Origin of the sequence: Pseudomonas sp. Irchel s3b2, assembly GCF_900187445.1 — a bacterium.
Classification (GTDB): Bacteria; Pseudomonadota; Gammaproteobacteria; order Pseudomonadales; family Pseudomonadaceae; genus Aquipseudomonas.
This window is the reverse complement of the sequence record NZ_FYEB01000019.1, coordinates 1-56,211: the sequence shown is the minus strand read 5'-3', so window position 1 is coordinate 56,211 and position 56,211 is coordinate 1. Positions and strand designations below refer to the sequence as shown.

General features: G+C 58.5%; 56 protein-coding genes (1 of these 56 only partly in view). 33 read left to right on the top strand and 23 right to left on the bottom strand.

Features of this window, described 5'->3' with window-relative positions; all coding sequences use genetic code 11:
- From CKW20_RS26415 to CKW20_RS26405, 3 genes are all read right to left on the bottom strand, one after another.
- Nucleotides 1-641, bottom strand: the 5' portion of a protein-coding gene (locus CKW20_RS26415; protein ID WP_095055503.1) for a GNAT family N-acetyltransferase. Its footprint begins 373 nt before the window's first position; 641 of the gene's 1,014 nt are visible here — the first part of the coding sequence; its start codon is at nt 639-641; its stop codon lies beyond the left edge, outside the window.
- A 99-nt stretch (nt 642-740) separates the two neighbouring features.
- Complete coding sequence (locus tag CKW20_RS26410; RefSeq protein WP_095055502.1) at nt 741-1,535, bottom strand: ABC transporter substrate-binding protein; 795 nt, start codon at nt 1,533-1,535, stop codon at nt 741-743.
- A 91-nt stretch (nt 1,536-1,626) separates the two neighbouring features.
- Nucleotides 1,627-2,253 carry a TetR/AcrR family transcriptional regulator gene (locus CKW20_RS26405; protein WP_038982266.1) on the bottom strand — a complete coding sequence of 209 codons (627 nt, stop codon included), beginning with the start codon at nt 2,251-2,253 and terminating at the stop codon, nt 1,627-1,629.
- A 178-nt stretch (nt 2,254-2,431) separates the two neighbouring features.
- On the opposite strand from CKW20_RS26405, the gene CKW20_RS26400 reads away from it, so the two are divergent.
- The 8 genes from CKW20_RS26400 to CKW20_RS26365 all read left to right on the top strand — a co-directional run bounded on the left by CKW20_RS26400 (nt 2,432) and on the right by CKW20_RS26365 (nt 11,836).
- A complete protein-coding gene (locus tag CKW20_RS26400) occupies nt 2,432-4,234 on the top strand; it encodes an acyclic terpene utilization AtuA family protein (RefSeq protein WP_095055501.1) in 1,803 nt (600 codons plus the stop codon).
- 12 nt (nt 4,235-4,246) lie between these two features.
- Nucleotides 4,247-5,146, top strand: coding sequence for an SDR family oxidoreductase (locus tag CKW20_RS26395; protein ID WP_095055500.1), 900 nt, complete (start codon nt 4,247-4,249; stop codon nt 5,144-5,146).
- Nucleotides 5,147-5,149: 3 nt separating this feature from the next.
- Nucleotides 5,150-6,766, top strand: coding sequence for a geranyl-CoA carboxylase subunit beta (atuC, locus tag CKW20_RS26390; RefSeq protein WP_095055499.1), 1,617 nt, complete (start codon nt 5,150-5,152; stop codon nt 6,764-6,766).
- A 68-nt stretch (nt 6,767-6,834) separates the two neighbouring features.
- The gene (gene atuD, locus CKW20_RS26385) at nt 6,835-7,992 is read left to right on the top strand and encodes a citronellyl-CoA dehydrogenase (RefSeq protein ID WP_095055498.1); all 1,158 of its coding nucleotides are present in this window, start codon (nt 6,835-6,837) and stop codon (nt 7,990-7,992) included.
- Nucleotides 7,989-8,786: an enoyl-CoA hydratase/isomerase family protein gene (locus CKW20_RS26380; RefSeq protein ID WP_095055497.1), complete on the top strand. Its 798-nt coding sequence runs from the start codon at nt 7,989-7,991 to the stop codon at nt 8,784-8,786. Before atuD ends, CKW20_RS26380 begins: the two co-directional genes overlap by 4 nt.
- A 109-nt stretch (nt 8,787-8,895) precedes the next feature.
- Nucleotides 8,896-10,857 carry an acetyl/propionyl/methylcrotonyl-CoA carboxylase subunit alpha gene (locus tag CKW20_RS26375; RefSeq protein WP_095055496.1) on the top strand — a complete coding sequence of 654 codons (1,962 nt, stop codon included), beginning with the start codon at nt 8,896-8,898 and terminating at the stop codon, nt 10,855-10,857.
- A gap of 71 nt (nt 10,858-10,928) precedes the next feature.
- A complete protein-coding gene (locus CKW20_RS26370) occupies nt 10,929-11,477 on the top strand; it encodes an exonuclease domain-containing protein (RefSeq protein ID WP_095055495.1) in 549 nt (182 codons plus the stop codon).
- Between the two features lie 74 nt (nt 11,478-11,551).
- The gene (locus CKW20_RS26365; protein ID WP_095055494.1) at nt 11,552-11,836 is read left to right on the top strand and encodes a pyrimidine/purine nucleoside phosphorylase; all 285 of its coding nucleotides are present in this window, start codon (nt 11,552-11,554) and stop codon (nt 11,834-11,836) included.
- Between the two features lie 74 nt (nt 11,837-11,910).
- Here the strand turns inward: CKW20_RS26365 and CKW20_RS26360 are convergent, their stop codons facing one another.
- Both CKW20_RS26360 and CKW20_RS26355 read right to left on the bottom strand, forming a co-directional pair.
- Complete coding sequence (locus CKW20_RS26360) at nt 11,911-12,717, bottom strand: MOSC domain-containing protein (protein WP_095055493.1); 807 nt, start codon at nt 12,715-12,717, stop codon at nt 11,911-11,913.
- Between the two features lie 162 nt (nt 12,718-12,879).
- On the bottom strand, nt 12,880-13,815 hold the full coding sequence (locus tag CKW20_RS26355) for a chemotaxis protein CheV (protein ID WP_095055492.1): 936 nt from the start codon (nt 13,813-13,815) through the stop codon (nt 12,880-12,882).
- Between the two features lie 454 nt (nt 13,816-14,269).
- Here CKW20_RS26355 and CKW20_RS26345 point away from each other — a divergent pair, with 454 nt between their 5' ends.
- From CKW20_RS26345 to CKW20_RS26335, 3 genes are all read left to right on the top strand, one after another.
- Complete coding sequence (locus CKW20_RS26345; RefSeq protein WP_095055490.1) at nt 14,270-14,740, top strand: hypothetical protein; 471 nt, start codon at nt 14,270-14,272, stop codon at nt 14,738-14,740.
- 477 nt (nt 14,741-15,217) lie between these two features.
- Complete coding sequence (locus tag CKW20_RS26340; protein ID WP_095055489.1) at nt 15,218-16,111, top strand: sensor histidine kinase; 894 nt, start codon at nt 15,218-15,220, stop codon at nt 16,109-16,111.
- A complete protein-coding gene (locus CKW20_RS26335) occupies nt 16,108-16,767 on the top strand; it encodes a response regulator transcription factor (protein ID WP_095055488.1) in 660 nt (219 codons plus the stop codon). The genes CKW20_RS26340 and CKW20_RS26335 overlap by 4 nt, the downstream gene beginning before the upstream one ends.
- Here CKW20_RS26335 and yegS read toward each other — a convergent pair.
- On the bottom strand, nt 16,751-17,668 hold the full coding sequence (gene yegS, locus CKW20_RS26330; protein ID WP_095055529.1) for a lipid kinase YegS: 918 nt from the start codon (nt 17,666-17,668) through the stop codon (nt 16,751-16,753). The genes CKW20_RS26335 and yegS overlap by 17 nt on opposite strands.
- Before the next feature lie 322 nt (nt 17,669-17,990).
- On the opposite strand from yegS, the gene CKW20_RS26325 reads away from it, so the two are divergent.
- Nucleotides 17,991-18,308 carry a hypothetical protein gene (locus tag CKW20_RS26325; protein ID WP_095055487.1) on the top strand — a complete coding sequence of 106 codons (318 nt, stop codon included), beginning with the start codon at nt 17,991-17,993 and terminating at the stop codon, nt 18,306-18,308.
- Nucleotides 18,309-18,372: 64 nt separating this feature from the next.
- Here the strand turns inward: CKW20_RS26325 and glp are convergent, their stop codons facing one another.
- Nucleotides 18,373-19,599: a gephyrin-like molybdotransferase Glp gene (gene glp / locus CKW20_RS26320; RefSeq protein WP_095055486.1), complete on the bottom strand. Its 1,227-nt coding sequence runs from the start codon at nt 19,597-19,599 to the stop codon at nt 18,373-18,375.
- Nucleotides 19,583-20,122, bottom strand: a complete 540-nt coding sequence (moaB, locus tag CKW20_RS26315; protein WP_095055485.1) for a molybdenum cofactor biosynthesis protein B — start codon at nt 20,120-20,122, stop codon at nt 19,583-19,585. The genes glp and moaB overlap by 17 nt, the downstream gene beginning before the upstream one ends.
- A gap of 81 nt (nt 20,123-20,203) precedes the next feature.
- Between moaB and mobA the strand changes: the two genes are divergently transcribed.
- On the top strand, nt 20,204-20,806 hold the full coding sequence (gene mobA, locus CKW20_RS26310) for a molybdenum cofactor guanylyltransferase MobA (protein ID WP_095055484.1): 603 nt from the start codon (nt 20,204-20,206) through the stop codon (nt 20,804-20,806).
- A 76-nt stretch (nt 20,807-20,882) separates the two neighbouring features.
- Nucleotides 20,883-21,104 (top strand): YgdI/YgdR family lipoprotein, encoded by a 222-nt coding sequence (locus CKW20_RS26305; RefSeq protein ID WP_038982251.1) that lies wholly within the window; start codon nt 20,883-20,885, stop codon nt 21,102-21,104.
- An 89-nt stretch (nt 21,105-21,193) separates the two neighbouring features.
- On the opposite strand, the gene CKW20_RS26300 is transcribed toward CKW20_RS26305, so the two are convergent.
- From CKW20_RS26300 to CKW20_RS26290, 3 genes are all read right to left on the bottom strand, one after another.
- A complete protein-coding gene (locus CKW20_RS26300) occupies nt 21,194-22,084 on the bottom strand; it encodes a pseudouridine synthase (protein ID WP_095055483.1) in 891 nt (296 codons plus the stop codon).
- Between the two features lie 72 nt (nt 22,085-22,156).
- A complete protein-coding gene (locus CKW20_RS26295) occupies nt 22,157-22,477 on the bottom strand; it encodes a transcriptional regulator (protein WP_095055482.1) in 321 nt (106 codons plus the stop codon).
- Between the two features lie 151 nt (nt 22,478-22,628).
- Nucleotides 22,629-22,877, bottom strand: coding sequence for a glutaredoxin family protein (locus CKW20_RS26290; protein ID WP_095055481.1), 249 nt, complete (start codon nt 22,875-22,877; stop codon nt 22,629-22,631).
- Between the two features lie 209 nt (nt 22,878-23,086).
- Between CKW20_RS26290 and CKW20_RS26285 the strand changes: the two genes are divergently transcribed.
- Nucleotides 23,087-24,799, top strand: coding sequence for a monovalent cation:proton antiporter-2 (CPA2) family protein (locus tag CKW20_RS26285; protein WP_095055480.1), 1,713 nt, complete (start codon nt 23,087-23,089; stop codon nt 24,797-24,799).
- A gap of 1 nt (nt 24,800) precedes the next feature.
- Here CKW20_RS26285 and CKW20_RS26280 read toward each other — a convergent pair whose 3' ends face one another.
- Nucleotides 24,801-26,009: an ammonium transporter gene (locus CKW20_RS26280; protein WP_095055479.1), complete on the bottom strand. Its 1,209-nt coding sequence runs from the start codon at nt 26,007-26,009 to the stop codon at nt 24,801-24,803.
- A 304-nt stretch (nt 26,010-26,313) separates the two neighbouring features.
- On the opposite strand from CKW20_RS26280, the gene CKW20_RS26275 reads away from it, so the two are divergent.
- The 7 genes from CKW20_RS26275 to CKW20_RS26245 all read left to right on the top strand — a co-directional run bounded on the left by CKW20_RS26275 (nt 26,314) and on the right by CKW20_RS26245 (nt 34,019).
- Nucleotides 26,314-26,628, top strand: coding sequence for a YqjD family protein (locus CKW20_RS26275; RefSeq protein WP_008009371.1), 315 nt, complete (start codon nt 26,314-26,316; stop codon nt 26,626-26,628).
- A gap of 1 nt (nt 26,629) precedes the next feature.
- A complete protein-coding gene (locus CKW20_RS26270) occupies nt 26,630-27,019 on the top strand; it encodes a phage holin family protein (protein WP_095055478.1) in 390 nt (129 codons plus the stop codon).
- Entirely contained in the window at nt 27,016-27,357 is a 342-nt protein-coding gene (locus CKW20_RS26265; RefSeq protein ID WP_095055477.1) for a hypothetical protein, read from the top strand. The genes CKW20_RS26270 and CKW20_RS26265 overlap by 4 nt, the downstream gene beginning before the upstream one ends.
- 223 nt (nt 27,358-27,580) lie before the next feature.
- Nucleotides 27,581-28,912: a deoxyguanosinetriphosphate triphosphohydrolase gene (locus CKW20_RS26260; RefSeq protein ID WP_095055476.1), complete on the top strand. Its 1,332-nt coding sequence runs from the start codon at nt 27,581-27,583 to the stop codon at nt 28,910-28,912.
- Nucleotides 28,913-29,081: 169 nt separating this feature from the next.
- Nucleotides 29,082-29,486 (top strand): response regulator, encoded by a 405-nt coding sequence (locus CKW20_RS26255; protein WP_095055475.1) that lies wholly within the window; start codon nt 29,082-29,084, stop codon nt 29,484-29,486.
- Nucleotides 29,487-29,742: 256 nt separating this feature from the next.
- Nucleotides 29,743-30,369: a response regulator transcription factor gene (locus CKW20_RS26250; protein ID WP_030132308.1), complete on the top strand. Its 627-nt coding sequence runs from the start codon at nt 29,743-29,745 to the stop codon at nt 30,367-30,369.
- An 8-nt stretch (nt 30,370-30,377) separates the two neighbouring features.
- Nucleotides 30,378-34,019 (top strand): transporter substrate-binding domain-containing protein, encoded by a 3,642-nt coding sequence (locus tag CKW20_RS26245; RefSeq protein WP_095055474.1) that lies wholly within the window; start codon nt 30,378-30,380, stop codon nt 34,017-34,019.
- A 137-nt stretch (nt 34,020-34,156) separates the two neighbouring features.
- Here the strand turns inward: CKW20_RS26245 and CKW20_RS26240 are convergent, their stop codons facing one another.
- A complete protein-coding gene (locus CKW20_RS26240) occupies nt 34,157-34,639 on the bottom strand; it encodes a GAF domain-containing protein (protein ID WP_095055473.1) in 483 nt (160 codons plus the stop codon).
- Complete coding sequence (locus tag CKW20_RS26235; protein WP_095055472.1) at nt 34,636-35,526, bottom strand: ATP-binding protein; 891 nt, start codon at nt 35,524-35,526, stop codon at nt 34,636-34,638. Before CKW20_RS26235 ends, CKW20_RS26240 begins: the two co-directional genes overlap by 4 nt.
- Before the next feature lie 154 nt (nt 35,527-35,680).
- Between CKW20_RS26235 and CKW20_RS26230 the strand changes: the two genes are divergently transcribed.
- Nucleotides 35,681-38,002, top strand: coding sequence for a response regulator (locus CKW20_RS26230; protein WP_095055471.1), 2,322 nt, complete (start codon nt 35,681-35,683; stop codon nt 38,000-38,002).
- On the opposite strand, the gene CKW20_RS26225 is transcribed toward CKW20_RS26230, so the two are convergent.
- The 3 genes from CKW20_RS26225 to msrB form a co-directional block, all read right to left on the bottom strand.
- Nucleotides 37,986-38,447: a MarR family winged helix-turn-helix transcriptional regulator gene (locus tag CKW20_RS26225; RefSeq protein WP_095055470.1), complete on the bottom strand. Its 462-nt coding sequence runs from the start codon at nt 38,445-38,447 to the stop codon at nt 37,986-37,988. The genes CKW20_RS26230 and CKW20_RS26225 overlap by 17 nt on opposite strands.
- On the bottom strand, nt 38,444-38,929 hold the full coding sequence (locus CKW20_RS26220) for a glutathione peroxidase (protein WP_008009392.1): 486 nt from the start codon (nt 38,927-38,929) through the stop codon (nt 38,444-38,446). Before CKW20_RS26220 ends, CKW20_RS26225 begins: the two co-directional genes overlap by 4 nt.
- Before the next feature lie 187 nt (nt 38,930-39,116).
- A complete protein-coding gene (gene msrB / locus CKW20_RS26215) occupies nt 39,117-39,512 on the bottom strand; it encodes a peptide-methionine (R)-S-oxide reductase MsrB (RefSeq protein WP_095055528.1) in 396 nt (131 codons plus the stop codon).
- A 225-nt stretch (nt 39,513-39,737) separates the two neighbouring features.
- Here msrB and CKW20_RS26210 point away from each other — a divergent pair, with 225 nt between their 5' ends.
- Together CKW20_RS26210 and htpX are read left to right on the top strand one after the other, a co-directional pair.
- On the top strand, nt 39,738-40,949 hold the full coding sequence (locus CKW20_RS26210; RefSeq protein WP_030132315.1) for a pyridoxal phosphate-dependent aminotransferase: 1,212 nt from the start codon (nt 39,738-39,740) through the stop codon (nt 40,947-40,949).
- Nucleotides 40,950-41,265: 316 nt separating this feature from the next.
- The gene (htpX, locus tag CKW20_RS26205; protein WP_095055469.1) at nt 41,266-42,153 is read left to right on the top strand and encodes a protease HtpX; all 888 of its coding nucleotides are present in this window, start codon (nt 41,266-41,268) and stop codon (nt 42,151-42,153) included.
- 199 nt (nt 42,154-42,352) lie between these two features.
- On the opposite strand, the gene CKW20_RS26200 is transcribed toward htpX, so the two are convergent.
- Nucleotides 42,353-43,009 carry a thiopurine S-methyltransferase gene (locus CKW20_RS26200; protein WP_095055468.1) on the bottom strand — a complete coding sequence of 219 codons (657 nt, stop codon included), beginning with the start codon at nt 43,007-43,009 and terminating at the stop codon, nt 42,353-42,355.
- A 103-nt stretch (nt 43,010-43,112) separates the two neighbouring features.
- Here CKW20_RS26200 and CKW20_RS26195 point away from each other — a divergent pair, with 103 nt between their 5' ends.
- Complete coding sequence (locus tag CKW20_RS26195; protein WP_095055467.1) at nt 43,113-43,880, top strand: class III extradiol ring-cleavage dioxygenase; 768 nt, start codon at nt 43,113-43,115, stop codon at nt 43,878-43,880.
- A 101-nt stretch (nt 43,881-43,981) separates the two neighbouring features.
- On the opposite strand, the gene CKW20_RS26190 is transcribed toward CKW20_RS26195, so the two are convergent.
- Complete coding sequence (locus CKW20_RS26190; RefSeq protein ID WP_095055466.1) at nt 43,982-45,655, bottom strand: DEAD/DEAH box helicase; 1,674 nt, start codon at nt 45,653-45,655, stop codon at nt 43,982-43,984.
- Nucleotides 45,656-46,088: 433 nt separating this feature from the next.
- Here CKW20_RS26190 and CKW20_RS26180 point away from each other — a divergent pair, with 433 nt between their 5' ends.
- A complete protein-coding gene (locus CKW20_RS26180; RefSeq protein WP_095055465.1) occupies nt 46,089-46,880 on the top strand; it encodes a crotonase/enoyl-CoA hydratase family protein in 792 nt (263 codons plus the stop codon).
- 140 nt (nt 46,881-47,020) lie between these two features.
- Here the strand turns inward: CKW20_RS26180 and CKW20_RS26175 are convergent, their stop codons facing one another.
- Nucleotides 47,021-47,776 carry a spermidine synthase gene (locus tag CKW20_RS26175; protein WP_095055464.1) on the bottom strand — a complete coding sequence of 252 codons (756 nt, stop codon included), beginning with the start codon at nt 47,774-47,776 and terminating at the stop codon, nt 47,021-47,023.
- Nucleotides 47,777-47,926: 150 nt separating this feature from the next.
- Here CKW20_RS26175 and CKW20_RS26170 point away from each other — a divergent pair, with 150 nt between their 5' ends.
- Nucleotides 47,927-49,273 carry a class II 3-deoxy-7-phosphoheptulonate synthase gene (locus CKW20_RS26170; RefSeq protein WP_007899909.1) on the top strand — a complete coding sequence of 449 codons (1,347 nt, stop codon included), beginning with the start codon at nt 47,927-47,929 and terminating at the stop codon, nt 49,271-49,273.
- 104 nt (nt 49,274-49,377) lie between these two features.
- On the opposite strand, the gene CKW20_RS26165 is transcribed toward CKW20_RS26170, so the two are convergent.
- Together CKW20_RS26165 and CKW20_RS26160 are read right to left on the bottom strand one after the other, a co-directional pair.
- On the bottom strand, nt 49,378-50,607 hold the full coding sequence (locus tag CKW20_RS26165; RefSeq protein ID WP_095055463.1) for a winged helix-turn-helix domain-containing protein: 1,230 nt from the start codon (nt 50,605-50,607) through the stop codon (nt 49,378-49,380).
- Nucleotides 50,608-50,671: 64 nt separating this feature from the next.
- Nucleotides 50,672-50,887 carry a DUF1127 domain-containing protein gene (locus CKW20_RS26160; RefSeq protein ID WP_008075682.1) on the bottom strand — a complete coding sequence of 72 codons (216 nt, stop codon included), beginning with the start codon at nt 50,885-50,887 and terminating at the stop codon, nt 50,672-50,674.
- 96 nt (nt 50,888-50,983) lie between these two features.
- On the opposite strand from CKW20_RS26160, the gene CKW20_RS26155 reads away from it, so the two are divergent.
- Nucleotides 50,984-51,838 carry a LysR substrate-binding domain-containing protein gene (locus tag CKW20_RS26155; protein WP_095055462.1) on the top strand — a complete coding sequence of 285 codons (855 nt, stop codon included), beginning with the start codon at nt 50,984-50,986 and terminating at the stop codon, nt 51,836-51,838.
- On the opposite strand, the gene CKW20_RS26150 is transcribed toward CKW20_RS26155, so the two are convergent.
- The gene (locus CKW20_RS26150; RefSeq protein ID WP_371857455.1) at nt 51,828-52,577 is read right to left on the bottom strand and encodes a sulfite exporter TauE/SafE family protein; all 750 of its coding nucleotides are present in this window, start codon (nt 52,575-52,577) and stop codon (nt 51,828-51,830) included. The genes CKW20_RS26155 and CKW20_RS26150 overlap by 11 nt on opposite strands.
- A 108-nt stretch (nt 52,578-52,685) precedes the next feature.
- On the opposite strand from CKW20_RS26150, the gene CKW20_RS26145 reads away from it, so the two are divergent.
- The 4 genes from CKW20_RS26145 to CKW20_RS26130 all read left to right on the top strand — a co-directional run bounded on the left by CKW20_RS26145 (nt 52,686) and on the right by CKW20_RS26130 (nt 55,965).
- Nucleotides 52,686-53,642 (top strand): LysR family transcriptional regulator, encoded by a 957-nt coding sequence (locus CKW20_RS26145; RefSeq protein WP_095055461.1) that lies wholly within the window; start codon nt 52,686-52,688, stop codon nt 53,640-53,642.
- Between the two features lie 69 nt (nt 53,643-53,711).
- A complete protein-coding gene (locus tag CKW20_RS26140; protein WP_095055526.1) occupies nt 53,712-54,173 on the top strand; it encodes a MarR family winged helix-turn-helix transcriptional regulator in 462 nt (153 codons plus the stop codon).
- 324 nt (nt 54,174-54,497) lie between these two features.
- The gene (locus tag CKW20_RS26135; RefSeq protein ID WP_052964019.1) at nt 54,498-54,917 is read left to right on the top strand and encodes an organic hydroperoxide resistance protein; all 420 of its coding nucleotides are present in this window, start codon (nt 54,498-54,500) and stop codon (nt 54,915-54,917) included.
- Nucleotides 54,918-54,951: 34 nt separating this feature from the next.
- Nucleotides 54,952-55,965, top strand: coding sequence for an alpha/beta hydrolase (locus CKW20_RS26130; protein WP_095055460.1), 1,014 nt, complete (start codon nt 54,952-54,954; stop codon nt 55,963-55,965).
- Nucleotides 55,966-56,211: the final 246 nt, after the last annotated feature.

The window sequence follows — 56,211 nt, the reverse complement described above, 5'->3', positions numbered from 1 at the left end:
AGGGTGTGCGGGTCGGCTTCGAGCTTGCTCAGGTATTCCCGATGCTTCTCGAGACTGCCCTCCTCTTGCCAGAAACTCGCCACCCGCGGGCTGTTCTGCCAGCGATTGAAACGCGCCAGGTCATGCTCGATTTCTACCGTGCGCAGGGAGACCCATGCACCGAGTCGCGCATCGTAGCGTCGATACACTTCACCACGGGGTTTCGGCGCACGTGATGGGTGGCGCTTACCGTCACTGATGACCATTTGCTGCGGATAAGCGCCAGTGCGCGTCGCACCCAGCCAAGGCTGGGGCAATTGCCAGAACAGCGTGCGCTCACAACGATACTGGCCGGTGACTTCGGTCGCGATCAACAACCCGCTGAGCAAGGTTTCGGCAGGCACATCATCGAGGTGCCAGGTCAGACGCTGACAAACCGGATCACGGGCAAACAGCCAATAGCAGGCCGCCCAGAATGCCTGACCGTCAGGACGGCCGAAGCGCTCCTCCAGCCGCAGCTTCAATTCCGGCTCGCGGGTCAGGCGCAGTTCGATCAACGGTTGCCCCTGCAGGCTGAGGCTCAGGCGGCTGGCAGTTTCATCGGCTACAAGACAATTGCCTGACGGCAAGGCCAGGGTGGTCAGGTCATTCAGATTGGACATGGGTCAGGCTCACGGTAATCGTCGACAGTTCAACGATGTGACGTGGGCCGGGGCAGTAAATTTAAGCGTGATCGCCAATGACACAACCCATGGCGCGATTCAGGGGTTGCCCACTGGCACTACGGCAATCTTGTATGGATCGAAAATCTTCAGCATCTGGCCGTTATTTCTCAATCCCTGCAGCAACTTGCCAAATGCGTCGCCAGTTATTGGCGCCTGCGGGCGGATCAGCGCGTAATGGTGATAGACCTGATCGATGCGCTGGGACACCAACAATTGCTCGCCGACCTTCTGGTTACGCAGCAGGTAATCGCTCAGGTAGGAACGTGTCACCAAGGCAATGTCCGCTCGTGCGCGCAGCACCATCAGCAAATTGCTGTCATGGGAATAGGTCAACGTGGCCTTGTAGGAGTCGGCCAGGTACTTGGGATCGGCATTGAAATTGGCAAACTCGTAGTGATAGCCGCTGTACAGCGCCAGGCGCTTGCCCGTCAGTTCCTTGAAGTAATTCTCATCGCGATCGGGTTTCTTCTGCGCGACAAAGATTTCTGCGTCTTCCAGGCCCATGTCGACGAGGGTATGCGGGATGTTCTTCCAGCCCCAGTCCGGGTTCTCGAAAATCGCCATGTCGACCCGACCTTCCTTGAAGTCATTGAAACGTCGAGGAATCGAGGTAGGCACCAGTACAAATTGATAGTCGCTTTGTAACCGATTCAGTGCTTCCACCAATTGCGGCAACAGACCGGTGTCGGCACCGGACTCCGGGCGCACGGTATAGGGTGGAAAATGCGCGGCACCGACCCGCACCAACTGTGCGGCCTGAGACGGCAACACCCAGCACACTGCAAGCGCCGCCAGCAAAAGCCGCGACGCCGTTCGAATTGGCGAAGACATCAAAACAGCCCACTCCCCAAAAAATATTCATCAATGCATACAAGCTAGGCGGTTTCGCCGACTTAGCCAGTTTCTTGCCGAGATAGACGGCTCACTGCCGTTCTTCAAGCACCAGAATCAACGCCTCATCGGCCAATTGATCGAGGCTCATGCTGCCATCGGCACGAAACCAGGTGGTGGTCCAGGACAACGCGCCCGTCAGGAAACGGCGGGTGATGAACACGTCACCACGAATAAAACCGGCGTCCTTGGCTTCGCCCAGTACTTGCAACCAGATGTCTTCATAAATATCACGCAGCGCCAGAACCTGCGCCTGGCCTTCCGCTGACAGCGAACGCCACTCATACACCAGCACCGCCATGGCCTCACCACTGCCCCCCATGATCGACTGCAATTCGCAGCGAATCAGCGCCAGAACCCGCTCGCGCACACTGCCGGCCTCGGCCAGGGCTGCACGCATTAACGCGGTGTTGTAGCGAATGGTCTCTTCCATCACTGCCCGCAGGATCTCATCCTTGCTTTTGAAGTGATGAAAAATACTGCCTGATTGAATGCCGACCGCACCGGCCAGATCGCGCACGGTGGTACGTTCATAACCTTTATTACGAAACAGGTGAGCGGCCACTTGCAGCAGTTTGCCGCGGGCGCTGTCCGGGTCGGTCAATTGGCCGCTGTCGACCAATTCGCGCATCACCCTCAGGGCTTTTTGCTCGTCCACCCGTTCTCTCCTACAGTCGATCAATCAATTGCGCCGCTGGCCGCTAAAACAGCGGGGTTGCGCGGGCAATTTAAGCTGGCGGGGGCGACCAAGCAAGCGCTTGGGCAGAAGATATTTCAGTCGTTTACAAACCAAGCGCTTGCTTGGTAGTCTCGAAGCACTTCTGTCGGAGGTGGTTATGGAATTGGCTGCGCTCAAAACAATCCGCATCGGTTGCGCCAGCGCATTCTGGGGCGACACCTCGACCGCCGCCGAGCAACTGGTGAACGGCGGGCGGCTGGATTACCTGGTGTTCGATTATCTGGCCGAGATCACGATGTCGATCATGGCCGGGGCACGGATGAAAGATCCGTCGGCCGGCTACGCCAGCGACTTCATCGAAGTCCTCAGCCCCCTCCTCAACCAGCTCGCGGAACAGAAAATCCGCGTCATCAGCAATGCCGGCGGCGTCAATCCGCAGGCGTGTGCCGCTGCCCTGCAGGCGGCCTGCAACAAGGCCGGGGTGACGTTGAAGATCGCTGTGCTGTCGGGTGATGATTTGCAACCACAGTTCAAGCACCTGAGCAGCCTTGGCCTCCACGAGATGTTCAGTGGCGCGCCACTGCCGCCGATGTGCGTATCGACCAACGCCTACCTCGGCGCGCCGGGCATCGTCGAAGCCCTGCGTCTGGGCGCCGACATTGTGATTACCGGGCGCGTGGTCGACAGCGCTGTGGTCAGCGCCGCGCTGGTGCATGAGTTCGGCTGGTCGTGGCACGACTACGACAAACTCGCCCAGGCTGCATTGGCCGGGCACCTCATTGAATGTGGTGCCCAATGCACCGGCGGCAATTTCACCGATTGGCATGACGTGCCCGATTACGAACACATCGGTTTTCCGATCATCGAAGTCAGCGCCGACAGCCAGTTTATCGTCAGCAAACCCGACGGTTCCGGCGGCCTGGTCACGCCCCTGAGCGTGGGCGAGCAGATGCTTTATGAAATAGGCGATCCGCAGGCCTATTTGCTGCCTGACGTGGTGTGTGATTTCAGTCAGGTCAAACTCGTGCAACAAGGCAAAAACGCGGTGCAGGTGCATGGCGCAAAAGGCTTGCCGCCGTCCGGTCAATACAAGGTCAGCGCCACGTATCCGGACGGTTTCCGCTGCACCGCCAGTTGTCTGATCGCCGGGATCGATGCCGTGGCCAAGGCCCGACGGGTCAGCCAGGCGATCATCAACAAGACCTCGGAAATGTTCAGCCAGCGCGGCTGGGCGCCCTACAGCGAAGTGAACATCGAACTGCTAGGAAGCGAAGCCACATATGGCCCCCACGGCCAGCGCCAAGACAGCCGCGAAGTAGTGATCAAACTCGCCGTGCGCCACCCAAGCAAACAGGCCTTGATTCTGTTTTCCCGGGAAATCGCCCAGGCCGCCACCGGCATGGCGCCAGGATTGACCGGGATCGTCGGCGGGCGGCCGACGGTGTACCCGCTGATGCGGCTGTTTTCATTCCTGATCGACAAAACTGCCTGCACCCTGGAAATCGACCTCGCCGGTGAGCGCCATCCGTGCGCCCTGCCCGCCCTCGATGTACTCGACCCGGCTGACTTGCCACTACCGTTCGACCCGCCGCAACCCACAGAACGCGCCGATGCCAGCGTGGCCCTGATCAAACTCGCCGTGGCGCGCTCCGGCGACAAGGGTAATCACAGCAACATTGGCGTCATGGCCCGCCATCCCGACTACCTGCCGTGGATCGCCGAAGCGCTGACACCTGAGGTGATGGTCGACTGGATGAGCCATGTCCTCGATCCGATCCACGGGCGTGTCGAACGCTGGTATTTACCCGGCACTCAGAGCTTTAATTTTCTTCTGGAGAACGCGCTCGGCGGCGGTGGCGTGGCCAGCCTGCGGATCGATCCGCAAGGCAAGGCATTCGCTCAACAACTGCTGGAGATCCAGATTCCGGTGCCGCAGCGTATCGCCGATCAGGTCAACTAGAGGACCGTCGCCATGGCTTATGACTCGATTTACAAACCCGACCTGTTCGCTGGCCAAAACATCATCGTCACCGGCGGCGGCAGCGGTATCGGTCGTTGCACCGCCCACGAGCTCGCCGCTCTCGGCGCGCAGGTGCTGCTGGTGGGGCGTAATGCCGAGAAACTGAAAAAGGTTGCCGCTGAAATCACCGAAGACGGCGGTAAAGCCAGTTGGCAGGTCTGCGATATCCGCGATGAAGACTCCGTCACGCAATTGGTCAGCGAATTGATCCGCAAACACGGGCCGATTCATGGGCTGGTCAACAATGCCGGCGGGCAGTATCCCTCTCCGCTGGCGTCGATCAATCAAAAAGGTTTCGAAACTATATTGCGCACTAACCTGGTAGGCGGTTTTCTGATGGCCCGAGAGGTGTTCAATCAATCCATGAGCAAGCACGGCGGCGCCATCGTCAACATGCTCGCTGACATGTGGGGCGGCATGCCCGGCATGGGCCACTCGGGCGCGGCGCGCTCGGGTATGGACAACTTCACCAAGACCGCTGCATTTGAATGGGGCTACGCCGGGGTGCGGGTCAACGCCGTCGCGCCGGGCTGGGTCGCCTCCAGCGGCATGGACACCTATGAAGGTGCGTTCCGGGCCGTGATCCCGACCCTGTGCGAACACGTGCCACTCAAGCGCATTGGCACCGAATCGGAAATCAGCGCGGCGATTGTTTTCCTGCTCAGCCCGGCAGCCGCGTTTGTCAGCGGCAGCACGTTGCGCATCGACGGTGCCGCCAGCCTCGGCGGACGGGCCTGGCCGATGCACAAGGCGCAGAACAGTCACTCGTACAACGGCTTTCACCGCGCCTATTTGCCCGAGGTACTTAAACCCGACGTGTCCAAACCAGACGAGCCCAAGGACAAGGAATAACCCATGCCGGTCATCCAGTCCCAGGTAGACCCGTTCAGCGAACCGTTCGCTCGCAATCGGGCGGCCATGCTGGCCGGCATCGAGCAGGTCCGTCAGCTCGAACAGAACTTGCTGAGCAAAGCCGCCGAAGCCAAGCCCAGGTTCGACAAGCGCGGGCAACTGCTGCCCCGTGAACGCCTTAATCTATTGCTCGACCCCGGCGCGCCGTTCCTCGAACTGGCGAGCCTGGCCGGCTACAAGCTGCACGACGACAAGGACGGAAGTTCGGCTGGAGGCGGTTTGATCGCCGGAATCGGTTATGTGTCCGGCGCACGGGTGCTGGTGGTGGCGAACAACAGCGCGATCAAGGGCGGAACCATTTCTCCCAGTGGTTTGAAAAAGTCTCTGCGCCTGCAACAGATCGCCATGGAAAACAAACTGCCGGTAATCACCCTCGCCGAAAGCGGCGGCGCCAACCTCAATTACGCGGCGGAGATTTTCGTCGAAGGCGCGCGCAGCTTTGCCAATCAGGCACGGATGTCAGCCATGGGCCTGCCGCAAATCACCGTGGTCCATGGCTCGGCGACGGCGGGCGGTGCTTATCAGCCGGGATTGTCGGATTACGTGGTGGTGGTGCGCGGCAAGGCCAAGCTGTTTCTCGCCGGGCCGCCGCTGCTCAAGGCCGCCACCGGTGAAGTCGCCACCGATGAAGAATTGGGTGGCGCCGAGATGCACGCGCAAACCGCCGGCACCGCCGAATACCTGGCCGAGAACGATGCCGATGGCGTGCGCCTGGTACGCGAAATCATGAGTCTGTTGCGGTGGAACGATCAGTTGCCATGGTTACCCGAACGTCGCTGGGAAGAACCGCTCTACCCCATCGACGAACTGCTGGGTCTGATCCCGGATGACCCGAAAAAACCCTACGACGTGCGCGAAATCATCGCCCGGATTGCCGACGCTTCGAACTTCCTCGAATTCAAGGGCGAGTTCGACCAGCAAACAATCTGCGGGCATTTGCAGATCCTGGGTCGCGCCTGCGGCTTCATCGGCAACAACGGCCCGATTACGCCCAAAGGTGCGAGTAAGGCTGCACAGTTCATTCAGCTCTGCGACCAGAGCCAGACGCCCCTGCTGTTTTTCCACAACACCACCGGTTTCATGGTCGGCACCGAGTCGGAACAGCAAGGCGTGATCAAACACGGCGCCAAAATGATTCAAGCGGTGGCCAATGCCCGGGTGCCTAAATTGACGATCGTCGTCGGCGGCTCTTACGGCGCCGGCAACTACGCGATGTGCGGCCGCGGCCTCGACCCGCGCTTCATCTTCGCCTGGCCCAACAGCCGCACCGCCGTGATGGGCGGCGCCCAGGCCGGCAAAGTATTGCGGATCGTCACCGAAGCCAAACAGCTCAAGGACGGGGTGGTGCCCGACCCGAAAATGCTCGACATGCTGGAACAGGTCACCGCGCAGAAACTCGACAGCCAGTCCACCGCGCTGTATGGCAGCGCCAATCTGTGGGACGACGGGCTGATCGATCCGCGGGATACCCGCACGTTGCTCGGGTATTTGCTGGATATCTGTCATGAGGCCGAGGTTCGTTCGCTGCAATCCAACAGTTTCGGCGTCGCCCGTTTTTGATGACGCGGAGCGTCTAAGGCTGCATTCCCACGCAGAGCGTGGGAACGATCACAGGAGAACAATAAAAAATGATCTTCACCCAGGAACACGAAGCACTGCGCCGCACCGTCCGCCAATTCGTCGATCACGAGATCAATCCTCACGTCGATGAATGGGAAAAGGCCGGGCGCTTTCCGATCCATGAGATCTTCCGCAAGGCGGGCGACCTCGGTCTGCTGGGGATTTCCAAACCGGAAAAATTCGGCGGCATGGGGCTCGATTACAGCTATTCGATTGTGGCCGCCGAAGAATTCGGCACCATCCATTGCGGCGGTATTCCGATGTCCATCGGCGTGCAGACCGACATGTGCACCCCGGCCCTGGCGCGATTCGGCTCCGATGAACTGCGCGAAGAATTCCTGCGGCCGGCGATCACTGGCGAGCAGGTCGGCTGTATCGGCGTCTCCGAAGTCGGTGCCGGCTCCGATGTAGCAGGTTTGAAAACCAACGCCCGCAAGGACGGCGACGACTACGTGATCAACGGCAGCAAGATGTGGATCACCAACTCGCCGAGCGCCGACTTCATTTGCCTGCTGGCCAACACCTCGGATGACAAACCGCACATCAACAAGTCGCTGATCATGGTGCCGATGAACAGCCCCGGGATCAGTCTCAGCTCGCACCTGGACAAGCTCGGCATGCGCAGCTCGGAAACCGCCCAGATATTCTTCGACAACGTGCGCGTGCCGCAACGCAATCGCATCGGCCATGAAGGTGCGGGGTTCATGATGCAGATGCTGCAGTTCCAGGAAGAACGATTGTTCGGCGCGGCGAACATGATCAAAGGCCTGGAGTACTGCGTCGACAGCACCATCGAATACTGCAAGGAGCGCAAAACCTTCGGCAATGCGCTGATCGACAACCAGGTCATCCATTTCCGCCTGGCCGAATTGCAAACTGAAATCGAATGCCTGCGGGCGCTGGTCTATCAGGCCACCGAGCAATACATCAAAGGCCAGGACGTCACCCGTCTGGCGTCGATGGCCAAACTCAAGGCCGGGAGACTGGGCCGGGAAGTCAGCGACAGTTGCCTGCAATATTGGGGCGGCATGGGCTTCATGTGGGATAACCCGGTGGCGCGGGCTTACCGCGATGTGCGGCTGGTGTCGATCGGCGGCGGTGCCGACGAAATCATGCTGGGGATCATCTGCAAACTCATGGGCATCCTGCCGGGGAAAAACAAATGAACACCCTTCCCGTTTGCCAGACCCTGTTGCTCGAACGGCATAACGGCGTGCTGCACATCACCCTCAATCGTCCCGACAGCCGTAATGCCATGAGCTTGCAGATGGTCGCCGAGCTGCGTGCGGTGCTGGCGGCGGTGCGGGATGACCGGCAGGTTCGCGCGCTGGTGATCGGCGGTGCCGGCGGGCATTTTTGTGCCGGTGCCGACATCAAGGACATGGCCAATGCCCGCGCTCAAGGCCCGACCGCCTACCGCGAATTGAACCGTGCATTCGGCGCCTTGCTGGAAGAAACCCAGCACGCGCCGCAAGTGGTCATCACCGTGCTGCAAGGCGCGGTGCTTGGCGGCGGTTTCGGTCTGGCCTGCGTCAGCGACATCGCGATGGCCGATCATCAGGCGCAATTCGGTCTGCCGGAGACCAGCCTCGGCCTGTTGCCGGCGCAGATCGCGCCGTTCGTGGTGCAGCGCATTGGTCTGACCCAGGCCCGTCGACTGGCCCTGACCGCCGCACGGTTCGATGGCACCCAGGCACGACGGATGGGGCTGGTGCATTTTGTCGAGCATGATCCGCAAGCCTTGGCCGAGCGCCTCGATGAAGTGCTGGCCCATGTGTTGTGTTGCGCGCCGGGGGCGAATGCGGCGACCAAAAAACTGTTGCTGGCGAGTGCGGGGCAACTTTCCGATGGCCTGCTGGATCAGGCGGCCGAATGGTTCAGCGAAGCGGTGACCGGGGCCGAAGGCGTCGAGGGGACGATGGCTTTTGTGCAAAAGCGTAAACCGGGGTGGGCCATTTAAGAGCTTAGCGGGCAAGCCTCGCTCCTACGGACTGCGTGATACCCCTGTAGGAGCGAGGCTTGCCCGCGAAGAGGCCATCACATTCACCGCAATAAAATGGAAACATCCTATGCCCGCCTTCAGCAAAATCCTGATCGCCAACCGCGGTGAAATCGCCTGCCGCATCCAGCGCACCGCGCAAGCACTGGGCTACCGCACCGTCGCCGTGTTCAGCAATGCCGACGCCGATGCCTTGCATGTGCAGATGGCCGACGAAGCCGTGAACATCGGCCCAGCCCCGGTGCAGCAGTCTTATCTGAACATCCCGGCAATCATCGACGCCGCCCGGCGCACTGGTGCTGATGCCATCCACCCCGGTTACGGCTTTCTCTCGGAAAACGCAGAATTCGCCCTCGCCTGCCAACAGGCCGGCATCATCTTCATCGGCCCGAGCCCCGAAGCCATCGAACTGATGGGCAGCAAACGTCTGTCGAAACTCGCCATGATCAAAGCGGGCGTGCCCTGCATCAAGGGCTATCAGGGCAGCGAGCAGGACGACGCGACCCTGAGCCGCGAAGCCGAGCGCATCGGCTACCCGCTGATGATCAAGGCCAGCGCTGGCGGTGGTGGTCGTGGCATGCGCCTGGTGCACAGCGCTGCAGAATTGCTGGAGCAAATCCGCACCGCGCGCTCCGAGGCGCTGCACGGATTTGGCAGCGGCGAACTGATCCTCGAGCAAGCGTTGATCGACCCGCGTCACGTCGAGCTTCAGGTGTTCGGCGATCAGCACGGCAACCTGATCTACCTCGGCGAGCGCGACTGTTCGATCCAGCGCCGCCACCAGAAAATCATCGAAGAAGCGCCTTGCCCGATAATGACCGCCGAGTTGCGCCAGGCCATGGGCGAGGCGGCGCTCAAGGCGGGTCGCGCGGTGAATTACGTCGGCGCAGGCACCGTGGAATTCCTGCTGGATGCTCGCGGGCGGTTCTACTTCCTGGAGATGAACACCCGGCTGCAAGTGGAACATCCGGTGACAGAGCTGATCACCGGCCTCGATCTGGTGGCCTGGCAGTTACACGTCGCCGAAGGGTTGCCATTGCCGTTGCGACAGGAGCAGGTGCAGCTCAACGGGCATGCCATGGAGGTGCGCCTGTACGCCGAAGATCCAGCCCAGGGATTTCTGCCGCAAACCGGACGAATCGCAGCCTGGGAGCCTGCATTGCAGGGCGGTGTGCGGATCGACCATGGCCTGCTCGAAGGCCAGTCTGTCAGCCCGTTCTATGACCCGATGCTGGGCAAGCTCATCGCCCACGGCGCCACCCGCGAAGAAGCCCGACGCAAATTACTGCGGGCGGTGCAGGACAGCGTGTTGCTGGGCGTGCAAAGCAATCAGCGCTTGCTCGCCAGCCTGCTGGAACATCCGCAGTTCATCAGCGGCGAGTTCAGCACCGGGTTTATCCCCACATACTTCGCCGATCATCCCTGCTTGCATCCCCATGTGCCGAGCGCCGAAGAACTGGCCATCGCCGCGGCGCTGTTTTATCAAGCTTCAGCGCAGGCTCATCGCGTCCCGCTGGCCGGTTGGCGCAACAACGCCAGCGTGCCTTTGCACTATCGAATTGGCCTGGAGGATCAGGCTTGGCCGGTGGAATTGAACGCTGAGCCTGGCAAACCCTACCGTGCTCAGGTCGGCACTCGTGCCCTCGAACTGAAGGTCATCGGGTGCGACGGACGCTGGGCCACCCTGGAAATCGACGGCATCCGCCAACGCCATGCCTACCGCCTCGAAGCCGGGCAACTCTGGTTATTCATGCGCCCCGGCAGCCTGCGGCTGGTCGATCGGACCCAGGCGCTGGTCAGCGGACAGGTCAGTGTCAGTTCCGGCACGCTCAAGGCGCCGATGGACGGGGCAATTGTCGATGTATTGGTCAGTGAGGGCAGCACGGTCAGCAAAGGTCAGCTGCTGGTGGTGCTCGAAGCGATGAAAATGGAGCATCCGCTCAAATCGGGTATCGATGGAGTGCTCAAACGCTTGCAGGTCAGAGTCGGCGACCAGGTCAAAAATCGTCAGATTTTGTTAGAGGTCGAATAAGCCGCTAGGCGGATCCGCCGGGTTTGGCTACGCTCAAGCCCTATCAGGACGCGGATACCAGGAACCCTGCGATGCCTCACTGGTTGGTCATTGATCTGGAAGCCACCACCGATGAGGGTGGCTGGCCAGTAACGGAAATGGAAATCATCGAAATCGGTGCCACCCTCGTGGACCGCAAGGGCCAGGAACTGGATCACTTCCAGTGCTTCGTGCGCCCGTTGCGCCGGCCCTTGCTGACGCCTTTTTGCCGGGAACTGACCCACATCACCCAGGCCAATATCGATGTCGCACAGCCGCTCACCGACGTCTGGCCGTTGTTCGAACGCTGGCTCGGCCAACATCACGCGGGGCTGGAAGGCTGGGCCAGTTGGGGCGATTACGACCGCAAACAACTGCTTCAGGACTGGCAGCGTCTGCGACTCGACAGCGCCCTGAGCCGGGTGCCGCACATGAACCTCAAGCAACGCTTCGCCAAGGCTTGTCGGCTCGAGCGCCCGCTGAACCTCAATGGAGCCTTGCAACTGGCGGGCCTGCAGTTCAACGGTCAGCAGCATCGGGCACTGGAAGACGCGCGCAATACTGCGCGTTTGTTACCGCTGATTTTCCCCGCCAATCCTTGAGTGCAGGAGGTGACGCCTCTCGACACCTTGTGCATACTGGCCGGCCCTTTTTAGCCCTTTTCGAGGAACCGCCCATGTTTAAAGTCAACGAGTACTTCGACGGCACCGTCAAGTCGATCGCCTTTGGTACCGCTGAAGGTCCGGCGACCATCGGCGTCATGGCACCGGGCGAATACGAATTCGGCACTGCCCAGCGTGAAATCATGCACGTGGTGTCCGGCGCCCTGACCGTCAAACTGCCTGACAGTGACAACTGGGAAACCTTCGCCGCCGGCAGCCAGTTCAATGTGCCCGCCAACAGCAAGTTCCAGCTGAAAGTGGCTGTCGACACCGCTTACCTGTGCGAATACCGCGGCTAAATCCCTGGGTGTTCACTGCGACAAAAAAATGCCCGTGTCCAAGGACACGGGCATTTTTTCATTTTGAAGGGCTTTTATTCGAGGATCGTCACCGACATACCGACTTCCAGGCGGCCGTTACCGTCGTTGACCAGATTCTGTCCAAACATCGCGCCGTCGGCCTCTGTGCGGTATTTCTGCAATGTGGCCAGCGGTTCACGATCTTCGCTGCGTTCGCCGGTCTGCGGGTCGATGGTGGTCAGAATGCAGCGTGAACAGGACTTGACCACACGGAACTCGACATCGCCAATGCGAATGCGCTTCCAGCTATCTTCGGCATACGCTTCACTGCCCTCGATCACCAGATTGGGCCGGAAGCGCAACATTTCCAGTGGTCGCCCGACCTTGCTCGACAAGTCTTCCAGCGACGCCTGACCAATCAGCAACAACGGAAAGCCGTCGGCAAAAGCCACCTGATCATCGTCCTTGCCATAGCCGGCCTGGGTGGTTCGCGCGCGATCAAGCGGCACTTGCACCAGGCGCGTCGGCTTGCCGATGAACTCACTGACCCAGGCACCCGCCGCATCGCCCGCATCGGGAACACGCAAGGTGTCGCGCCAGATGGTCACGCCGCGCAGATCGGCATCGCTATCAGGCAACGCAATATCGATCGGTGAATAGTCCGGAGCACTGAGGGTCAAGCCGCCGTCGGCATTCCACAACGCCGACAGCTGACTCATTTTCGCGACCGCGCGTTGGGTCAGAAAGCGCCCACTGGCTTCGTCCACCAGCATCCAGCGTCGATCGCCATCCAGTCCCAGTTTGTCCAGGCTGACCTGATTGAGGGTCTCGCCCTTGCCGGATTTCAACGGAAAACGATAAAGCGCGCTCAGACGCAGCATGGCCAACTCCCTGGTGGATAAAAACGCCACCCTATACGAGCTTGATTACCGAATCAAAGACCTGTTGAGAGCGCTTGCCCGCTTTTCGTAGGAGCCAGGCTTGCCGGCGAAGGCGCTCTTAAGGACGCCTTCGCCGGCAAGCCTGGCTCCTACATACCCATTTCAGGCAGGCACTGCGTCCAGCATCAAGCGCTGGCGCACCACGTCGACGAGTTTGTCGGGCTGGAACTTGGAGAGGAAGTTGTCGCAGCCGACCTTCTTGACCATCGAGTCGTTGAAGCTGCCCGACAGCGAGGTGTGCAAGACCACATAAAGGCCGCGCAAACGGGGGTCGTTGCGGATTTCGGTGGTCAGGCGATAGCCGTCCATCTCCGGCATTTCCGCATCGGTGAAGATCATCAGAAGCTTGTCGGTCATGACTTCACCCGTATCGGCCCAGGCCTTGAGCATGTTCAACGCCTTCAAGCCATCGCTGGCGATGTGCATCTTCACGCCCAGTTGACCCAAGGTGTCGCGCAATTGCGACAGGGCAACGTTCGAGTCATCCACCAGCAGCACCTCACGACCACGGGCGCGCTCCAGAACCGGATCGTCGAGTTTGTCGCGCGATACCTTGGCGTTGTACGGAACGATTTCGGCCAGGACTTTTTCAACGTCGATGATTTCCACCAACTGGTCATCGACCTTGCTGATGGCGGTCAGATAATGCTGGCGACCGGCACTGGTCGGCGGCGGCAAAATGGCCTCCCAGTTCATGTTGACAATGCGGTCCACGCCGCCGACCAAAAACGCCTGCACCGAGCGGTTGTACTCGGTGACGATGATGGTACTGGTGGGGCTTGGCACCAGCGGGCGCATACCGATGGCCTGAGACAAGTCGATCACCGGCAACGTCTGGCCACGCAGGTTGACCACACCGCAAACAAAGGGATGGCGCTGCGGCATCAGGGTCAGCTTCGGCAGCTGCAGCACTTCCTGGACCTTGAAGACATTGATCGCGAACAATTGCCGTCCGGCCAGCCGAAACATGAGAATTTCCAGGCGATTCTCACCCACCAGTTGCGTGCGTTGGTCTACCGTGTCGAGAATGCTGGCCATTTAATGACTCCTGGGCTTGTTCTGATGAATTCACTAAAGGGAGTTATCGGCTGTTTTTACCGGATCTTGACTCCCAGACAAAATGCCAAGACCAACATTGATGTCACATTAGCATCATGCTTTACTGGCTCCGTGATTTTCATCTGCTTCATTCCCTGCCGCGCGACCTCGGTTTGCACGTTAGGTTCCCCTGCGTAAGGGATTCCCCTAGTAACAATCAGGCCCAACCTGATATTCGCAATATCCAATAGCCATTAATGTGACGCCATTCTCAGTGCATGAACGGAGTCAGGCTTTTGTGTGCGATCGCAGGCATCCACCCTCTCGAGTTCCTTGTCGGCACTCAAACCTGCCAGAGCACGATCTCACAAAAGCGTGGCGGCGCCGGGACACGTAGGGTTCCCATCGGCACACACGACATTCCCTTATCTGACATGACGTTGTGGAGATAAATATGCCGAACGACACCAAAGAATGGGCTCTACGATTTCCAGAGTTTCTCGTCGAGGCTGAAACACTCTTGGCCAAATCCGAGGAGTGCCTGAGTCATTTGCAACTGATCAGCAATGACAAAGACGCCATCGATTGCATGCTCAGCACCCTTCTCAAGCTGTCCAGCAAGGCCGATGCCCTGGCATTGGCGTCGGTCTCGGAGTTCTCGCTGCATATCCATGGATTGCTGAGCCGCGCGCAGAAACGCATGGACCTGCACGATCAAGCCCTGGATGCACTCAAGGACTGCTTCACATTAATGGCCTGGCAACTCGAACTCATCGATCAGACTACCGGCCAACTCGGTCTCGATGACAGTGAACAGACGTCGCTAATTGAAGCGTTTGCGTTTCAAGTGGGGCAAAGTCAGTTTCAGCCGCTCAGCGACTCCAGACCGTTCAGGTTCGTTTCGTTCTCGGAACGACCAGCTTAAAATCACCAGCTTCTATCCGTAATGCGCTTTTTATTGCCATGACGCCCGCCGTAATTTGATGCGCTCGTCGCAATTGAATATTTCATACCAGTCAACGATAGCTCGAAACAAATAATTCCCCCTGACTCGACTTCAGCTAGTGCCTGTCAATAAAAACAAAATGCCCGGCAATCGATTCTTTCCACGACAAAAATCAAGGGTTTTTCCATTATGGAACTATTGTCCAAAAACTATATTTCCTGTCTGTATGGCGCTATATACCGAACGCGACCAACGGTATCTTAAGTGGTAGTATGCCGACCGTTAATTGACGTCAATTAATGACAGAGTGATTCCAGACGAGCACATTGAAGGCTGTAATTTCGAGTACTGCACACAGCCATTGAAGGCGCCTTCATACAACAGATTTCCACCCAGAGACCCGTCAGCCCTTATGGCCGGTCTGCCCGCAGCGAACATCCATTGGCTCCATCCGCTATGTACGCCAGCCTCAAGTCAATTACCCTGTGGCCACCTTCCCGAAAAAACGCGCGCCGGTTCACGCTTTTACTGTGCGTCTGCTCGGCGCTCGGCAGCCTGCTGGTCTACAGCCTGTCCATGCCTCTGCCGGTGAGTTTGCTGGTACTCAATAGTGCGGCGCTGACCTGTGTCTGGGTGGGACATCGCCTCTCGCGCAAATCGATAAAGTTTCAACCTCAAGAACTGGCTGACCGTCTGCTGCAAGTGCAGGAAAACGAACGCCACCGGCTCAGTCGTGAGCTGCATGATGACATCGGTCAATTGCTGACCGCCGCCAAACTTCAAAGTGAATGGCTCAAACGACGATTGCCCGAAGAACTGCAAGGGCAGTGTTCGGTACTCTGCGATACGCTGGACGAAACCCTGACCAAGGTTCGTGACGTTTCGGCCATCCTGAATCCGCGGCAACTGGCCAGTCTCGGGCTGGAAGCCAGTTTGCGTGCGCATTTGCTCAGGACCCTGGCCAATACCTCCGTGCACTGGAGCCTGGAATGCCATCAACGCTTGACAGGCATTCCGGAGGAAATGGCAGTGGCGGCTTTTCGAATCACTCAAGAAGCGATTACCAATATACTGCGTCACGCCGAGGCCAGTAATCTGTTGGTCCGCCTGCAACGCCTGCCCCAGGGCCTGACGCTGTTGATCAGCGATGACGGTCTGGGTTTCTCGCCCGCGGCAGATCCCGCACGCGAGGGGCAATGCGGAATGGCCGGGATGTCGGAACGGATCGATCAGTTGGGTGGCACACTGACCGTGACCAGCGAACCGGGCAAAGGCACTCAAATAGAAGCACTCTTCCCCTGGGCGCCGCGTGCGCTGGAACGGGCCAGTACGAATAAGGTTATGCATTGACTTGTAACTTACTTCTGGTGGACGACCACTCGCTTATCAGGGCTGGCGTGCGCGCTCTGGTGCTGGATATTCCCGGTTATGCGGTAATCGGGGAGGCCAATGATGGCTCGCAGTTGGTCGAGATGGTCGAGCAGCTATCCCCGGACATCATTCTGCTGGATATTTCCATGAAGCAAACCGGTGGCCTTGAAGCCTTGCAGCGACTCAAAAGAGTACGCCCGCAGTGCAAAGTGCTCATCCTGTCGATGCACTCCGACCCGACGCTCATCATGCAGGCACTGGAATCAGGGGCTCATGGCTACCTGCTCAAGGACACCACGGCCAGCGAACTCGAGCATGCCCTGGATGCCTTGCGCAATAACGAACGCTACCTGAGCCCGGCCATTGCTCATACCGTCATCAACCAGGCGCTGACCCGACACCAGAAAAATCAGGCGCAAACCCAGGATTCGCACAACCTGACGGCACGTCAGCTGGAAATCCTGCGACTGATTGTCCGCGGAAAATCCACCCGGGAAATCGCCAATGGCCTGGGCCTGAGCATCAAGACCGTCGAAACCCACCGCTCGCAGATAATGAAACGCTTGCAGATCTACGATGTGGCCGGCCTGGTGCTGTTCGCCGTGCGCGAGCAAATCATCAGTCTGGACGATTAGCCGGGTGCGAGACGCTCAGCAGCGGCGAGCCCTCGGGCAAATGCACACGCAATGCCGCCGGACGCGCCGAGAAACGCAGACTATCGCCCTCCAGAGGTTCACCATCAAGGTTGATATAAAGCCCCTCCGAGACTTTGATCTCGACCCATGGCAAGCGAGCTCGCACAAACATGTTGTCGATTCCGAAGCCATCGGTCAGCAGGTCTTTCAAGGTACTGACCACTTCCTGTGGCGCGGGCAAAATGCTGATATCCAGCAGGCCATCGTCAGCCAACGCCTGTGGGCACAACACATGACCACCGCCAGCCTGACGGCCATTGCCAATGCCCAATGCCAACAATTCGCCGCGCCAGTGAAAATCCGGCCCCTGCAACTCGCCATAGGCCGCGTGCAACTCACTGAAGCGCGATAAACCCGTGAAGAGATAAGCGGCGCCTCCGAGAATTTTTTTCAGATCCTCGGAGGTATTGGCCGTGACTTGACTGCCAAAGCCGCCGGTGGCCATATTCAGGAAAAGCTGCCCGCCGACTTCTCCCAGATCGATGGCTCGAGGGGCAGCCTCCAGAAGATCCAACGCCTGGGCGGGCTCCAGAGGCACACCGGCAGCGCGAGCAAAATCGTTGGCGGTGCCCAAGGGCAAAAGCACCAGACTGGCCTGCGTCGAATGCGCCGCCATGGCTTCGGCAATATCACGCAAGGTCCCATCACCGCCGCCGGCAATCAGCTGCATATAACCTGACGTCAGCGCTTCCTCCACCAACCGCTGTGCATCACCGGCCTCCCAGGTCAGTCGAACAGCCAGTTCCCAGCCCTGCTGGCGCTTGCCTTCGACGGCTGCACGGACCTCCTCATTGAGTGCCTGCTTGCCATGCAGAATCAACAGCGCCTTGCGTTCACTCATTTTTGCGACTCCCATATCCGCAATTCCATAGGAGATGTTGACTCGCAGCCACTGATAAAAGTCGACAGGATTTCAAATATTTCCAAGGGAAGGAACGTGAGTCCTACAGAGAGGTATTTTTTCTTACAAAACATGAGGAATCGGCTCAATTGACCCACCCGAACAATTGGTACACCGTTGAATCTCGGTTATCAGTTATCACCCGTTAACTTACACAGGGACGTGAAAACAATGAATGGAACCCCCTTAAGGGCCTCAAAAACCGCAAGCAACAACGGCATCGATCACTTGAATGGTTTTAACGCAAGGAGCCAGTTACTCCATGCAAAGCCATGACCTCAGACTACCGGCAACCCCGGTCGCGCCGTTCGCGCCGTACGCAGACAATCGCGCCAATCATCAGGCTGAACTCAAAAACAGCGCAAAGCCCGCCGGAGAAGTCGATATGGAACCTCGCATCATTGAACTGGAAGCACACCTCAAGTACATCCGAAGAGACATGGATGAAGTCCGGGATGACGTCAAATCCATCAAACACAGGCTTGCCTATTCAGCTGGCGGAACAGCCGTGATCCTGGGACTTCTGGCCTGGATCACCAACAGCCGCTTCGACCAGGTCGTGACACTTCTGGCACATTAAGGAATGGTCATGCATGCAAGCCCAAGGCGATCACCCGGGCTTGCGTGGCAAAACCAGCGCCTGTTCAGCTCAAGACTTCACTCAGCGGGATGAAGCTCACACAATCACCCTCGATCAGCGTACGGCCCTCCAGCACTTCAACCAGACCGTCAGCCCAGGCTGCACTGCGCAGTACGCCAGAACTCTGATTCCTGTAGATGATTGCCCGGCCATTTTCCAGACGTCCGCGCAAGTACTCACGTCGGTTACCAGCCTTGGGCCAGACAAACCCTGCCGGCACCTGAAACTTCAGGGGCTCAACCTCGTTGACGCCTTGGCGGCGCAAAAGGTAGGGCCTGGCCAACAGAGCAAAAGTCACCAGTGTCGACGCCGGATTGCCGGGTAAACCAATCACAGGCACGCCGCGAAAATGCCCAAACGTCAGCGGCTTACCTGGTTTGATGGCAAGCTTCCATAAGGTCAATTCGCCTTCTTCCCGCAAGGCTATGCCCAGAAAGTCGGCCTCTCCCACCGATACGCCACCCGTCGAGAGAATCAGGTCGACATCCTTCAACTCACCCAGGCGAGCACGAGTGGTCGCTAAATCATCGGGAAGAATGCCGGCATCGATCACCTCACAACCCAAGCGCTGCAACCAGTTGCAGAGCAATACCCGATTGCTGTTGTAAATCTGTCCCGGCCCAAGGGTCTGGCCCGGCTCAATCAACTCATCACCAGTAGACAAGACCGCAACACGAACCTTGCGAACCACGTTCAGCTCAGCGCATCCCAGCGATGCTGCCAGCCCCTGCTCGATAGGCCCCAGACGCGTTCCGGCGGGCAAGATCAGCTCACCGACGGTGGCTTCCTGACCTTGTGGACGGATGTTCTGTCCCGGCTTCATGATCTCGGTGAAACGTACCCGCTCATCCGCCTGAACCTCGGCGTTCTCCTGCATCTCGACACAGTCGGCACCTGCGGGCACAGGTGCGCCGGTGAAGATCCGCGCGCAGGTACCCGGCTTCAAGGGCTCCGGGGCCTGGCCTGCAAAAATCTTCTGACTGACCACCAACGGCTCTCCCGTCCAGTCGGACAGGCATAAGGCATAACCGTCCATGGCACTGTTGGGCCAGGGCGGCAAATCCAGTGTCGATATCAGGTCAGCAGCCAGTACACGCCCCTGAACCTGCGCCAACGGCAAGCGTTCGCGCTCACGAATCTTCGAGGCGTCGGCCATTTCCAATAAACGCGCCAGTGCTTCCTCGACAGCCATCAGACTGCCAGTCTTGCCTGGCTTACCCGCGGGATTCACAGGGTGCCGCCTGTTTCAGATGGGCCACGAAATTGCACGGACGGTGACGCGAATCCAGTTGCTCGGCGAGAATGCCGTCCCAGCCGGTGCGCACCGCATTGGTCGAGCCCGGCAAACAGCACACCAACGTGCCATTGGCCAGACCGGCCAAGGCTCGGGACTGAACCGTCGAGGTGCCGATATCCGCTACCGATATCTGCCGGAACAATTCACCAAAACCATCGACTTGCTTATCCAGCAGGCAACTCACGGCTTCGGGCGTGCTGTCGCGACCGGTGAACCCGGTACCGCCGGTGATCAACACCACTTGCACGACCTCATCGGCAATCCAGCTGGCGACTTGCGCGCGAATTTTGTAGAGGTCATCTTTAAGCAGTACACGGGCCGCCAGGTTATGACCGGCAGCGCTCAAACTGTCGACGAAGACCTGGCCTGAGGTATCGGTTTCCAGGGTACGGGTATCGCTGACAGTCAGCACCGCGATGTTGAGCGGTGCGAAAGGTACATCAGCCTTGGCTTTCATAGGCTCATCCAGTTGTAGGAGAAACAGCCCGGTGTTATATCACAGCGCCTCATTTTTTCGCCGCCCCCATGGAGAAGTGCGATGACCTCGAATACACCTCTGCCGCCTTGCTCCATTCTGCTCCTGGCCGGCGGCCGTGGCCAACGCATGGGCGGTCAGGACAAGGGTTTACTGGCATGGCACGGCGAGCCGCTGATCGCGCATCTGCACCGCAAGACGCGCCCACTGAGTGATGACCTGATCATCTCCTGCAACAGAAACCTGGAAAAATATGCGCCTTATGCGGATCAGTTGGTCCATGACGACGAAGGCGACTTTCCAGGACCATTGGCCGGTATTCGCGCAGGCTTGAAAGCCGCCCGTCACACTCACTTACTGGTGCTGCCCTGCGATGTACCACGCATCGATGCCGCGCTGCTCCAGAACATGCGTGAAACCGCCGGACAGCATCCGGACAAACCGCTGATGCTGCGCCATGGCGAACATTGGGAACCCTTGCTGTGCATCATTCCTGTCGCCCTTTCAGCGGCTTTCGAGACCGCCTGGAATGAAGGCGAGCGCAGTCCGGGTCGCCTTCTGCGCAAGCTGGGCGCCACAGCCCTGCAATGCCCGGACAACGACCCTCGCCTGGCCAATCTCAACACGCCGGAACTGTTAAGCACGCATCACACTGTGTCAGACTGACACACGAAGGAACTTGCGTGCGTTGTACACGTCTCAAGCTCAGCAACCAAAAGAATTCCCATTCGGAGACACACCCATGACCCAACGGACCCTCGCCACTTTCATGCTCGCACTGGGCCTTGCGACCCTCGCCGGTTGCGCATCGCCTACAGTGATCACCTTGAATGACGGTCGAGAAATCCAGGCCGTCGACGCGCCTAAGTACGATGAAGAATCGGGCTTTTACGAATTCGAACAACTGGATGGCAAGCAAACCCGCGTCAACAAAGATCAGGTCCGTACCGTTAAAGATCTGTAATCTTTACGGCGACAACCAGATACAGAAAAGCCCGCTTTTAAAGCGGGCTTTTTCGTGGCTGAAGAAAAGCAGAGTCGTTAGCCCTGTGATCACCACTGCAAAGTAATGGTGCTTTCGAATTCTCTTTCCTGCCCCGTGACCGGATCGACAAATCGCAGCCCTTGGGCCAACAACTTCAAGGGGTTGGCATAGTCATCTTCAACGTCCTTGAGCACCTGCGGATAGAACGGATCATTGCAGATGCTGGCCCCCAGAGCGGTCATGTGAACTCGCAACTGATGTTTCTTGCCTGTCACCGGGTACAGCGCATAACGCCAGAGTTCACCATTTTTTTCCCTGACCTCGACAGCCGTCTCGGTGTTGCTGACGCCCGGACCTTCTTGCATGCGAAAAAACGGCTCGCCATCGATAAGTCGACTTTTATGGACCAGCGGGAAGGAGTGTTCTGGCAATGCCCGGGCGATTGCCTCATAGCGCTTTTCGATCTGGCGTGTAGGAAACAAGGATTGATACGCCGACCGACTCTGAGGGTTGGCTGAAAACAGTACCAACCCCGCCGTATGCCGGTCGATCCGATGCAGCGGCACCAGATGCGGGTTATCCAGGCGACGGATCAGACGCCGCAGCAACGTCTGCTCCACGTATTCGCCAGCCGGAGTCACGGGCAGGAAGTGCGGTTTGTCTGCCACCACCAGATGCTCGTCGGCATAGAGGATCGACTCCACCACCAGGATCGGTTTTTCGTCCGGCACCTCACGAAAATAATGAATCCGCAGACCTTCCTTGTAAGGCAGGTCCAGGGCGATCGGCAGGCCTTGCCCATCGAGGACACGACCGCGAGCAATTCTGTCCAGCCATTGTTCACGACCGATGGCACTGAAGTGTTCGCACAGGCAATCGAGAACGGTCTGCCACGGCCCCGGCGGCAGATAGAGCGTGCTGGCCTGGTTGTGTGCAGCAGAAAAAGATGAAGTGGACATACGAAAAACTCTAACCCTCAATACAGAGCGGCATTATCCAACAGTGACCGGAACGAACCTAGAAGAGAATCCTCAGGCCGGTATCGACTGTGTTCGAGCGGCCGCTTCGGTGAACTCCTTGAGCCAGCGCAGCACATCGACCGCTTCCCAGCGACCCGGATCATAAAGCGCATACAACAAACCCTGATAGCCCACGACATCCAGCTGTCGGTGATAGCCCGCACGCTGGAACAAGGCTTCGATTTCGGCGAAACAGGTATTGAAATGCAATTTATTGAAGGGCGTTTTCCCCTCCGTGACCAGGCCATCCAGACGCAATTCGAGGACGGCCTCGCGCACCACGTCCGCCGACATCCGATTCACACTGCTCTTCAATTGCTCGACATTGACCAAGGTTCATCCCTCTGACGTCCGGGATCGACTGCCAAACCCGAAACAGGGAGAAGCATGGCAGGCAATCGGAATAACTGTATGCACATACAGTAACCGAATAACCAACGTTTCGCCAATGGATGAAACCAGGACCGCGACGGGTGGGACGTCTTCAGCTGGCGTCACGGCTCAGGAACGCTACGACCTGATCCGCATCGAAGGGCCAATCGAGTTCAGCGCCGTTATCAAGACGTCGCAGCACCGGTATACGCAAACCATAGTCTTCGACCCAGTCTTCGTTTTCCGCGATGTCGACCAACTCCACCAACAAACCATTCTCGACAAAGGGCATCAGAAGTGCTTCGGCGACTTCACAAAGATGGCAACCAAGGGTACCGAACAGGCGACATTCAGGAGGCATGACGACAAGACCAAACGAAGTAAGCGCTCATTCTAGGCCCGCTATCAGAAGCAGTCGAGCCGACGCCCCACATGTCCGAGCAATGGCTGATTTCAAGAGATTTCGGCAAACTCCTGACGCACATCATTCGCCTCAACTGTCATTTGCGCGATGCTCGCTTTTTTTTTGCCTCTACGCTTGAGTAGTCAGAACCCTCACGGGAGTTTTTTGTGTTCGCCAATCTGTTGATCATCTTCACCTCCTCGCTGGTGGTGATTGCACTGTTCCAGCGCCTGCGTTTGCCACCGGTGCTGGGCTATTTGTGCGTGGGGCTGATGATCGGGCCGACCGCGTTCAACTGGGTAAATGAAAGCGAAGAATTGCCCGACCTTGCCGAGTTGGGCGTGGTGTTCTTGCTGTTCTCCCTCGGGCTTGAGTTTTCCCTGGCGAAAATGCTCGCACTGCGTCGAGTGGTATTTGGCCTGGGCAGCCTGCAAGTGCTGGGTTCCGGGATTGTTCTGGGGGGGTTGCTGATGCTGTTCGGCATGCCGACCACACCTGCACTGTTACTCGGTGCTGGTTTGGCACTGTCGTCCACCGCCATTGTCAGCAAGGAACTGAGCAGCCTCGGTGAGCTTTTCAGTCGCCACGGCCAGAATGCCATCGCCGTGCTCTTGTTCCAGGACGTGGTCGCGGTATTGCTACTGACCCTGGTGCCAGTGTTTGCCGGCAGCAGCGACCAAGCCTGGTACTGGGCGCTGCCATTGACGCTGGGCAAGACCATAGTGCTGTTCGTCGGGCTGCTGCTGGTCAGTCGCTGGTTTCTACCACGGCTGTTCCATGAAGTCGCCGCGTCCCGGTCCGCGGAGCTGTTCGTGCTGTTGGCGCTGGTGATCGTTTTGCTAACGGCCTGGCTGACTCACCTGCTCGGCCTCTCCCCTGCCCTGGGCGCCTTTCTCGCCGGCATGCTGCTGGGGGAAAGCCACTACCGACATCAGATCGAGGCGGACATCCGTCCGTTCCGCGACATTCTGCTCGGCGTGTTCTTCGTCAGCATCGGCATGTTGATCGACTTGCGGTTGTTTGCCAGCCACGGCCTGCCGATTCTCGGTTTGACGCTGGGGTTACTACTGATCAAAGGCACCGTGGTCGCGCTGCTGGTCAAATGGCGCGGCAGCGATGTCGAAACCGCCTGGCGCAGCGGCCTGGCATTGGCGCAAGGGGGCGAATTCTGCTTTGCCCTGATGACACAGATGCAGCAGAACAAACTGATGCCCGCCGACTTCGGTGGCCTGCTGCTGGCTGCCACGTTCTGCTCGATGGTGGCGACGCCTTTATTGCTGCGCGCCGCTCCCCACATCGCCACACGTCTGCACCACAAGCCCAACGAAGAAGCCGAACTCGAAGAAATCAGCGCGCTCAATGCAGGCTTGCACAATCACGTAGTGATTTGTGGCTACGGCCGTGTAGGCCAGTCCATCGGGCGGGTCCTGCGTAATGTAGATCAACCTTACATTGCGCTGGATAGCGACCCGGTGCGGGTTCGGGAGGCAGCCGTCAATGAACGCTGTGTTCATTACGGCGACTCACGTCGCGGTGAACTGCTGGTCGCGATAGGGCTGGAGCGTGCCAGACTGCTGGTGGTCGCCGTGGACCAGACGGACATCGCACTGTTGATACTCAAGGAGGCACGCCGATTCAACCCTAGCGTACCGATCCTGGTACGCACACGGGACGACAGTCAGTTGGCCGAGTTGAAGTCGGCGGGCGCCAGCGAAGTCGTACCCGAGTTACTGGAGTCGAGCCTGATGCTCGCCTCCCATGCGCTGATCATGCTGGGAATACCCGGCCAGCAGGTGCGAGACCGGGTCGATCAAGTACGGCATGACCGCTATCGCCTGTTGCACGGCTTTTACCCCGGCGCCGACGATGAGGAACGGTGATTCAATCCTGACTCACGGCACCGATCTTGTGCACCGACAGGTCCGCGCCGTGATATTCCTCTTCCTGGCTCAGGCGCAGACCATGGAACGTCTTGATCGCGCCATACACCGCAAAACCACCTGCCAGCGCCACAATCACCCCCAGAGAAGTACCGATCAACTGACTGATCAGGCTCACACCCCCCAAACCACCCAAGGCGGTTTGACCGAAGATGCCGCAAGCGATCCCACCCCAGACACCACACAGTCCATGCAGAGGCCAGACGCCCAGCACATCGTCGATACGCCATTTGCCTTGAGCCGCGGTAAAGCACCAGACAAACAATGCCCCGGCAATGGCACCGGTCAGCAACGCGCCCACCGGGTGCATCAGATCCGATCCGGCGCAGATCGCCACCAATCCGGCCAGCGGGCCGTTGTGCAGAAAGCCCGGGTCATTGCGCCCGACGATCAGCGCCGTCACAGTGCCGCCGACCATGGCCATGAGCGAGTTCACCGCCACCAGCCCACTGACCCCTTGCAGCGTCTGGGCGCTCATCACGTTGAAGCCGAACCAGCCAACGATCAAAATCCACGAACCCAACGCCAGAAAGGGAATGCTCGACGGTGCGAATGCCACGAGTCGCCCATCGCGATAACGACCTTGCCTTGGGCCGAGCAACAACACCGCCGCAAGTGCCAGCCAGCCGCCCATGGCGTGAACCACCACGGAGCCTGCGAAGTCATGGAAGCTGGCGCCAAAGCGTTCCAGCAACCAGGCTTGCAAACCGAAGTTACCATTCCAGATCATGCCTTCGAAGAAGGGATAGATGAACGCCACAATCAACGCCGTCGCACACAACTGCGGGACGAACCGGGCGCGCTCGGCGATGCCTCCGGAAATGATTGCCGGTATCGCCGCAGCAAAGGTCAGCAGAAAGAAAAACTTCACCAGCCCATAGCCATGGTCGGCAGTAATCACCGCCGCCGGTTGCATGAAAGTGACCCCGTAAGAAATCCAATAGCCTATAAAGAAGTAGGCCAGGGTCGAAATGGCGAAGTCGCTGAGGATCTTCGACAAGGCATTGACTTGGTTCTTTTGTCGAACCGTACCCACCTCGAGAAAGGCGAAACCGGCGTGCATGGCCAAAACCATGACGGCACCGAGGAGAATGAACAATGTATTGGAGCTATGGACCAGACTGTCCACAGCGCTTTGCAGATTTTCCATGGATTGGCAGACCTGAAGGCTGAAAAAAGCACCAAAGCAGTTCGCGCAGATGGCTGACGCACCAAGTTGCAGCTCACCCAGACTGCAGCGCTAACTGGATGAACCACTTTGGCGCGCAAGACCGCAGTCTTCGCGCGAGTTTTGATTGTTTGAGTTAAGGTTTTCCTGAAATCATGCCCAGCAACAGCGCAATGGCGCAGGCTGACGCACCACGACATAGCAAAAGTTGTACCAGTCATTTGTACTGAACCTTCACGCAAGGCTCATACTCGAACGCTTCAGAAGCCACTCACGGAGATCACCAATGGCACGCACCACAGCAAAGACTGCTCAAGAAGTTCTGATGGAAGATTTTCAGACACTGGTCACCGACACCGAAAGGTTGCTGGAACACACCAAATCCCTGGCTGGTGATCAAGCCGATGAATTGCGCCAGCAGATCCATGACAGTCTGCTGCGCGCGCGGGAAACCCTGAGATTGACCGAAGACTCTGTGCGCGAGCGCGGCAAAGCCGCTGTCACCGCCACGGAAGATTACGTCCAGGCCAACCCATGGCAATCGGTCGGAATCGCGGCTGGCGTGGGTTTCCTGATCGGCCTGCTGGCTACTCGGCGCTGATATGGCGATCGGCGAATCCGGCTCGTCCTCGACGGGCACCGGCTCATCACCGCGGCGCCTCGGTGCCGCGTTTCTTGGACTACTGCACAGCCATGTCGAACTGTTCGGCATTGAATTGCAGGAACAAAAAGCACGCACCGTAAGCCTGTTGCTGTTTGCAGGCCTGACGCTGGTCTTTGCCTTGTTGTTGCTGGTGGGCTTGTCGACGCTGGTGTTGATCCTGTTTTGGGACACCTATCGCCTGGCAGCAATCATCGGGCTCTGTGTGTTCTACACCCTCGCAGCGTTGTTCTGTGCGATGCGCTTGAGAGCGGCGATTTTCGATGAGTCCTCGCCCTTCAACGGCACCCTGGAAGAGCTGGCCAATGATCGGGAGCGTCTGTTGCCATGAGCATGCCTGAACTTCCCCGCAACAGCTCACGCACGGAAATGCGCAAGGCGCTAATCCGCCTGCGTATGGAAATGCATCGCCAGGAAATTCGCCACGAATCCCAACACCTGCTGCAACCCCTGCAACGGGTGCGTGGCATGACGCAAAACCTGCAAGATGGCTTTGGCATCAAACATGCCCCGCTCTGGGGTATCGCGGCCGTGATCGGGTTGGGCTTTCTGACCGGCAAGGGTGCCAAGGGTGGCGGTATTGGCAGCCTGACTCGGTTGGCTCGCCTGGGCGTCACGCTGGGGCCACTGATCAAGCTGATCATGCAAAGCGCTTCGCGCAAACATTAATCAGTCCTGTCTGGCTGCATTCTTGCTATACCTGCGGGATTAACCTCTTTAACCAGAGGTTGATCCTGCGTGCCTGCCTGGTGTCCAGGTTTACCCGGAACAAAACCTTACGGCGAGCGACTGCTGCTCATCGATATCGATACGGCAGGGCTGTAGTTCCCCTTGCAGGTACCGACGCGAACCGGGAAGCTAGGGGATCAGTCACCTGACGGAGAAACCAGCCTTGGATTGGCAAACCCTGCTTACCCGCGAACGCCTCGGAAAGCCTGTGCACAGCCCGGAAGAACTCGGCCGCAGCCCTTTCCATAAAGACCACGACCGCATTATTTTTTCGGGCGCGTTTCGCCGTCTCGGGCGTAAGACCCAGGTCCATCCGGTCTCCAGCAACGACCACATCCACACGCGCCTGACCCACTCGCTGGAAGTCAGCTGTGTCGGCCGTTCGCTGGGCATGCGTGTCGGTGAAACCATCCGCAGCGCCCTGCCCGACTGGTGCGAACCGAGCGACCTGGGAATGGTGGTGCAATCGGCTTGCCTGGCCCATGACATCGGTAATCCGCCCTTCGGTCATTCCGGTGAAGACGCGATCCGCCACTGGTTTCAGCAGGCCGCAGGCCGTGGCTGGCTGGATGCCATGAGCGAAACCGAACGCAATGACTTCCTCAATTTCGAAGGCAATGCCCAAGGTTTCCGAGTGCTTACCCAGCTTGAATACCACCAGTTCGAAGGGGGAACCCGGCTGACCTACGCCACGCTGGGCACTTACCTGAAATACCCGTGGACTGCTCGACACGCCGACTCACTGGGCTACAAGAAGCACAAGTTCGGTTGCTATCAGAGCGAGCTGCCGCTGCTGGAACAGATCGCTCATAAACTCGGCCTGCCCCAGCTGGACGAACAGCGCTGGGCGCGCCATCCGTTGGTGTACCTGATGGAGGCTGCCGACGACATCTGCTACGCGCTGATCGATCTGGAAGATGGCCTGGAAATGGAGCTGCTGGAATACACCGAAGTCGAGTCTCTGCTGCTGGACCTGGTGGGCGACGATCTCCCGGAAACCTATCGCCAGCTCGGTCCGCAGGATTCGCGTCGGCGCAAACTGGCGATCCTGCGGGGTAAAGCCATCGAACACCTGACCAACGCAGCAGCCCGAGCGTTCGTCGAGCAACAGGACGCGCTGCTGGCCGGCACGCTGCCTGGCGACCTGGTGGAACACATGCATGGCCCCGCCAAACGCTGCGTCTTGAATGCCAAGGACATGGCGCGCAAAAAAATCTTCCAGGACAAGCGCAAGACACTCCACGAAATAGGCGCCTACACCACCCTGGAAATCCTGCTCAACGCCTTTTGCGGCGCGGCACTGGAACAGCACAACGGCCGTACGCCCTCCTTCAAAAACCGCCGCATACTCGACCTGTTGGGCAACAATGCGCCCGATCCTCATGGCCCTTTACACACCTCCTTCTTGCGCATGATTGATTTCATCGCCGGTATGACCGACAGCTATGCCGGTGAAATGGCGCTGGAAATGACCGGTCGTTCAAGCCACCGATAAAAATGTATCGATCAGCCGTGCCAGAGAACGCTGAACGGCTGATCGAATTCCTCGACATTCATCTGTATTTCAACATCGACAGAATCGCCCTACACCTTGTGCAGAGCTGACTGATCGATTGTTCGACCGTCTCGCGAAATAATCACATTCCCGGCTCGACAGATGACGCATGAAAACTCCTATGTTCAAACATGATTGGCGCATCTTGCTGGTGGAAGATCATCCCTTTCAGCTACGAGCGACTCAATACCTGCTCGAGAGTTATGGCTTCACCCAACTGACCGCTACTGACAGTGCCGAAAGCGCTTTGCAACATATGCTCAAAGCTGCGCAACCATTCGATATTCTTCTGTGCGATCAATGCCTGCCCGACCTTCCAGGCCTTGATTTGATCGAATACGCCAGTCGCCGGGGGATGATCAGACAGGCAATACTTCTGAGCAGCCTGACACCCGCCGAACTGGACAAACTTAAAGTAATGGCTTACGAACATGGACTGCCCTTGCTCGGTTACTTGATCAAGCCATTGAAACAATCAGACTTCAGAAACTTGTTGACCTTAGCCTCACTATAAAAACGCAAAAACCCGAACACACTAAAACAATGACCAAGGTATAGATTCAAACCTCTAACTCAACGCTTTCAACCCCTTGATTACTCCTACCGAACTTTCGCCTTTCCTCATGCAAACCCTAGTTGATACGTAGTCCTATTCTTCTTCAGTTGTAGGACTTTTCCTATATTGCTGCTATAGCCCCCTCAGTTCATGCGGCCCCTCAACTATCTGAGCTAAGGTGCGCGCTTTATTTGTGCACGCATGGGATTTGATTATGAACTCCGTTTTTATTGTCGACGATCACCCTGTCATCCGTCTTGCCGTTCGAATGCTGCTGGAACATGAAGGTTACAAAGTCGTCGGCGAAACTGACAATGGGGTCGATGCAATGCAGATGGTTCGCGAATGCATGCCTGACCTGATCATTCTCGACATCAGTATTCCCAAACTGGATGGTCTGGAAGTTCTTGCCCGTTTCAACGCCATGAGCACCCCTCTCAAAACACTTGTATTAACTGCACAGTGCCCGACACTTTTCGGTATTCGCTGCATGCAGTCCGGTGCCTCGGGCTATGTATGCAAGCAGGAGGACCTCAGTGAACTGATGAGTGCGATCAAAGCGGTCTTATCAGGTTACAACTACTTCCCCAGCCAAGCCTTGAACCCTGTTCGTCGCGACGACGCGCGCTGGGCCGATCTGGAATTATTTAAATCCGTTAATGATCGAGAACTGATGGTATTACAACTTTTCGCCCAGGGTCGTACCAACAAGGAAATTGCCAAGGGCATGTTTCTCAGCAACAAGACAGTCAGCACTTATAAAAAACGACTCATGCAAAAACTCAAGGCCAAATCCCTGGTTGAACTCATCGACATGGCAAAACGTAATGCGTTAGTGTGAGAAACAGGATGCCCAGCCGTTTTAAGGATTATCTAATACTCATGGCCGCGGGTTTGTGCCTGAGCACCTCGGTACCCGCAGCTCAGACAGCCAGCGAGCACTACACCCTGTTCAGTCGCTCGACGGTCGGGCACATGGAAGTCCCACTGGATACCTCACAACGACAATGGGTTAAAGACAAACGTGAATTGATCCTGGGTACATCGGCCCCGGATTACCCTCCCTTCGATCTGACCCTCAGCGGCCACGACTATGAAGGTTTCACCGCTGATTACGCAGGCATCCTTGGCAAGGCCATAGGGTTGCCGGTCAAGGTTCAGCGCTTCGCCTCCCGAGGGGCCGCGATCGAGGCGCTGGAAAAAGGCCAGGTCGACATGCTCGGCACCGCCAATGGGTTCGAGGCCAACAATGCCGACATTGCCCTTTCCACACCTTATGCGGTGGATCAACCGGTACTGGTGACACGAGAAGGGGAAACCAGATCGCTGACCGATGGACTTGCCGGCATGCGGCTCAGCATGGTGTATCACTATCTGCCTCTGGATGAGGTCAGGGCGCTGTATCCGAAGGCAATCATCACCTCCTATCCGTCCTACCAGAATGCAATCAATGCGGTCGCCTTCGACCAGGCCGACGTTTTTCTCGGCGACACCATTTCAACCCACTACATGATCAACAAGGGGTATCTGAACAACATCCGCATGGCCAACTTCGGTAAACACGAAGCCCACGGTTTCAGTTTTGCCGTGCAAAAGGGCAACCCGGATCTGCTCGGGATCATCAACGCGGTGCTCAAGACCATCCCCACCAGCGAGCGAGAAAACATTGCCAAACGCTGGAGTGCCGGCAGCGACATTCTTCTCACCGATCACAAACTTCAACTCAGCCACCGCGAAGAACAGTGGCTGGCACAACATCCGGTCGTACGCGTCGCGGTCAATGAAGCATTTGCGCCGCTGACGTTTTTTGACAGCGACGGCAACTTTCGGGGTGTCACAGCTGACCTGCTCGAGTTGATCAGATTACGCACCGGTTTACGTTTCGAGATCCAGCGCAGCCGAAGCGATGACAAGATGATCGAGCAGATCGCTAACCATCAGGCCGACCTGATTGCCGCATTGCTCCCCAGTGCTCAACGTGAAACGACGTTGAACTTCAGCCGCCCCTACCTGGAAAACTCCTTTGTCCTGCTCACGCGTAAAGCGGCCGACAGCCCGACAAACCTCACGCAACTGCAGGACAAACGCCTGGCCATCGCCCAGGGCAATCCTCTGGTGGATTACCTGCGCAGCGAGTTTCCGCGGATCAATCTGGTTGAAACCCCGGACACGTTCAGTGCCGTGGAGTTGCTCGCCGAGGGCCGGGCCGAAGGTGCGGTGAACTCACTGGTGATCGCCAATTACTTCATCTCATCGCGGATCTTCGAACAGACACTTCAGATCAGCACCACCATCGGCACCCGTCAGGCAGCGTTTTCCCTGGCGACAGGGCGCGATGCCAAAGAACTGAATGGCATCCTCGACAAGGCACTGCTGAGCATTGCACCGGAAGAGCTGGGCATCATCAACAACCGCTGGCGTGGCTATTCAGCGGCCACGCAAAGTACCTGGCGCAACTATCACCGCGTGTTCTATCAGATCGTTATCAGTGCCGGTGTGTTGCTGCTGATATCCATTGCCTGGAACGCCTATATGAGGCGCCAGATAAAACAGCGGCAGACTGCCGAGCGTGCATTGAACGATCAACTGGAATTCATGCGATCGCTGGTCAATGGCACGCCTCATCCCATTTACGTACGCGATCGCCAGGGATTGCTGCAAAGCTGCAACGACAGTTACCTGGAAACCTTTTGCGCGAAACGCGAAGACATCATCGGTAAAGGCATCATACCGGGCCCCCTTGGCAACGCCTTCGAGGCACATGAATATCAGGCGGACTACCAGCGCGTCATGACAGAGGGAACGCCGCTGATTCTCGATCGTCCGCTGCACATCGACGACCGCAAGCTGACGATCTATCACTGGATTCTTCCCTATCGAGACTCCAGCGGTGACGTGCAAGGCATCATTGGCGGCTGGATCGACATCAGCGAGCGGCGGCAACTGTTCGATGAATTGCGGGCCGCAAAAGAGCAAGCCGATGCTGCCAACCGAGCTAAAAGCACCTTTCTGGCGACCATGAGCCATGAGATCCGCACGCCCATGAATGCAATCATCGGCATGCTCGAACTGACGCTCAAACGTATCGATCACAATCATCCGGATCGACCAGCCATCGACGTCGCGTACCACTCGGCGAAAGACCTGCTGGAACTGATCGGGGACATTCTCGATATTGCGCGCATCGAGTCCGGGCGTTTGAGCCTGAGCCCGGAGCGCGTCAATCTGGCTGAAACCGTAGCCTCGGTGGTGCGAATTTTCGACGGGCTGGCCCGGCAGAAAAATCTCGGATTGCAACTGGAGTTCAGCCCTGCCAAACCGGCGATCGATGTCCTGTTGGACCCGATGCGCTTCAAGCAGGTGCTGTCCAACCTGGTCAGCAATGCGATCAAGTTCACGCAACAGGGCCAAGTCAGGATCCGCGTCGAGTTGCAGCCGACCGACGAGTCCGACCGGGTCAACCTGCAATTGCTGGTTGAAGACAGTGGCGCCGGGATCAGCGAGCAGGATCAACAACGGCTGTTCGAGCCTTTCGTTCAGGCCGATAACTCCGGCCAGTTAGCCCGAGGCGGTGCGGGACTGGGCCTGGTGATCAGCCGCAATCTGTGCGAAATGATGGGCGGCAATCTGCAATTGAACAGTCAGCCGGGAGTCGGCACACAAGTCCGGATTTCGCTGAACCTGGCGACCTTGCCGACGGAATGGCGGCCGGAGCCTGCCGAGCAGCAAATCCACCCGAGTACTGCCCCCTTGAACGTTCTGGTGGTCGATGATCATCCGGCCAATCGCTTGCTCATGTGCCAGCAACTGGAGTTTCTGGGGCATCGATTCACTGTCGCAGCAGATGGCGAGGCGGGCTTCGAGACATGGAAGTATCAGCCATTCGATCTGGTGATTGCTGATTGCAATATGCCGATCATGAATGGATATGAGCTGGTCCGTGCCATTCGCCAACATGAACAGCACCTGCAGCGTCCTTCTTGTATCGTTCTGGGTTTCACCGCCAATGCGCAACCAGAGGAAAAACAACGCTGCAAACTGGCCGGCATGAACGATTGCCTGTTCAAACCCCTCAGCCTGACGGCCTTGAGCCAATGGGTCGAAGGCATCACGCCGGCCCGCGGGCCAGCCTTCAGTCTGGAAGGATTGCACCTGTTGACCGGTGGCAACCCGACACTGAACCAGCGATTGTTGACCGAACTACTGAACAGCAACCGCCTGGACCGCAAAGCGCTGCTGGCGTTATCCGAGTCAAAGGACAGGCAGTCACTCCTCGACATTGCCCACAAAATCAAGGGAGCGGCCCGAATCGTCCAGGCCTCCCGACTGATCGACAGCTGCGAGGCGCTCGAACAGGCCTGCAATAACAGATTCCACCACGATGAAGTGGACGATTGCAGCAAGTCCATGGAGCGCGCCATGCTCGAACTGGAGCAATCATTGCAACAACAGATGGCACGCCATGACAAAAGCACAATGAAGGAGCATTAATTACGCTTGGGGGCTGGTTCGGGCTGTTCATCAACGACGAAGTCTATTTGCAGTACGCCAACCGTTTTCTCGCCCCTCGTCAAATTGATGCGTTCGACTCGTCAAGCCTGCTGAACAGGGTCGGCTTGATAGCTTGATCAGCAGTCGGTCAGACGCAGAAAAATCGCCGTCAATTGCTCGATACCGGCCTGATCTTGCGCGGTAAAGCGCGCGAGTTTCGGGCTGTCGAGGTCCAGCACACCGATCAGTCGACCGTCCTTGACCAGCGGCACCACCAGCTCGCTGTTCGAGGCACTGTCGCACGCGATGTGCCCGGGGAACGCATGTACGTCCTCGACCCGCTGGGTTTGCAAGGTGGCCGCCGCCGCCCCGCACACACCGCGACCGAAGGGAATACGTACGCAGGCGATCTGCCCCTGAAACGGGCCAAGCACCAATTCCTCGTTGCGATTCAGGTAGAAACCGGCCCAGTTCAGGTCATCGAGCTGGTTGAACAGAAAGGCCGAAAATTGTGCGGCATTGGCGATAAAATCACGCTCGTCTGCCAGCAATGATTCCAGCTGCGCCCACAGCATGCCGTAGCCCTCCAGGCCCTGGCCGCTCTTTCGTAAATCGATCATGCCTTGTGCTCCAACAGCTTCAGCCCAACCCAATAACGGGCAAATTGATACGCGCAACGTCCGTTGCGATTGCCCCGACCCGTGGCCCAGCGCACGGCGAGGATGTCCAGCGCTTCATCACGCTGCCACTCAAGGCCGGCCTTGTCGGCCAATTGACCAATCCAGTGTTCGACGACGTTGAGGAAATGCTCCTGAGTAAACGGATAGAACGACAGCCACAGACCAAAACGGTCCGATAGCGCGATCTTGTCTTCCACCGCCTCACTGGGATGGAGTTCGCCATCGACCCTTTTCCAGTTTTCGTTATCGCTTTCCTTTTCCGGCACCAGATGGCGACGGTTGGAGGTGGCGTACAGCAGAACATTGTCTGGCGCTTGTTCGAGAGAACCATCGAGCACGCTCTTGAGCACGCGGTAATCGCCCTCGCCCGACTCGAACGACAGGTCATCGCAGAACAGCACAAAACGTTGAGGCAACTTGGCGATCTGCTCGACCACGCGCGGCAAGTCCGCCAGGTGATCGCGTTCGATCTCGATCAGCCGCAAGCCGCTCTTGGCATGTTCCGACAGCAAGGCGCGCACCAACGACGATTTACCGGTGCCACGCGAGCCCCAAAGCAAAGCGTGGTTGGCCGGCATGCCGTCGAGAAATTGTCGGGTGTTGCGACCCAGTTGCTCCAGTTGCCGGTCAACGCCGATCAAGTCGGACAAACGCGTGTCCAGGCTGACTTGCAGCGGCAACAGAAAACCGCTGCGTCCCTCGCGCTGCCAGCGTGCGGCCAGGCAGTGCGTCCAGTCGATGGCTTGCCGAGGCGCGGGAAGCAGCGGCTCGATACGGGCCAGAACGGCATCGGCGCGTTCAAGAAAAGCATTCAATCGGGAATCCACGTCTTCTCCTCGAGCACATTCACGGTAATGATGGCGATACAGCGACGAAACACAGCGTCTACACCCCTTACAGGTGTTTTGCGAGAACATCGGAATCCATTGATGATCGACTATGCTTGAGCAGCGAAGGGAAACGGAAGTGGTTCAACATCCCATGGATATCAAGTTCAGCCACCGGCTGTCGTACAAACAAGCCAAGCTTACGGTGCTGGTCGGTTTCATTCTGGGCACGCTGCTCAGTCTGGTGCAAATAGGCATCGATTATGCCAGCGAAGACGCTTCCATCAACCGTGAAATACTGTCGTTGCTGGAAATCAGCCATAACCCCGCCTCCCGCATCGCCTACAACATCGATGCCGAACTCGCTCAGGAACTGGCCCTGGGTCTGCTGCGCTCTCCGGCGATCATCGGCGCGCAATTGACCGACAACAACCATACCGTGCTGGCCAACGTCAAACGTCCGGGCCTGGAGAACACTGACCGGATGATCAGCGACTTTCTGTTCGGCGCCAACCGGCAATTCGAAGATCGCCTTTATCTCGACCACTTGCCGGACGAATCCCTCGGGACCTTGCGCCTGGAAGTCGACACCTACACCTTCGGCAGTCGTTTCCTGCGCCGGGCCGAAGTGACCCTGCTCAACGGCTTCGCGCGCAGCCTGATTCTCACGGGTATTCTCCTGGCGCTGTTTTACGTGATGCTGACCAAACCGCTGGTGCGAGTCATCCGCGAACTCAGTGGTCGTGATCCGCGCAGCGCGGAGCCGACGTGGCTGGAGTGTCCGACGGGGCATGAAAACGATGAAATCGGGGTCTTGGTCGAGGTCGCCAATCAGCAGTTCGAAAACATCGCCACCGAAATCCAGCAACGGCGCAACGCCGAAAATCGCCTGACCGATTACCTCTCGCAACTGGAAAACATCGTCTCGGCCCGCACCGCGGAACTCAAGGCGATCAACACCCGGCTCAGCCAATCCAACGAGGAGCTGGAAGTCGCCCGCAGCACTGCCCTGGACATGGCCGAAGCGCGCTCGGTATTCCTGGCCAACATGAGCCATGAAATCCGCACGCCTCTCAACGGTCTGCTGGGGATGATCGCGCTCTCGCTGGACGGCCCGCTCAACGCCGAGCAGCAGCAACAACTGTCCATCGCCCATGACTCGGGCAAAGTACTGGTGGAGCTGCTCAACGATATTCTCGACCTGTCGAAATTCGATGCCGGTCAGCTCGAGCTCGAACACATTCCATTCGATCTTGGTTCGCTGATCGAAGACACCGCCAACCTGCTGTCTCAGAACGCCGCGCCGAGTGTCGAGTTGACGTGCCTGATTGACCCGCAATTTCCCGCACTGGTGCTCGGTGATCCGACCCGGGTCCGGCAGATCGTCAGCAACCTGTTATCCAACGCCCTCAAGTTCACCCGTTTCGGGCGGGTCGATGTGCGTCTTTCAACGTTCGAAGACGGTGTGCGAATCGAAGTCTGCGACACTGGCATCGGCATCGCCCAGGATGCGCAGGTCAAAATCTTCCAGCCGTTCACCCAGGCCGGTGCTGGCATTACCCGGCAATTCGGCGGGACCGGATTGGGCCTGGCGCTGACTTATAGCCTCTGCGAAACCATGCAAGGGCGTCTGACGATCAGCTCGGAAGCGGGCTTCGGCAGTCAGTTCTGCGCCGACCTGCCCCTGCCCTGCCATACCCGGGCCATTTCCCCGGCAGTACTGCAGGGCAACATCGTCGCGATTACCACCGCCAGCAGCGGTCTGGCGGAACTGTTGAGCAGCCTGTTGCCCGGCTGGGGGCTCGACTATCAGCAGCGGTCCATCGATGACCGGTTGATCGGCCTGGAGCCGGATGTATTGATTACCGACTGCCCCGAATGCCTGTTTGGCCTGCGCCCTACCTTCACCGCGCCGATTCTGCTGGTGACCGCTTATGGCAGTTTCCTGCCCAGCGAGCAAGTCAATGCCCTGGCACCCTTGCAGCAACAAGCGCGACCTTTGGCGCGCAATGCGCTTTACCAGGCATTGCGGCGGATCTTGCAGCCGGAACTCACCACGATCAACGGTGCCCGGATCGAAGCCATCTCAACCCAGCGACGCGGACGCATCCTGCTAGTGGAGGACAACCCGGTCAATCAGTTGGTGGCCAAGGGAATGCTCGGAAAACTCGGTTGCGAGGTGAGCGTCGCGGCCCATGGCGGCGAAGCCCTGGATCAGCTTGAGCTAAGCGAATTCGATCTGGTGCTGATGGATTGCAACATGCCGGTGATGGATGGCTATGAAGCCAGTCGACAGATCCGCCGCAGCGGGCGTTGGCCACAGTTGCCCATCGTCGCCCTGACCGCCAACGCCATGTCCGAAGAACGCGAACGCTGCCGTGCGGCGGGCATGAGTGACTACCTGGCCAAGCCTTTTCGACGGGAAGAACTGGCCGCCCTGCTCGACTTGTGGATACCCACTACGACAGCGCTTTGATTTGCCCCAGCAGGTGATCGAGGCCATCGCGCAGATCATTCAGGCGATCCAGATCAACGCCGCTATCGCACAACAGCCGGGCCTTGAGCGGCCCGACCTGATCGCGCAAAGCCTTGCCGGCGGGCGACAGGCTCAGGTGCACCTCACGCTCATCGCGGGTCGAACGCTGACGCTGCACCAGCTGCAGTTGCTCAAGCCGTTTGAGCAGCGGCGTCAAGGTCCCGGAATCCAGCGCCAGACGCTCCCCCAAGGCCTTGACCGTCGGCTGCTCCGGCGCCGCCTCCTGCCATTCCCACAGCACCAGCATCGCCAGGTATTGCGGGTAGGTCAGGCCCAACTGATCGAGCATCGGCTTGTAGGCACGGATCACCGCGCGAGAAGCGGCGTACAGCTTGAAGCAGAGCTGACTGTCGAGCTTCAGCGAATCAACGGACAACGTGTTCATTTGAGCAGGGCTTCGATCTCGCGGCTCAGGTCCTGCGGTTTGGTCGCCGGAGCGAAGCGCTTGACCAGCTGCCCGTCCTTGCCGATCAGGAACTTGGTGAAGTTCCACTTGATGCCTTGGGAACCCAGCACGCCCGGTGCGCGCTTTTTCAGCTGAACGAACAGTGGATGGGCGTCGGCACCATTCACTTCGATCTTCTTGAACAGCGGGAAACTCACCCCGTAATTCAACTCGCAGAACTCAGAAATCGCGCCCTCGTTGCCCGGCTCTTGCTTGCCGAACTGATTGCAGGGAAAGCCGAGCACTACCAGGCCTTGATCCTTGTAGGTCTGCCACAGCTCTTCGAGGCCTTTGTACTGAGGGGTAAAGCCGCATTTGCTGGCGGTATTGACCACCAGCACCGCTTTGCCGGCGAAATCGGCCAGGGTCTTTTGCTCGCCCTTGATGGTGGTGCAAGGGATGCTCAGCAGGTTGTCGCTCATGGCACGAACTCCGAATGGAAGAACAAAGACCAAACATAGCGAGCAATTGAATTGTGTGCAATTTAAAATACTGAACGCCGCTTATCTGTAGGAGCGAAGCTTGCTCGCGAAGGCGTCTTGGCATTCAACACTGATGTTGACTGGCCCGGCGCCTTCGCGAGCAAGCTTCGCTCCTACAGGGCTCGCATTACGAGCGGGGGACGAGGTCCAGGCACACCGAGTTGATGCAATAACGCAGGCCAGTGGGCGGCGGACCGTCCGGGAACACATGCCCAAGGTGTGCATCGCATTTGGCACAGACCACTTCGGTGCGGATCATGCCGTGGCTGACATCACGGATCTCGACCATGGCGCTGTCGCCGATCGGCGCGTAGAAGCTCGGCCAGCCGCAGCCGGAATCAAATTTGGTTTTGGAGTCGAACAGCGGTGCGTTGCAGCAGATGCAGTGGTAAACACCGTCAACCTTGCTGTCGTTGTACTTACCGGAGAACGGCCGTTCGGTGCCCTTGAGGCGGCAAACGTTGTACTGCTCCGGGTCGAGCATTTCACGCCATTCTTCCAGGGTTTTTTCCAACTTTTCCATCATCACACCTCTGCAGTTGAAAAAGCCCGATCTGTACCTTTTCCACGGATCGGGCGGCACGTATGATTGCGCCTCGTCAAACGCCAGTCTGGCAGCCAGACCACGCGCATTCAAACGGATTCTGAGTGCCGTCGCTCAAGGCGTCAGGCCTGTGTGAATACGCAGGATTCCCAGCACGGTCGTTCATACGCCGCCTGGATCGTTCATTTTCGGGAACACATCGCCATGCAGGTCAGCAAATCGAACAAGCTCGCCAACGTCTGCTACGACATTCGCGGCCCAGTGCTCAAGCACGCCAAACGCCTGGAAGAGGAAGGCCATCGCATCCTCAAGCTGAACATCGGCAACCCGGCCCCCTTTGGTTTCGAAGCGCCGGATGAAATCCTTCAGGACGTAATTCGCAACCTGCCGACAGCCCAGGGTTACAGCGACTCCAAGGGGTTGTTCAGCGCTCGCAAGGCTGTGATGCAGTACTACCAGCAAAAACAGGTGGAAGGCGTCGGCATCGAAGACATCTACCTGGGCAACGGCGTTTCCGAGCTGATCGTGATGTCGATGCAGGCCCTGCTCAACAACGGCGACGAAGTGCTGGTACCGGCTCCCGACTATCCGCTGTGGACCGCCGCAGTGAGCCTGGCGGGCGGCAACGCGGTGCATTACTTGTGCGATGAACAGGCCAACTGGTGGCCGGATCTGGCCGACATCAAGGCCAAGATCACCCCGAACACCAAGGCTCTGGTGATCATCAACCCGAACAACCCGACCGGCTCGGTGTACTCGAAAGAAGTCCTGCTGGGCATGCTGGAACTGGCCCGTCAGCACAATCTGGTGGTGTTCTCCGACGAGATCTACGACAAGATCCTGTACGACGACGCCGTACACATCTGCACCGCCTCGCTGGCGCCGGATTTGCTGTGCCTGACCTTCAACGGTCTGTCCAAGTCCTATCGTGTGGCTGGCTTCCGTTCCGGCTGGGTCGCTATTTCCGGTCCGAAACATCACGCCCAGAGCTACATCGAAGGCATCGATATATTGGCCAACATGCGCCTGTGCGCCAACGTGCCGAGCCAGCACGCCATCCAGACCGCGCTGGGCGGCTATCAGAGCATCAACGATCTGGTGCTGCCGCAAGGGCGTCTGCTGGAACAGCGCAATCGTACCTGGGAATTGCTGAACGACATTCCGGGCGTGAGCTGCGTCAAGCCGATGGGCGCGCTGTATGCGTTCCCGCGGATCGATCCGAAAGTCTGCCCGATCCACAACGATGAGAAATTCGTGCTCGACCTGCTGCTCTCGGAGAAGCTGCTGGTGGTACAAGGCACGGCCTTCAACTGGCCATGGCCGGATCACTTCCGCGTGGTCACCCTGCCACGGCTCGACGACCTGGATCAGGCGATTGGCCGGATCGGCAACTTCCTCAAGTCCTACCGCCAGTAAGTGGCCTGTCACCGTGCGACGCTGATTAAAGTCGCACGGTGATTAATTCAGCAACACATCTGTGCACCCACCTTGCATCGTTGTTTCAAGCACTGACGGACGACACGTTTCATGCCCGCGCCTAACAACGGCGGGGGCCTGCGACGCTAATTGGCTGATAACCGTTTCCTATGTCGACGTCGGAAATGCCCTTCAAGCAGCTAGACTGTTGCTGTAGGACACAGTTTGAAATAGTCACCCGGTTGAATAGCCCGCTGCAGCACCTTATATACCCCGCAGTACGCTACATCTTTAGCACGAGGAGATTTCTACAACCATGATGCGCATTTTGCTGTTTTTGGCCACTAACCTGGCGGTCGTGCTGATTGCCAGCATCACCCTGAGCCTTGTCGGCTTCAACGGGTTCATGGCGGCCAACGGGGTTGATCTCAACCTCAATCAGCTGCTGATTTTCTGTGCGGTCTTTGGTTTCGCCGGTTCCCTGTTCTCGCTGTTCATCTCCAAGTGGATGGCGAAAATGAGTACCAGCACCCAGATCATCAGCCAGCCGCGTACCCGGCACGAGCAATGGCTGCTGCAAACTGTCGAGCAATTGTCCCGCGAAGCCGGGATCAAGATGCCCGAAGTCGGGATTTTCCCGGCCTATGAAGCCAACGCCTTTGCCACCGGCTGGAACAAGAACGACGCACTGGTCGCGGTCAGCCAGGGCTTGCTCGAGCGTTTCTCGCCAGATGAAGTGAAAGCCGTTCTGGCCCACGAAATCGGCCACGTAGCCAATGGCGACATGGTCACCCTGGCATTGATCCAGGGGGTGGTGAACACTTTCGTGATGTTCTTCGCCCGGATCATCGGTAACTTTGTCGACAAGGTGATCTTCAAGAACGAAGAAGGCCAAGGCATCGCCTACTACGTAGCGACCATCTTCGCCGAACTGGTCCTGGGTATTCTGGCCAGCGCCATCGTCATGTGGTTCTCGCGTAAGCGCGAATTCCGGGCCGATGATGCCGGTGCACGCCTGGCGGGTACCAGCGCAATGATCGGTGCCCTGCAGCGTCTGCGTGCAGAACAAGGGCTGCCGGTGCACATGCCGGACACGCTGAATGCCTTTGGCATCAACGGTGGCCTCAAACAAGGGTTCGCCCGTATGTTCATGAGCCACCCGCCGCTGGAAGAGCGTATCGACGCATTGCGTCGTCGGGGCTGACAGGCTCTGCACTAAAAGATAAGGCCCGCAGTGAATGCGGGCCTTTTTTTTGTCTGCTTGATTAATGCGGTGTTCATCAGGGCCTCTTCGCGGGCAAGCCTCGCTCCTACTGGATTTGTGTCGTTCACATAATCGGCGAATTACACAAAACCTGTGGGAGCGGGCTTGCCCGAGAAGAGGCCAGCAAACTCAACATACCTTAATGGCTGGAAACCCGATAAACCCGCTCTTCAAGCCGCGTGACACCGGCCTCAAGAAACTTCCAGCTCTCACCCAGAACGTCTTGATCCTCCAGAATCTTCAGCGCCCACACATCACCGAACAACCGCTGCACTTCGTCATCAAGCACAGCAAACGGCGGCCCGTCCATTTGCGCCTGGTCGTAATCCAGCGTAATCAAAAGCCCTAAAGAATCCTTCGGCAAAATCCGAATCAGATGAGCCGCGTATTGCTCACGCATCGCCGGCGGCAGGGCAATCAACGCCGCGCGGTCATACAGCGCGCTGCAATCGGCGACATCGCCTGCCGTCAACTCGAAGAAATCACCACACCACAACTCGATTGAACCGGCACGGTAGACCTTGAATGGCCCCTGCTCACTGACGTCCGGGTCAAATTGATGCTCACTGAAGAAATCCTCCACGGCCTTTTCCGACAGCTCAATCCCCAAGACCTCATGACCTTGGTGCGCCAGCCACAACAGATCCAGACTTTTCCCACACAGCGGCACCAGCACGCGAGCGCCCTCCTCCAGGTTCAACGCTGGCCAAAACCGTTGCAGATAAGGATTCACTTCCGGCAGATGAAAGCCGATCTGATTCGACGCCCATCGTTTGTGCCAAAACTCCGGCTGCATAATTAACCCCGAAAAATTCGATCAATAGACCCTAAAACTTATATTAGATTTAGATCAATGATCTGACTGAAGATGGTGCCATCTTACTCTCAGGAGCTCATTCATGTTCCCCAGCCTGTATATCTCTCATGGCTCCCCGATGCTAGCCCTGGAACCCGGCGCCAGCGGACCGGCCCTTGCGAGTCTGGCCGCCGCATTGCCTAAACCCAAGGCCATCGTGATGGTTTCCGCGCACTGGGAAAGCAGCGAACTGTTGGTCAGCGGCAACCCTCAGCCTGAAACCTGGCACGACTTCGGCGGATTTCCTCAGGCCTTGTTCGAAGTTCAATACCCGGCCCCCGGCAATCCGCAACTGGCGGCGGAGGTGGTCGAGCTGCTGAAGGCCGATGATCTTCCGGCGCGCATCGACACCCAGCGACCGTTCGACCACGGTGTTTGGGTGCCCTTGTCGTTGATGTATCCGCAAGCTGATATCCCGGTGGTGCAGGTCTCGCTGCCCACCCGTGCCGGCCCTGCCCTGCAAACTCGCGTCGGCCATGCCTTGGCCAGCCTGCGCGAACAGGGCGTGCTGTTGATCGGCTCCGGCAGCATCACCCACAACCTGCGCGAACTGGACTGGCACGCCGGCCCGGAAAGCGTCGAACCATGGGCCAAGGCGTTCCGCGACTGGATGATCGAGAAACTCGAAGCGAACGACGAAGCCGCGCTGCACGACTATCGTCAGCAAGCTCCGAATGCGGCGCGTAACCATCCGAGTGACGAGCATTTGCTGCCGCTGTACTTTGCCCGCGCGGCCGGGGGTGAGTTCAGCGTTGCCCATCAGGGGTTCACCATGGGTGCGCTGGGGATGGATATTTATCGCTTTGGCTGACACCTGATCGTTCCCACGCTCTGCGTGGGAACGATCAGGCAAAAAAAATCCCCGAACCAGTCGGGGATTTTTTATGTGCGATCAATCAGCTCGAGAGCGGATCAATCTTCGCGATAGCGACGCAGCTTCAACTGCTTACCGGCAACGCGAGTGTCCTTCAGTTTGGTCAGCAGCTTCTCCAGACCATCTTCCGGCAGCTCGACGAGGCTGAAGCTGTCACGCACCTGGATGCGACCGATGGCTTCACGCGCCAGACCACCTTCGTTGAGGATGGCGCCCAGCAGGTTCTTGGCAGCGATACCATCACGCGCACCCAGCGCGGTACGGCAACGAGCACGACCTTCGGCCAATGGAACCGGAGCACGACGCTCGCGATCACCACGGTCCGGACGATCACCGGAACGCTCTGGACGATCGCCACGCGGTGCGTTGTTCGGCACCAGTGGACGTTCTTTCTCGATTGCGGCCAGGGTCAGCGCCTGAGCGTTGGTTGCCTTGCGCAGCAGAGCAGCGGCCAGTGCACGCGGGGTGCAACCGATGTCGGCGGTCAAGCGATCCAGCAGATCACCGTGAGTCGATTCGGCATCAGCGACCAGCGGCGACAGGCTGTTGGTCAGTTTCTTGATACGGGCATCGAGAACGGCCTGAGCATCCGGCAGACGAACTTCGGCAACCTTCTGACCGGTTACACGCTCGATCACTTGCAGCATGCGGCGCTCACGAGGAGTCACCAGCAGCAGTGCACGACCTTCGCGACCGGCACGGCCGGTACGGCCGATACGGTGAACGTAGGACTCAGGATCGTACGGCATGTCAACGTTGAACACGTGAGTGATGCGCGGAACGTCCAGGCCACGAGCAGCAACGTCGGTCGCCACAACGATGTCCAGACGGCCATCCTTGAGGGAATCGATCACGCGCTCACGCTGGTTCTGAGCAATGTCACCGTTCAGCGCAGCGGCTTTGTAGCCTTTGGCTTCCAGGGCACTGGCCAGGTCCAGGGTCGCTTGCTTGGTGCGCACGAACATGATCAGGGCGTCGAAATCTTCCACTTCCAGCAGGCTCAATACAGCCGAGGTCTTCTGGTCAGCGTGAACCAACAGGTGAGCCTGTTCGATCGCGGTAACGGTCTGAGTCTTGGTCTGGATCTTCACGTGTTGCGGATCGCGCAGATGGCGTTCGGCAATGGCACGGATCGACTGCGGCAGGGTGGCCGAGAACAATACGGTCTGACGGGTTGGAGGCAAGGCCTTGAAGATAACTTCGAGGTCGTCCATGAAACCCAATTTGAGCATTTCGTCAGCTTCGTCGAGAACCAGGTGGTTCACGGTAGCCAGAACTTTTTCGTCACGACGCAGGTGGTCGCACAGACGGCCCGGCGTGGCGACAACGATCTGTGCGCCATTACGGATTGCTTTCAGTTGCGGGCCCATAGGCGCGCCGCCGTAAACGGCCACAACGGTAACGCCCGGCATTTGCTTGGCGTAGGTTTCGAAAGCGGTTGCTACTTGCAGCGCCAACTCACGGGTTGGCGCCAGGATCAGGGCTTGCGGCTCGCGCTTGGCAGGATCGATGCGGTGCAGGATCGGCAGGGCGAACGCGGCGGTTTTACCCGTACCGGTTTGCGCTTGGCCAATCATGTCGTGGCCGGCCATGATGATCGGGATCGATTGCTGCTGAATAGCCGAAGGTTCTTCGTAGCCGGTCGCAATGACGGCTGCAAGAATATTCGGATTAAGATTAAAAGCGGCGAAGCCGCCGGTTTCCTGGGTCATGGGTCTGCCTCTAAGTGCATCCGCAAAGACCCATGCTCCAAAGCTGCGCATGCCGTGTAAGACTCAAGAGTCGCCCTGGCTGCTTTGTCGGCGGGGATTTGCGAAAACGAATGAATGAAAAAGATTCGTCAAGGAAGAGTCCGCTGTGCGGACGTGCAGCCGAAGCTGGCTTCGGGGAATTGCGCTACCTAAACGCGGCCCGGTTAAAGGCCGGCGCGCACTATACCGGAATTCGCCCGAAAAGGGAGCTTTTTTTATCGGAAAAAACCGGCGCATACCGTTGTGTCACGGGCTTTTCGGATAATCGTGCGACGGTCTATTTTGCAAAGGCCCGGCCCTGCTGACGATGGCGCTAAAACGGTTCACTCTTGTGAGGCAGACCGTCGGTCTCTCATATACTTTTCCCGCCTCTTTTCGCCCGAGGAAATGTCCCATGAATCAGCCAAGCCCCAGTCGCGTAACCCGTGAACGACACGGTCATGTCCTGATGATCGGCCTGGATCGGGTGGCCAAACGCAATGCCTTCGACCTCGACCTGCTCAACGCACTCAGCCTGGCCTATGGCGAGTTCGAGGCTGACAGCGAGGCGCGGGTCGCGGTGGTGTTCGGTCATGGTGAGCATTTCACTGCCGGGCTCGATCTGGTCAGCGCCGGCGCGGCCCTGGCCGAAGGCTGGCAGGCACCGCCCGGTGGCTGCGACCCGTGGGGCGTGCTCGCAGGACCTCGGGTCAGCAAACCGGTGATTGTCGCGGCTCAAGGCTACTGCCTGACCGTTGGCATCGAGTTGATGCTGGCTGCCGACATCAACCTGTGCGCCAGCAATACCCGTTTTGCCCAGAAGGAAGTGCAGCGCGGGATCTTCCCGTTCGGCGGTGCCACCTTGCGCCTGCATCAGGTCGCTGGCTGGGGCAATGCCATGCGCTGGTTGCTTACTGGCGATGAATTCGATGCTCATGACGCTTTGCATTTGGGGTTGGTGCAGGAAGTCATGGCCAGCGAGGACTTGTTGCCACGGGCGATCGAGTTGGCGGAGCGGATTGCCCGGCAGGCACCGCTAGGTGTTCAGGCGACATTGATGTCTGCCCGGCAGGCGCGTTATGAGGGTGAAACCGCGGCAGCTCAGGCATTGCCGGCGCTGGTGAAGAAGTTGCTGAACAGCGAGGATGCCAAGGAGGGTGTGCGGTCGATGGTCGAGAAGCGGCCGGGCGTTTTCAAAGGGCTTTGAGGTATGTATTGACTGGGAGAATGCCTTCGCGGGCAAGCCTCGCTCCTACAGGTTTGGGGTCATTCACATTTCCGGCGGACGACATAAAACCTGTAGGAGCGAGGCTTGCCCGCGAAGAGGCCCTAAAGGCCAACCACCATCTATGTCGCCGGCCGGATCGCCTTGATCAACGACTGCAACGAATAACCCAATCGCGGCGCCAGACCTTCGGCGCGCGCGATCAGCCCATCCATATCCAGTGCCTGATCCAGCTCCGATGGCACGATCAGAATCACGTTGCCCTCCTTCACCGGCAACTCCCAGTAATGCCGGTGATAGAGACCGCGCAACAACGCGGCTCCCAACGGCCTACCATCGTCGGTGGCCCACTGGTTGATTACCAGCCAGCCACCCGGATTCAACCGCTTCTGACAGTTTTCCAGAAAACCCCAGGCCAGATGCCCGACACCCGGCCCGACGTCGGTATAGAGATCGACGAAAATCAGATCGGCCGGTTCAGCCGTTTCGAGTAGATCCAGGGCATCGCCGACGCGAATGTACAGCCGCGGATCATCATCCAGCCCGAGGTATTCGATGGCCAGGCGCGGTACATCCGGACGCAGCTCGATGGCTTCGACATCTTCCAGCGGCAAGAACTTGAGGCAAGCCTGGGTCAGTGTCCCGGCACCGAGCCCGAGGAACAGCGCGCTTTCCGGCTGTTCGTGGCACAGCGCGCCAATCAGCATCGCGCGGGTGTAATCGTACTCGAGCCAGCTCGGGTCAGCGGTGAACACGCAGCTCTGTTCGATGGCATCACCGAACTCCAGAAAACGGTAATCAGCCACTTCCAGCACGCGAATCACGCCGAATTCATCCTGTACCTCGGCGAGCAAATGCTCGACGCGCTCCTCAGTCATTTCGTCTCCTGATCGTTACCGGGCCCGCAATGCAGTAAATAGCAGCGCAATAAGGCGGCAAAGGCGCGATTGTCCGCGAAGCGACGGGAGCAGGTCACGCACTAATTGCTGATAACATAACCGTCCGAGCGTAAAACACTAGAGACTGCAATGAGCCAACCCTGGAGCCCTGACAGCTGGCGCGCCCTGCCGATCCAGCAACAACCCCAATACCCCGACGCGGCGCATTTGCTGCACGTCGAGCAAACCCTGGCGAGCTATCCGCCGCTGGTGTTTGCCGGTGAAGCCAGGGAGTTGCGTCGTCAGTTTGCCGAAGTCACCCAGGGCCGGGCGTTTCTGTTGCAGGGCGGCGACTGCGCCGAAAGCTTCGCCGAATTCTCCGCCGCGAAAATTCGCGACACGTTTAAAGTGTTGCTGCAAATGGCGATCGTCATGACCTTCGCCGCTGGCTGTCCTGTGGTCAAAGTCGGACGCATGGCCGGCCAGTTCGCCAAACCCCGTTCAGCCAACGATGAAACCATCAACGGCGTGACACTGCCAGCCTACCGTGGCGATATCGTCAACGGCATCGGTTTCGACGAAAAAAGCCGTGTGCCGGACCCGGATCGTCTACTGCAGTCCTACCACCAGTCCACCGCAACCCTGAACCTGCTGCGTGCCTTTGCCCAGGGCGGCTTTGCCGACCTGCATCAGGTGCACAAGTGGAACCTGGACTTCATCGCCAACTCGGCGCTGGCCGAGAAGTACAGCCACCTGGCCGACCGCATCGATGAAACCCTGGCCTTCATGCGCGCCTGCGGCATGGACAGCTCGCCGCAACTGCGCGAAACCAGTTTCTTCACCGCCCACGAAGCGCTGCTGCTGAACTACGAAGAAGCCTTCGTGCGTCGCGACAGCCTGACCAACGACTACTACGACTGCTCGGCCCACATGCTGTGGATCGGCGACCGTACCCGTCAGCTCGACGGCGCGCATGTCGAATTCCTGCGTGGGGTGCACAACCCGATCGGCGTGAAGGTCGGCCCGAGCATGAACCCTGAAGACCTGATTCGCCTGATCGATGTGCTCAACCCGGACAACGACCCGGGTCGCCTGAACCTGATTGCGCGGATGGGCGCGAACAAGGTCGGCGATCACCTGCCGCAGCTGATCCGCGCAGTGCAGCGTGAAGGCAAGCAGGTGCTGTGGAGCTCCGACCCGATGCATGGCAACACCATCAAGGCCAGCAGCGGTTACAAAACCCGCGATTTTGCGCAGATCCTTGGCGAGGTGAAACAGTTCTTCCAGGTTCACGAGGCGGAAGGCAGTTATGCCGGCGGCATCCACATCGAAATGACCGGGCAGAACGTCACCGAATGCATCGGCGGGGCGCGGCCGATTACCGAGGATGGCCTGTCGGATCGTTACCACACCCACTGCGACCCGCGGATGAATGCCGATCAGTCGCTGGAATTGGCGTTTTTGATTGCTGAAACCCTGAAGCAGGTTCGGCGCTAAACCGCGCCGCCCCCTTAGCGGGCAAGCCTCGCTCCTACAAGGGATCGTGAATTCCTGTAGGAGCGAGCGGTGCGGCGATCCGACTTGCCCGCGAAGGCGTCAGCTCAATCACCACCAAACTGTGCCAATGCCACCCGCAATCGCGCCGCACTCGCCCGCGGGCAATTCAATTGAATCTGCGCCAGCCCCAACCAATCCGCCATCTGCCGCAGATTGACCGCCAACGCCAGCATCCCCGCCTCATCCAACCCCGGCTCTTCCTCATGCACGGCATGCACCGCCAACCGGCCCAACGCTCGCTCGGCCCGCAAGTCGACCCGCGCAGCAATCCGCTCATGGTGCAAAAACGGCAATACGTAATAGCCGTAAACGCGCTTGTGCTGCGGCGTATAAATCTCCAACCGATAACGGAAATCAAACAATCGCTCGGTACGGCTGCGTTCCCAGATCAGCGAATCGAACGGTGAAAGCAGCGCGCTGGCCTCGACCTTGCGCGGTACTTTCGGCTCAGCCGGGCAATAGGCCGGTTGCCGCCAGCCTTCAACCTCACAGACCAGCAGATCACCCTCTTCGGCCAGCTCCGCCAGACGCGGCCGGCTGTCTGCCGGGCTCAAGCGAAAATAGTCCCGCAGGTCCTTTTCCGTCGCCACGCCCAACGCATTGGCAGCATGCAGCAACAGACCGCGCTGAGCCTCGGCCTCACTGAGCAAAGGTTGTTGAAGTATCGCCGAAGGAATCACCCGCTCCGGCAAATCATAAAGCCGCTCGAACCCGCGCCGACCGGCCACGGTCACTTCACCGGCGGCGAACAACCATTCCAGTGCATGCTTTTCCGCGCTCCAGTCCCACCACGGCCCTGCCCGCTCCTGACGGGTCGACAAGCTGCCAGCACCCAGTGCACCGAGTTCCTGCACCGACGCCAAAACACGGCGAATCGTCTCTTGCTGCTCACGACCGAAGCGCGCCAGTTGCTGATAGATGTCTTCGCCGCGGGTCGCACGCTGCATGCGCCAGCGCATCAAAGGGTACATCGACAAGGGCAACAAAGACGCTTCATGACCCCAGTACTCGAACAACGTGCGTCGACGGCCCTGACTCCAGGCAGCCTGATCAAGCAAGTCGGATGAATAATTGCCAAGACGGGAAAACAAGGGAAGGTAGTGCGAACGCACCAACGCATTGACCGAATCGATCTGCAGAATGCCCAGGCGCTCGATCAGCCGGTTGAGCTGAACCGCTTTGATCGCCGCCGGCGGCTGGCGCCCGTTGAACCCTTGGGCGGCCAGCGCCAGACGCCGAGCCTGTTTGAGGGAAAAAGACAGTGTGGCGGGCATGAGCATCTCCTTGTCTGCTCGCAACCTACCTCACCCGCAAGCGGTTTGTGTAGCGATGGCATCATCATTTATGCATCGGATCATCCCAGAACGGTCTTACCGTCTCATGCTCCACATCCGCACGGCTCACGCCGATATCCTTCAGTGCTTCGTCGCTCAAGCCCGCCAGCATTTCACGTTCACGGTGAAGTTCGTACCAGCGACTAAACTTGTGCAGCAGATCGGAAACCGCGTGGATTGAGAATTTTTGTTCCGTTACATGCTCGTTGTGACCTTTCATCGTGTAGCCCTCCTTTAGGGATGGCCCAAGTCTCGCGCCAGCGCTAAGATCAATCCAACGAATGTTTCTGATGGCATACATCTCGGAGATTGATGAATGTCCGCTTACCCCAGTATCGATACCGATGTACTGCGCACCTTCGTCGCGATCGCCGATCAGGGCGGTTTTACCCGCGCCGGTGAAATGGTCAACCGCACCCAGTCGGCGGTGAGCATGCAGATGAAACGCCTGGAAGAGGACGTGTTGCAGCGCCAGCTGTTCGAACGCGACGGGCGCCAGGTCAAGCTGACCGCCGAAGGCCAAGTATTGCTGGGCTATGCGCGGCGCATCCTCAAACTCCATAGCGAAGTCTTCAATACCCTGCGCGAGCCGCACATGGTCGGCACTGTGCGCATCGGTACGCCCGATGATTACGTCATGCGCTTTCTGCCGGGCATCCTGTCGCGTTTCGCGCAGTTCTATCCGCTGATCCAGATCGAGGTTCACTGCGAATCGACCAAGCAACTGTTGCAGCGCCAGGACCTGGACCTGTCCATCGTCACCCGCGAGCCGGGTAACGAGATCGGCCAATTACTGCGCAAGGAGCGTTTTGTGTGGGCCGAAGCCCAATGCTTCAGCGCCCATGAGCAGACGCCGCTGCCGCTGGCAATGTTCAACAGTGATTGCTTCTGTCGCCTCTGGGCGTGCAATGCCCTGGACGCCATGGGCCGTGATTACCGCATTGCCTACAACAGCTCCAGCCTGTCGGCGTTGATGGCCGTGGTCAGCGCGGGTCTGGCGATCACCGCGCAGCTGGAAAGCCTGATCACACCGGACATGCGCATTCTCGGCGCGGATGAAGACCTGCCAGTGTTGCCCGAAGGCAGCATCATGCTGATCCGCAACCTCAACAACCCTTCGCCGATCACCGAATGCCTGGCCGAACACATCGTCGAAGGCTTCAAACTTTAAACGCGAGCATCACTGCGCAGACCACCAGAAAACCACAGAACAGCCCGCGCAGGAGTCGCTCCGGCAGCGCGTGGGCAATTCTCACGCCCCAACTGATGCTCATCAATCCACCGACCGCCAACGGCACACCGATCGCCCAATGCACCTGATCGTGCACCGCATAAGTCGCCAGGGTGACGCCCGTACTCGGCAACGCCAGCGCCAGCGCCAACCCCTGGGCAACCACTTGAGTGGTCCCGAACAGGCTGGTCAACACCGGCGTTGCAACCACCGCCCCGCCCACTCCAAATAGCCCACCCATCGTCCCGGAAGCTGCGCCGAGCACACCCAGCCACGGCCAGGAATAGCGCATCTGCGAAGAGGCCGGCGCGTTGGCGGTGAACATTCGCATCAGGTTGTAGGCCGACAGCGCGATCAGGAATGCGACGAAGCCCAAGCGCATGGTTTGTGCATCAATACCCACCGCCCAGATCGAACCGATCCAGGCAAAACAAAAACCCATCAAGGCCAATGGCAGCGCATGACGCATTTCGATGCGATTGCGCTGATGATAGCGCCACAGCGCCAGCATCACGTTCGGCACCACCATCACCAGCGCCGTGCCTTGGGCAATTTGCTGATCAAGACCGAACCACACGCCCAACAGCGGGATTGCGACCAGCCCGCCACCGATGCCGAACAGTCCGCCAAGGGTTCCCAGGGCCGCACCAAAAACCAGATACATCAAAAACTCAATCACAGGCGATTTCCTTTTGTGAGGTTGTTCATCCTACGCAGTCGGCTCTGGCGGGGAAACGCACAGCAACGCACAATGGCTGTGCCAACTTCGCACAAGCGCTGACGAACGATGAACCCCAATCAATTGACCGAACAACTTGGCCTGTTTCTGGATGTACTGGAAAGCGGCAGTTTTTCCGCTGCATCCCGACGCCATCCATTGACGCCTTCGGCCGTGGCGCGACGCATCGACAGCCTCGAAAACGCCGTTGGCAGCCAGCTGTTCATCCGCAGCACCCACGCGGTACGAGCGACCCCGGCCGGTTTGGCTTTTGCCGAACGCGCGCGGCGGATCGTCGCTGAGCTGCGCCTGGCCCGGGCGGAAGCGGTGTCCCTGAGCAGTGCGCCGGAAGGCTTGATTCGGGTGGATGCGCCAGCAGCGTTCGGGCGCCGACACCTGGCGCCGGTGATTGCCGACTTCCTGACGCTTTACCCCGGCCTCGACGTGCAATTGCACCTGATCGACAGCTTTGTCGACATGCAGGGCTCGAACCTGGGCAAGGTCGATCTGGTATTGCGTGCCGGGCAGATGGCCGATACCCGGCTGGTGGCCACGCCGCTGGCGAGCATGGTGCGCATCGCCTGCGCCAGCCCCGATTATTTGCAGCGCCGTGGCGTGCCGACCGATCCGGCGCAGTTGACCGAACACGATGGCCTCGACTGGGAGGGTCTGGCTCCACCGTTCGCCTGGCGCTTCGAGCGAGATGGACAGATGCACTTGCATCGGCCAGCGCGAATTCGCATGAGCGCCAACAATGCCGAGGCGCTGGTCTGCGGTGCACTGGCTGGATTGGGCATCGCGCATCTGCCGACCTGGCTGGCCAGCGAATATTTATTACGCGGCGAACTGCTGCCGCTGTTTTGCGAAAACGGTCTGCCAACACCGGAAAGCACCGGTATTTATGCGTTGCGCCTGGAGCAGCAACCCAGTTCTCGCAGCCGCTTGTTGCTGGAATACCTGAAAACCCGTTTCAGCCCCATCCCGCCATGGGATCTGGCGCTGCAAACCAATCTGGACCGCCACTAGTGCAGAATTATCTGGCGCATTAAAGATTAGCCCGCTAGATTTATGACGATCACTGATCAAGGCTTTGAAATGAACACCGAGCGCAACAACCCGGATAACTGCGACGACCTGCTGCTGGACAACCAGGTCTGCTTCGCCCTCCATTCCACCTCGCTGCTGATGACCAAGGTCTATAAGCCGCTGCTACAAGCGCTGGGCCTGACCTATCCGCAATACCTGGCGATGATGGTGCTGTGGGAAAAGGATGGGCTGACGGTCGGCGAAATCAGCACCCGACTGCTGACCGATCCCGGTTCCCTCACCCCGCTGCTCAAACGTCTGGAAACCGAAGGCCTGCTGAGCCGCACCCGTAGCCGTGAAGACGAACGGGTAGTGATTGTCGAACTCACCGAGCAAGGCCGGGCGCTGCGAGACAAGGCGCGGGGCATTCCCCAGTGCATCCTCGGCGCCAGCGGACAAACGCTGGAACAGTTGAAGAAGCTACAAGCAGATCTTCAAGCGCTGCGTAGTCATCTGCAAGACAGCCTTTAGACCGCGTTATCGTTCTTCGCGGGCAAGCCTCGCTCCTACAGGTTTTGTGTCGTTTACAAATTATCGACCGAAAACCTGTAGGAGCGAGGCTTGCCCGCGAAGGCGTCCTCCCCGTCGCAAAAAATTTCACCTCGCAAAAATCCCGCAAGAAAGCCTCTATCTCAAGCTTTTCCTTCCAATCGAACTGTTGGACCCATGACCCGAAACTCATTTTTTCGAAAATTTATCTTGCGCGCTAAATATTAGCGAGCTACATTTACTTCGCACTTACTTAGTGCGCAAACATTTAGCGCAAAACATCAAAACCCGAATGAGGCTCACACCATGCAAACTCTCTACACCGCAATCGCAACCTCCACCGGCGGCCGTGACGGTCGTGCGATCTCCAGCGACAACATCCTCGACGTCAAACTCGCCACGCCTAAAGAACTCGGTGGTGCTGGCGGCGCCGCAACCAACCCTGAACAACTGTTCGCCGCCGGCTACTCCGCTTGCTTTATCGGCGCGCTGAAATTCGTCGCCAGCCAGACCAAACGCAAAATCCCGGACGACGCATCGATCACCGCCCATGTCGGCATCGGTCAGATCCCCGGCGGTTTCGGTCTGGACATCGACCTGCACATCAGCCTGCCGGGCCTTGAGCAAGCCGATGCACAAAGCCTGGTCGAAGCCGCCCACCAGGTCTGCCCGTACTCCAACGCCACCCGTGGCAACGTCGATGTGCGCCTGCACGTAACCGTCTAACCGCTAACTTCCAGGCCCGAAACAGGAGACGAACATGAACACTTTCAGCAAGGTCTTGACCGGCACCCTTCTCGCCCTGTCCATCAGCAGTGCATTCGCAGGCAATGGTGTTGAACACAACACCCAGGCGTTCCTCGATGTACTGAATGCCGGTACCGGCAAACCGCTGGAACAGCTCACTCCCGCCGATGCCCGCGCGGTGTTGGTAGGCGCGCAGGCCGGGGTGAAGCTGACGCTGCCCAAAGCCGATGTCAGCGAGAAGACCATCCAGGTCGACGGCCAACCGCTCAGCCTGACCATCGTTCGGCCGGCCGGGGTCAAAGGCGAGCTGCCGGTGTTCATGTTCTTCCACGGCGGTGGTTGGGTGCTGGGGGACTTCCCGACCCACGAACGACTGGTTCGGGACCTGGTAACGGGTTCGGGCGCGGCAGCGGTGTTCGTCAATTACACCCCGTCGCCGGAAGCGCATTACCCGGTGGCGATCAACCAGGCCTACGCCGCGACGAAGTGGGTGGCCGAGCACGGTAAAGAGATCAACGTCGACGGCAAACGTCTGGCCGTGGCCGGCAACAGCGTCGGTGGCAACATGGCAGCCGTGGTTGCACTGATGGCCAAAGACAAAGGCACGCCGGCGATCAGATTCCAGGTGTTGTTGTGGCCGGTGACTGACGCCAGCTTCGAAACGGCGTCCTACAACCAGTTCGCCGAGGGACACTTCCTCACCAAAAACATGATGAAGTGGTTCTGGGACAACTACACCACTGATGCCAAACAGCGGAATGAGATCTACGCCTCGCCGCTGCGAGCGACCGCCGCGCAACTCAAGGGCTTGCCACCCGCTCTGGTGCAGACGGCCAGCGCCGATGTACTGCGCGATGAGGGTGAAGCCTACGCCCGCAAACTCGACGAGGCGGGTGTACCGATCACGGCAGTGCGCTACAACGGCATGATCCACGACTATGGTTTGCTCAACGTAGTAAGCCAGGTGCCCGCGGTGCGCTCGGCGATGTTGCAAGCGTCTGAAGAGCTGAAGCAACATCTGAAGTAACACCGTACCCTTGTAGGAGCGAGGCTTGCCCGCGAAGGCGTTGTGTCAGTCGACAATAATGTCGGATGATAAACCGCCTTCGCGGGCAAGCCTCGCTCCTACAGGGCTGGGGTATCAGGATCGAGTAGGAGGCGGATTTACATCCGCCGTCCTCTCACACCACCGTACATACGGTTCCGTATACGGCGGTTCAGGTTATGCAGCTAAGCCGGTTGATCGTATCCAGTATTGAGACCAGACCAAGGT

Bases quoted from the DNA above. Each gene is read 5' to 3' on its own strand.
- CKW20_RS26375 (WP_095055496.1), top strand. From the start codon at position 8,896: ATGCCCGCCTTCAGCAAAATCCTGATCGCCAACCGCGGTGAAATCGCC.
- CKW20_RS26280 (WP_095055479.1), bottom strand. From the start codon at position 26,009: ATGGAAAATCTGCAAAGCGCTGTGGACAGTCTGGTCCATAGCTCCAAT.
- CKW20_RS26300 (WP_095055483.1), bottom strand. From the start codon at position 22,084: ATGTCCACTTCATCTTTTTCTGCTGCACACAACCAGGCCAGCACGCTC.
- yegS (WP_095055529.1), bottom strand. From the start codon at position 17,668: ATGAGTGAACGCAAGGCGCTGTTGATTCTGCATGGCAAGCAGGCACTC.
- CKW20_RS26165 (WP_095055463.1), bottom strand. From the start codon at position 50,607: ATGCCCGCCACACTGTCTTTTTCCCTCAAACAGGCTCGGCGTCTGGCG.
- CKW20_RS26370 (WP_095055495.1), top strand. From the start codon at position 10,929: ATGCCTCACTGGTTGGTCATTGATCTGGAAGCCACCACCGATGAGGGT.
- CKW20_RS26250 (WP_030132308.1), top strand. From the start codon at position 29,743: ATGAACTCCGTTTTTATTGTCGACGATCACCCTGTCATCCGTCTTGCC.
- CKW20_RS26290 (WP_095055481.1), bottom strand. From the start codon at position 22,877: ATGCCTCCTGAATGTCGCCTGTTCGGTACCCTTGGTTGCCATCTTTGT.
- CKW20_RS26305 (WP_038982251.1), top strand. From the start codon at position 20,883: ATGACCCAACGGACCCTCGCCACTTTCATGCTCGCACTGGGCCTTGCG.
- CKW20_RS26220 (WP_008009392.1), bottom strand. From the start codon at position 38,929: ATGAGCGACAACCTGCTGAGCATCCCTTGCACCACCATCAAGGGCGAG.
- CKW20_RS26180 (WP_095055465.1), top strand. From the start codon at position 46,089: ATGAATCAGCCAAGCCCCAGTCGCGTAACCCGTGAACGACACGGTCAT.
- CKW20_RS26380 (WP_095055497.1), top strand. From the start codon at position 7,989: ATGAACACCCTTCCCGTTTGCCAGACCCTGTTGCTCGAACGGCATAAC.
- mobA (WP_095055484.1), top strand. From the start codon at position 20,204: ATGACCTCGAATACACCTCTGCCGCCTTGCTCCATTCTGCTCCTGGCC.
- CKW20_RS26145 (WP_095055461.1), top strand. From the start codon at position 52,686: ATGAACCCCAATCAATTGACCGAACAACTTGGCCTGTTTCTGGATGTA.
- CKW20_RS26195 (WP_095055467.1), top strand. From the start codon at position 43,113: ATGTTCCCCAGCCTGTATATCTCTCATGGCTCCCCGATGCTAGCCCTG.
- CKW20_RS26345 (WP_095055490.1), top strand. From the start codon at position 14,270: ATGCCGAACGACACCAAAGAATGGGCTCTACGATTTCCAGAGTTTCTC.
- CKW20_RS26190 (WP_095055466.1), bottom strand. From the start codon at position 45,655: ATGACCCAGGAAACCGGCGGCTTCGCCGCTTTTAATCTTAATCCGAAT.
- CKW20_RS26160 (WP_008075682.1), bottom strand. From the start codon at position 50,887: ATGAAAGGTCACAACGAGCATGTAACGGAACAAAAATTCTCAATCCAC.
- CKW20_RS26135 (WP_052964019.1), top strand. From the start codon at position 54,498: ATGCAAACTCTCTACACCGCAATCGCAACCTCCACCGGCGGCCGTGAC.
- atuD (WP_095055498.1), top strand. From the start codon at position 6,835: ATGATCTTCACCCAGGAACACGAAGCACTGCGCCGCACCGTCCGCCAA.
- CKW20_RS26140 (WP_095055526.1), top strand. From the start codon at position 53,712: ATGAACACCGAGCGCAACAACCCGGATAACTGCGACGACCTGCTGCTG.
- CKW20_RS26240 (WP_095055473.1), bottom strand. From the start codon at position 34,639: ATGATCGATTTACGAAAGAGCGGCCAGGGCCTGGAGGGCTACGGCATG.
- CKW20_RS26275 (WP_008009371.1), top strand. From the start codon at position 26,314: ATGGCACGCACCACAGCAAAGACTGCTCAAGAAGTTCTGATGGAAGAT.
- htpX (WP_095055469.1), top strand. From the start codon at position 41,266: ATGATGCGCATTTTGCTGTTTTTGGCCACTAACCTGGCGGTCGTGCTG.
- CKW20_RS26200 (WP_095055468.1), bottom strand. From the start codon at position 43,009: ATGCAGCCGGAGTTTTGGCACAAACGATGGGCGTCGAATCAGATCGGC.
- CKW20_RS26230 (WP_095055471.1), top strand. From the start codon at position 35,681: ATGGATATCAAGTTCAGCCACCGGCTGTCGTACAAACAAGCCAAGCTT.
- CKW20_RS26325 (WP_095055487.1), top strand. From the start codon at position 17,991: ATGCAAAGCCATGACCTCAGACTACCGGCAACCCCGGTCGCGCCGTTC.
- CKW20_RS26210 (WP_030132315.1), top strand. From the start codon at position 39,738: ATGCAGGTCAGCAAATCGAACAAGCTCGCCAACGTCTGCTACGACATT.
- CKW20_RS26245 (WP_095055474.1), top strand. From the start codon at position 30,378: ATGCCCAGCCGTTTTAAGGATTATCTAATACTCATGGCCGCGGGTTTG.
- msrB (WP_095055528.1), bottom strand. From the start codon at position 39,512: ATGGAAAAGTTGGAAAAAACCCTGGAAGAATGGCGTGAAATGCTCGAC.
- CKW20_RS26265 (WP_095055477.1), top strand. From the start codon at position 27,016: ATGAGCATGCCTGAACTTCCCCGCAACAGCTCACGCACGGAAATGCGC.
- CKW20_RS26225 (WP_095055470.1), bottom strand. From the start codon at position 38,447: ATGAACACGTTGTCCGTTGATTCGCTGAAGCTCGACAGTCAGCTCTGC.
- CKW20_RS26410 (WP_095055502.1), bottom strand. From the start codon at position 1,535: ATGTCTTCGCCAATTCGAACGGCGTCGCGGCTTTTGCTGGCGGCGCTT.
- CKW20_RS26175 (WP_095055464.1), bottom strand. From the start codon at position 47,776: ATGACTGAGGAGCGCGTCGAGCATTTGCTCGCCGAGGTACAGGATGAA.
- CKW20_RS26360 (WP_095055493.1), bottom strand. From the start codon at position 12,717: ATGCTGCGTCTGAGCGCGCTTTATCGTTTTCCGTTGAAATCCGGCAAG.
- CKW20_RS26155 (WP_095055462.1), top strand. From the start codon at position 50,984: ATGTCCGCTTACCCCAGTATCGATACCGATGTACTGCGCACCTTCGTC.
- CKW20_RS26365 (WP_095055494.1), top strand. From the start codon at position 11,552: ATGTTTAAAGTCAACGAGTACTTCGACGGCACCGTCAAGTCGATCGCC.
- CKW20_RS26130 (WP_095055460.1), top strand. From the start codon at position 54,952: ATGAACACTTTCAGCAAGGTCTTGACCGGCACCCTTCTCGCCCTGTCC.
- CKW20_RS26400 (WP_095055501.1), top strand. From the start codon at position 2,432: ATGGAATTGGCTGCGCTCAAAACAATCCGCATCGGTTGCGCCAGCGCA.
- CKW20_RS26355 (WP_095055492.1), bottom strand. From the start codon at position 13,815: ATGGCCAGCATTCTCGACACGGTAGACCAACGCACGCAACTGGTGGGT.
- CKW20_RS26340 (WP_095055489.1), top strand. From the start codon at position 15,218: ATGTACGCCAGCCTCAAGTCAATTACCCTGTGGCCACCTTCCCGAAAA.
- CKW20_RS26395 (WP_095055500.1), top strand. From the start codon at position 4,247: ATGGCTTATGACTCGATTTACAAACCCGACCTGTTCGCTGGCCAAAAC.
- CKW20_RS26255 (WP_095055475.1), top strand. From the start codon at position 29,082: ATGAAAACTCCTATGTTCAAACATGATTGGCGCATCTTGCTGGTGGAA.
- CKW20_RS26270 (WP_095055478.1), top strand. From the start codon at position 26,630: ATGGCGATCGGCGAATCCGGCTCGTCCTCGACGGGCACCGGCTCATCA.
- moaB (WP_095055485.1), bottom strand. From the start codon at position 20,122: ATGAAAGCCAAGGCTGATGTACCTTTCGCACCGCTCAACATCGCGGTG.
- CKW20_RS26170 (WP_007899909.1), top strand. From the start codon at position 47,927: ATGAGCCAACCCTGGAGCCCTGACAGCTGGCGCGCCCTGCCGATCCAG.
- atuC (WP_095055499.1), top strand. From the start codon at position 5,150: ATGCCGGTCATCCAGTCCCAGGTAGACCCGTTCAGCGAACCGTTCGCT.